This window comes from Tsukamurella ocularis (assembly GCF_024807615.1).
Lineage (GTDB): Bacteria > Actinomycetota > Actinomycetes > Mycobacteriales > Mycobacteriaceae > Tsukamurella > Tsukamurella ocularis.
In genome coordinates this window covers 228,082-282,760 of record NZ_JANUCJ010000004.1, presented here as the reverse complement: position 1 = coordinate 282,760, position 54,679 = coordinate 228,082, and the positions used below count along the sequence as shown (strand labels likewise).

Below are 54,679 nucleotides of genomic sequence, written 5' to 3'. Positions count from 1 at the left end.
CGCAACACCAGCGTGCTGTTCATCGCCGATCCCGCCGAACGCACCGCGCTCGAACAGGACGAACGCTTCTACCTCCCGGCGTACATGGCGTCCGCGGGCTGGCTCGGCCTCGACCTGACGATCGGCGTCGTCGACTGGGACGAGGTGCGCGAGCTCGTCGACGCGAGCTACCGGCAGATCGCGCCGAAGCGCGCGATCGCCGCCCTCGACGAGGGCTGACCCAGATCAGAGCCGCGGGCCCTGCTCCCGCAGGTCGTCGACGTCCTTCATGGCCTGCCGCAGCTGCCCGAGCCAGTCCTCCGTGTGCTCGCCGACGAGCCGCACGCACCAGGCCAGCGCGTCGGCGCGCGAGCGAGCCACCCCGGCGTCGACCAACGTGTCCAGCACCAGCCGCTCGGGCTGGCGCAGGCGGGTCATCACAGGCACCGCCTGATGGGTGTAGAGGATCGTCTCTGATCCGGTGTCCACGCCCCAGGAGACGCGCCGCTGGTACCGCTCCTGCGCCTCGTCGGCGATCCGCATGCGCTGGTCGCGGGTCTCCTCCCGGAACCGCGCGGCGCGGCCCTCCCGCTGCGCGGTGGAGTCCTCGCCGCCGGCCGGCAGCGCGCCGACCACGACGATCTCCTCGCGGTCGACGGTGACCGTCGGCGGACCGTCGAACCAGCCCTCCGGGAGCCGTCCGGCGAACCATTCGCCCGCATCCTTCGCATCCGGCGCCGCTCCGCGCGGCCCTCGTCCTGCCATCATGGGAGACCTCCTCAATCGGTCCTGATTACATAATTACATGATTACTCAGGCCGAGAGCGGCTGTCGAGAGATATCGCCGAGCGCGGAACGCGCCTACCGGCGCGTGAGGGTGATCGAGGGCAGCCGCAGCTCGTCGCCCTGCAGGGTGGCGGTCTCGCTCGACCCGCCGCGATCGCGGAGCAGCACCCGATCGCCCGTGACGGTGTACGTGCCGCCGTAGGCGTTGACCTGGCCGCGCAGGTCCTCCTCCCACGTCCCGTCGGCGGCGAGCCGGACGACCCAGTCGCCGTTCGCGTACGTGCCCGGCACGTGCGCGGGGATCGAGGCGGCAGACTGCGCGGGCGCCGAGGTGGAGGCGGACGCGGGGGCAGAGGTGGAGGCCGCGTCCGAGCCCGAGTTCGACGAGCACCCCGCGAGCGCGCCCGCGGCGATCAGTGCGACGGCCAGGACGGAGAATCGGTGCGATCCGGTCATAGCGGCACGATACCTTTGCGGCCGCATCAGCGTCCGGGCTCGAGCCGCCCGCCACGCACGTGCAGGTCGTAAGCGGATTCGGCGTGCTGTCCGTCGTCGAGGCCGTCGGCCTCGTGCTGCGGATCCGCCCGGAGCCCGATGGTCGCCTTGAGGACCAGGCCGATGAGCAGCGTGACCACCATGGCGTAGCCGAGCACCACGATCACCGCGACCGCCTGCCGCCACAGCTGGTCGACGCCGCCGCCGTACAGCAGGCCGTCGCGTCCCGCCGGGGCGGAGGCACTGCCGACCAGCCCGATCATCAGCATGCCCACGACGCCGCTGACCAGGTGCACGCCGACGACGTCGAGCGAGTCGTCGTAGCGCCAGCGGTACTTGAGTTCGATCGCGTACGAGCTGATCGCGCCCGCGGCGGCGCCCACCGCGAGCGCCCCGATGGGCGTGACCGCCGAGCACGACGGGGTGATGGCCACCAGTCCCGCCACGACGCCGGACGCGGCGCCGAAGGACGTCGGCTTACCGTGCCGGACCTTCTCGACGATCAGCCAGGAGACCATCGACACCGCGCCCGCGCCGAGGGTGTTCACGACGATCAGCGCCGCCGCACCGTTCGCCGCCAGCGTCGACCCGGCGTTGAAGCCGAACCAGCCGAACCACAGCAGGCCGGCGCCGAGCATGACGAAGGGCAGATTGTGGGGGCGCATCGGATCCCGCGGCCAGCCGGCACGGCGCCCCAGCAGGAGCGCCATGACCAGCGCGGAGGCGCCGGAATTGATCTCGACCGCCGTGCCGCCCGCGAAGTCGATCGCCTTGAGGTGCTCGACGATCCAGCCGCCGCGCTCGGCCGTGAGGCCGGGGACGGAGAACACCCAGTGCGCGACCGGGAAGTAGACCAGCGTCGCCCACAGCGCGGCGAAGACGAGCCACGAGACGAACCGCATGCGGTCCGCGACGGCGCCGGCGATCAGGGCGACGGTGACCATGGCGAAGCCCGCCTGGAATGCGACGAACAGAAGCGCGGGAACGTGCCCGACGAGCGGCACCGCGCCGGCGTCGGAACCGTCGGCCCCGAACGCGCCGACCAGCCCGCGCAGGCCCGCGAACGTCGTCGGATCGCCCACGACGCCGCCCCGGTCGGGTCCGAAGGTCATCGAATAGCCGAAGGCGACCCACAGCAGCCACACCACCGGGATCGCGGTGAGGCACATCATCATCATGTTGAGCACGCTCTTGCTGCGCACCATGCCGCCGTAGAACAGGGCGAGCCCCGGCGTCATCAACAGCACGAGCGCGAACGCGGCGAGCAGCCAGGCGGTATCTGCACCATCGACTGCCCCGGTGGTCGGGAACATCGCCGAAGTGTAGCGGGCTACTCCGCCGATGCCTCCGCCAAGACGGCGCGAATCTCCTTGCAGGCGTCGAGAATCGGTCGAATTCCGGGCGAACCGGGCGAACCGCACACGGGGGTGACGGTGGCGCGGGTGAGATCGCGGCGCGGCAGGCCGACCTCGTCGTAGAGGCGGATCGCCGGGGCGGCCAGGTCGGCGGGCGAGCGACGCCGCGGTGCCGGTGTCGCCGGTGCGAGGCCGAGCCCCACGACGGTGCGCGACTCGGCGAGCTCGCCGAAGCCCTCGTAGTCGGCCACCGTCAGGCGGGTCGCGTCGAGCAGCGCACCGTCGACGGGGACGCGGCGCACGACGTCCCAGTCGATCGGGCCGCACAGGTGCAAAAGGACGGGCGCGTCGACGGCTTCGACGACGGACGCGAGGATCTCGGCCGCCTCGGGCGCGGGAACGGCCCGCACCGGGTCGAGCTTGGTGAGCGCGGGGACCGTGCCGTGCACGACCGACCACAGCGAGGGCTCGTCGAGCTGCAGCACCACGTCGGCACCGAGGCGGCGCCGCAGGTCGGCGACGTGGCGGACGAGGCCCTCCGCGAGCGAGGCGGCGACGTCGCGCATCGCCCCGCGGTCGCGGGCCACGCGGTGGCCGTTCGGCAGCTCCAGCCCGGCCGCGAGGGTCAGCGGGCCCGCGACCTGGGCCTTGACCAGGCCGCCACCCCGCCTGCGGGCGATCTCGTAGGCCTCCTCGAAGGCGTCCAGGTCGCGTTCCAGGTAGTCGGCGGTGAGCCGCGCGACGCGCCCGTCGGGGACGCCGATCCGGTAGCCGGTGGTGGAGACGTCGAACCCGATGTCGACGAGGAGCCCGGCGCCGCGGCCGATCATGTCGGCGCCGATCCCCCGGTTCGGGAGCTCGGGCAGGAAGGGCACCTCGAGCTCGCCGACGACGGTGGCGGCCGCCTCGCGCGGGTCCGTGCCCGGCACCGAGCCGATCCCCGTCACTCCCCCGACCAGCGGCGCGAGGGGATCAGACATGCGCGGCGTCGTGCGCGGTCGAGCGGATCGTTCCCGACCCGAGGACCAGGTCGCCGCGCTCGGCGTCCGGCGCGTACAGCACCGCGGCCTGCCCGGGGGCCACGCCGCGGAGCGGCGTCGCCAGGTCCATGACCAGCCGGTCGCCGTCGGCGGACACGGTGACGGGGGCGAGCCCGCCGTGCGCGCGGACCTGCACCATCGCCTCGACCGGGCCCGACGGTGCGCTCCCGGACGTCCACACGGCACCGTCGGCGACGATGCGCGTGACGTCGAGGCGCTCGCCGCGCCCGACCGTGACGTCGCCGGTGGCGGCGTCGATCGCGGTGACGTAGCGGGGCTCGCCGTCGCGGGCGGGCCCGGGCAGGCCGAGCCCCTTGCGCTGGCCGATGGTGAACTCGTGCACGCCGGCGTGCTCGCCGAGGCGCTCGCCGGTCTCGCCGTCGACGACGGCGCCGGGGCGCACGCCGATGCGGGCGCCGAGGAAGGCCTGGGTGTCGCCCGACGGGATGAAACAGATGTCGTGGCTATCGGGCTTGTCCGCCAGGGCGAGGCCGCGGCGGGCGGCCTCCTCGCGGATCAGCGGCTTTGGGGTGTCGCCGACCGGGAACAGCGCGCGGGAGAGCTGCTCGGCGGTGAGCACCGCGAGCACGTAGGACTGGTCCTTGTCGGCGTCGACGGCGCGGCGCAGCTCACCGCCCTCGAGACGCGCGTAGTGGCCCGTGGCGACGGCGTCGAAGCCCAGCGCGTAGGCCCGCTCCGCGAGCGCGGAGAACTTGATCTTCTCGTTGCAGCGCAGGCACGGATTCGGGGTCTCCCCCGCGGCGTAGGCGGCGACGAAGTCGTCGATCACGTCCTCGCGGAAGCGGTCGGCGAAGTCCCAGACGTAGAACGGAATGCCCAACACGTCGGCGGCGCGGCGGGCGTCGCCCGCGTCCTCCTTCGAGCAGCAACCGCGCGAGCCCGTGCGCAGGGTGCCCGGGGCCTCGGACAGCGCGAGGTGCACGCCGACCACGTCGTGCCCGGCCTCGACGGCCCGCGCCGCGGCGACGGCGGAGTCCACGCCGCCGCTCATCGCGGCCAGTACGCGCATCAGCGGGCCCCCGTGAAGCTCAGTCCCGCGGCGCGGGCGCGGTCGACGACCTGGGCCAGCGCGTCGAGCACCGCGTCGACGTCGGCCTCCGTGTTCTCGGGGCCGAAGGAAAAGCGCAGCGAGCCGCGCGCGACCCCAGGATCCGCGCCCATGGCCTCGAGGACGTGGCTGACCCGCGCGACGCCTGCGCTGCAGGCGGAGCCGGTGGCGCACTCGATGCCGCGGGCGTCGAGCAGCATGAGCAGCGAATCGCCCTCGCAGCCCGCGAAGGAGACGTGGGCGATGCCCGGCAGCGCGGGGATGCCGTGCGCGGCGCCGCCGTTGACCGCTGCGCCCTCGAAGCCGCGGACGCCCGCGATGAGACGGTCGCGCAGCGCGGCGCGGCGGGGCGACTCCTCGTCCATCCGGCTGATCGCCACCGTGAGCGCGGCCGCCATGCCGGCGGCGCCCGCGACGTTGGGCGTGCCGGAACGCAGGTCCCGCTCGTGGCCGCCGCCGTGCGCCAGCGGCACGAGGGCGACGCTGCGGCCGATGAGCATGGTGCCCACGCCCTGCGGCCCGCCGAACTTGTGCGCGGCGTTGGTCAGCACGGCGAGGCCGCTGGCGTCGAAGTCGATGGCCACGTGGCCCGTGGCCTGGGTGGCGTCGGAGTGCATCGGCACGCCGTCGCGGGCGCACTCGGCGGCCAGTTCCGCGATCGGCTGCAGCGTGCCGACCTCGTTGTTGGCCCACATCACGCTGACCAGCGCGACCGTGCCGGCCGCCTCGTCGAGCGCGGTGCGTAGGTCGGCGGGGTCGACCAGCCCGCGCTGGTCGACGGGCAGCAGGCGCACCACGGCGCCCTCGTGCTCGCCGAGCCACTGACAAGCGTCGAGCACGGCGTGGTGCTCGATCGCGGAGGCGATCACGGTGACCGCCGCGGGGTTCTCGGCGCGGCGGGCCCAGTACAGGCCCTTGACCGCGAGGTTGACCGCCTCGGTGCCGCCGCCGGTGAAGATCACCTCGGAGGGGCGGGCGCCCAGGTCGCGGGCGATGGACTCGCGTGATTCCTCGAGGATGCGGCGGGCCCGACGGCCGGAGCCGTGCTGCGAGGAGGCGTTACCCGGCCGGGCCGCGGCCTGCGCCATCGCCGCCAGCGCCTCGGGCACCATCGGGGTGTCCGCGGCGTGGTCGAGGTAGACGGGGTTCTCGCGGTCGGGAGTCATCGCGTCCCAAGAATACGCGCGACGGCGGCGCCGCCGATATCGGCGGTCCTCCCCGTTTCCGCGCTCAGGCCGCGAGCGGCAGCGGTGCGGCGGCGTCGAGGACCTCGGCATCGGCGAAGACGGCCGCCTCGGCCCGCGCCGCGAGCGCCCCGCGGCCCGCGGCGACCCACTGACCGGCGTCGATCACCTCGGTCGCGTGCACCCGCACCGCGACGCCGCGCGCGGCGATCACGCGGGAGAGCGTGCTGATCTCGGTGTCGGCGCCGACGTAGGCCGCGACGGTGCTCTGCCGCGCGCCGCGCGCGGGGCCGGGCAGCCGGATCGAGTAGCGCAGCGAGACGGGGACCACGTCGGCGCGGGCGTCGATCGCGGCCTGGAAGAAGGCGGGGCGGAAGTCGCCGCGGTGGACGCCGCAGTAGGTGGTGCCCTCGGGGAAGAGGGCGACGGTGTGGCCCCGTCGGAGCAGGTCCGCGACGTGGTCGACGGTGGCGGGGAGCTCGCGCAGGCGCTCGCGGCGCAGCGGGATCGCGCCGAACGCGCGCATCAGCACCGCGACGGGGCGGACGTCGAAGATGTCGGCCTTGGCGACGAACGCGGCGGGCGCGATCGACGCGATGGCGACGATGTCGAGCAACGACTGATGGTTCGCGGCCACGAGGGAGCGCAGCGGCACGTTGCCGACCGGCTCGACGCGCATCCCGAGCGACCACAGCATCGCCCGCGCACCGCCGCGAATCACGACGCGGCGCATGGTGGCGCCGCAGGGGTAGGTGAGCCCGAGCGCGAGCAGGCCCATCACCATCACCGTGACGAGCGCGGCCCACCGCACCGCCCGGAGCCAGGCCGCGGCCTCCTGCGGCTCGTCGGCGGAGCAGGCCGCGTCGCAGGGTGCGACCTGCTGCCAGGGATGCCTGGTCAGTTCCGCGACGGGGATCACGGCTAGAGGCTTCCCGCCGCCTGCTGCAGGCGTTCGAGGTACCGCACGTTGAACCGGGTGCGGTCGATGATCATCGGGAAGTCGGCGACGTCGAAGACCGGGTCGAAGCTCGGGGCGCCGAGGATCTCCGCGTTCATCCGCAGGTAGCCGGTGACGAGCGGCGGGAAGGTGCGGCGGGAGGCGGGCTCGGCGGTGATCTCCTCGACCGCGGTCCGCGGGGTGACGACCCACTGGGCGCGGTGCTTGGCGTCGACCAGTTCGCGGACCGCGCGCACCGTCGCGCCGCGGCCGTAACCCTCGTACTGCATCGGGACGCTGACCGCGCCCATCGCGTACCGGATGCCGCGCAGGTCGCTGTAGGCGAGGAGGCCGGCCCACATCAGGCACAGGACGCCGCCGGTGCGGTGGTCGGCGCGGACGCAGGCCCGTCCCATCTCCAGCGTCTCCGGCCGGATGTGGTCGAGGGCGCCGAGCTCGAACTCGGTGGCCAGGTAGAGCCCGCCGGCGGCGATCGCGCCGGGCGGCGGGAGGATCCGGTAGCAGCCGACGATCGCGTCGCTCGGCTTGTGCCGGATCACGAGGTGGTCGCAGAACTCGTCGAACCGGTCGGCGTCGCGGCCGTCGGCGACCCCGGCCATCGATGCCTCGAAGCCCGGCTCGGAGCCGAAGACCTCGTACCGCAGGCGCTGCACCGTGTCGACGTCGTCCGCGCGGGTCGTGAGCACCACCTCGTACTCGGCGCCGTGGATCAGGGTCTCGTGTGCGGGGGTCCGGCCGACGAGCAGTGTTCCCGGTGTACTCATGACCTCACAGTGGGCCGGTCAGGCGACCTACCGGTGAACCGCGACCGAGCGGGTCGGTGAATCCTGTGAGAACGCGGGTGAATAGCGGGCTACGCCCCGGTGCCGCGCCCCGCCGCTACAGCGTCGGACGCGGGATGTTCGCGGGCATCGACGCGACGTACTCCGCGGCCTCCGCGAACTGCAGGGAATCGATCGCGCCGCCGAGCGGCAGCTCGGGCTCCACGGGTTCGATCGCCCGCTCCGCCGCGAGCAACTCGGCGACGGTGCGGTGCTCTGCCACGGCGCGCAGCTGGGACCAGGTGGGTGGCAGCAGGAAGCAGCGGCCCGCGGACCAGTCCGCGAGGGCCTGCGCGGCGGTCCGCCAGCCGGCCTCCTCGACCTCGCTGGTGCGGTCGTCGGCGCGCTGGCCAGCGGGCAGGGCCGCGAGGAAGAACCGGGTGTCGTAGCGGCGCTTCTCGTTCTTCGGCGTGATCCAGTGCGCGAACGGCCGCAGCAGATCGGCGCGCAGCACGAGTTCGTGGTCGCGGAGGAACTGGGCGAGGGAGAGTTCCTTGGCCTCGAGCCGGGCGCGGGAGGGCGCGAGGGCCGCCACGTCGGGCGCGCCGCCGTCGGCCGCGGAGACGAGCAGGACCCCGCACTCCTCGAAGGTCTCGCGCACGGCGGCGCAGACCAGCTGTCGCGCGTCGCGTTCGGTGGCGCCGAAGCGCTCGGCCCACCACGGGGCGGCCGGGCCCTGCCAGGCGAGGTCGGCCTCGCCGTCCCGCGGGTCCACGCCCCCGCCGGGGAAGACCGTCATCCCGCCGGCGAAGGCCATCTGCTGCACGCGGCGCTGCAGGAAGACCTCGATGCCGTCCGCGCCGTCGCGGACGAGGACCACGGTGGCCGCGTCCTTCGGCTGGGGCGGCGCCGCGGGAGATTCGATGTTCGAAGACATTCGCTCACCGTATCCGACCTGCCCGCGCCGATGTCCGGTTCGACGGGGCCGACTACGCGCGGGGCTGAGCCGCACCGGCAGGGTTCCGCACGGTCGCGAAGGCGACCGCGCCGCCGATCACGCACAGCGCGGCCGAGACGAGCATCGCCCGGGCGAAGCCGCTCTCCAGCGACGGCCCGCTCGGATCGGTGATTCCCACCGCGAGCGGGAGGACGGCCACGGCGAGCAGGCTCGCGAAACGCGAGATCGCGTTGTTCGCCCCGGACGCGGCGCCGACGTACTCGGCGGGCACGGCCTCGAGCACCGTCGCGGTGAGCGGCGCGACCGTCATGGCCATGCCGAGACCGAAGACGAGGATTCCGGGCAACACCCCGCCCCAGTAGGTCGCGCCGGGAACTACGCGGACCAGAAGGGCCAGGCCGATGCCCGCGACCAGCGGGCCCGCCGTCATCAGCGCGCGGGGACCGGTCCGTTGCGCGAGCGCCCCCATCCGGCCGGACAGCACCAGCATGATCGCCGTGAACGGGACGAATGCCAGGCCCGCCTGCAGCGCGCCGTATCCGAGGTTCGCCTGCAGGTGCAGCGACAGTAGGAACAGCGCGCCGCCGAGCCCGGTGTAGACCGCGAGCGTCACGATGTTGGTGCCGCTGAACTGCGGCGAGCGGAACAGGCGCAACGGGACGAGGGGATCCGCGGCGCGGTGCTCGACGACGGGGAATGCGGCGACGGCGAGCACCCCGACGACGAGCGCGCCCACGACGGTGGGCGTCCAGCCCTGGACCGGCGCCTCGATCAGCGCGAAGGTGATCCCGCCCAGGCCGATCGTGACGGCGGCCGCGCCAGCCACGTCGAGCGGCCCCCGCACCCGGGTGTCACGGATCCGGGGCACGTGCCGGACGGTAAGGATCAGGGCAGCCGCGGCGAGGGGCACGTTGATCAGGAACACCCAGCGCCACGAGGCGGCGTCGACCAGCCACCCGCCGACGAAGGGCCCGATCGCGGACGAGACTCCGCTGAGCCCGGCCCACAGCCCGATCGCGCGGCCGCGGTCCTCCGGGCGGATGACCGTCTCGATCATGGCGAGACTGCTGGGCACCAGCAGCGCGCCGCCAATGCCCTGCACGATGCGCGCGAGGATCAGGACCTCGCCGGTGGGCGCGAGCCCGCATCCGACGGAGGCGATCGTGAACACCACGAGCCCGGCCAGGAAGACGAGGCGCCGGTCGTACCTGTCGCCCAGCGCGCCCCCGAGCAGCAGGAGGGCACTGAGGGTGAGGAGGTAGCCGTCGAGGACCCACTGCAGCACAGAGAGTCCTCCACCGAGATCCCGCCCGATCGCCGGCAGGGCGACATTCACCACGGAACCGTCGAGGAAGGCGACGCCCGAACCGAGGGCCGCGGCGGCGATCAGCCAGCGGCCGGAGGCAGACGCCAGTGCCAGACGCGGAGACGCGCCGTCACCCCCGAACGTCATGTCGCGCAACCGTGCACGCCGGGCTGCACCAGGGCGGCCACGGCGAAGGACCCCGCGAGCCCACCGGCGAGCATGGCCGCCGCGCCGGGCAACCGTCCGGCCGCGGGACGCCGCCCGCCCTCCCTCGCGAGCCGCGACGACGCCGACAGCCAGAAGGGCAGCAACGCGATCGGCGTCGTGGCGACGCCGATCGCGTTGCGGCCGACCGTCGCCGCCACGGGCACGGTGCAACTGCGTTCCGTCATACGACGAAACTAGACCGAGCGGACGGCTCTCGTGCGCGACGGGCTCAGCGAACGTCGAACGAGCCGCTCCCGGGCGTAGGGGCCAGTACGACCGCGACGGTGCCGGCACTGACGAAGCGCGCCGCGTAGGTGACCCTGCCGGTCCCCGTGTGCGCGACGGCAGACTGCGGGACCTGACCGTTGGCAAAGGGTTTGACGGTGACGGAGCCCCGCGCGCCGGTGCGCACGTTGCGGAAGTCGATCCGCACGAGCGATCCGTACGAGTTGTAGCCGACGGAGCTGTGCGCGGCGAGGCGCACCTCGCCCGGCCGGCCCGTCGTGTCGGCGCCGATCCGGGTGGTGAAGGGTTGCGGGATGCCGAGGCCCGCGACCTGCGTGGCCGCCAGCGGTATCTGCGGCACGGCGAGCGGTGCGGCCTGCGCGGGCACGGCGCCGATTCCGGCGACCAGACCCGCCGTGGCGATTCCGGTGACGAGAGTCCTCTTCAGCATGTGCGTCCTCCTCCTACTCGTCCGTGGCGCAGGGGTTGCGGCGCGGAGCGTTCCTCACCAGGAAAGTCGGCGCCGTCCTTGCGATCGTTACACCGGGTCTCCCCCTGCGTCCCGCCGGTCAATGCCCGCCGTGCGATCCCGCGGGCGCGGAGGGAGCGGAGGGAGCGGAGGGAGCGGAGGCACCGGACGACGAAGGCGCCGACGACGAGGGCATGGACATCGCCATGCCCGGCATCTCCAGCCGCGTAGGCGCCTGCTCCCCCTTCCCAGCCACGACGAACTGGCCCATCATGCCGCGGTCCTCGTGGTAGAGGAGGTGACAGTGGTACATGTACGGCATCGTCAGGTCGGTGTAGTCGGTGAAGCGCATCGCGAGGGCACAGCTGTCGCCGGGCGCGAGGTAGACGGTGTCCTTCCAGCCGCGCAGGTGCGCGGGCGGGGTCTTCCCGTTGAACGAGGCGATCTGGAACTGCACGTCGTGGATGTGGAAGTTGTGCGGCCAGTTGTCCTTGTTACGCACCATCCACACCTCGGTCGTGTCGACGACGGGCGCGAGGTCGATGCGGCTCATATCCATCCGCTCGCCGTTGATCATGTACCACTGCAGGTCGAAGGTCCGCGCCGCCGGCGACGGTGCCGTCGCGCCCGCGGCGAGCGGCGCGATGGCGCCGAGGTCGCGGGGCACGGCGCCGGACCCGGCGACGAGGGTCTCGGACCCGACGAGTTCGAGCACGTCGAGGGTGTCCTCCTGCCCGTACTCCCGCGCCGTCTCGCCGGAGATTTTGCCGCGCTGCGTGATCGGGAACGAACGCAACATCGTGCGCTCGCCGGCCGCGACGCGCACGACGATCTCGGCCCGCTCCCCCGGGCTGAGCATAAGGCGGTCGAGGGACACCGGCGCGGCGAGCAGCCCGCCGTCAGAAGCGATCAACTCGAACCGGCGCCCGTCGGCGAAGCCGAACTCGAAGCAGCGCGCGGACGCGCCGTTGAGCAGACGCAGCCGCATCCGGTCGCGGCGCGCCACGAGACTCGCCCCTGCGATCCCGTTGGTGATCACGGTCGGGCCGATGAGCCCGGTCTCGCCGGGTGCCGTCTCGTCCAGTTCGCCGGCAGGCGTGAACTTCCGGTCCTGTACGACGACGGGGATGTCGTCGACGCCGTACTCGGACGGCAGGCCCAGCGCGTCCTGCGCGTCGTCGTCGAGGAGGAAGAAGCCGGAGAGCCCGCGGTAGACGTGCTTCTCGGTCACGCCGTGCGGGTGCGGGTGATACCAGAGCGTCGAGGCGCGTTGCCGCACCGTCCATTCCGCCTTCCAGGTGGCGCCGGGTTCGACCATCTGGTGCGGGCCGCCGTCGGCGCGGGCCGGTACGTGCATGCCGTGCCAGTGCACGCTGGTCGCCTCGGCGAGACCGTTCTGCACCGTCACCGCGACCTTCTCGCCGTCGCGGGCGCGCAGCGTGGGGCCGAGGATGTCGCCGTTGAATCCCCACGTCGCGCTGCGGCGGCCCGCCACGATCTCCGTCGATCCGGCCTGCGCGGCGAGGTCGAACCGACGCACCCCGTCGGCGCCCACGACGGAGCGCGCGAGCGGAGGAATCGGCAGGGCCCTGCGACCGCCCGGCAGGACGGACGCACCGGGGGCCGATGGTGCCGACGGCGCACGGCATCCGGCGACCGCGGCACCCGCGAGCGGGGCGGCGATCAGGGCGGTGAGGAAGCGGCGGCGGTTCGTGCCGGCGACGGCTCGTGGCCGCGCGGCGGTATCGGTGATCATGCACTCCAGCGTCGTCGGCGGCGCCCGCGCGCGACTCCGCCCTTCGGACATGGAAACCGGGTCCTGGACTAGCCGGGAGGGGGTTGACAATTCCCCACCCCGACGCTAAGTGCGCAGATCATGGCTTCTCCCCCGGCCCCGCGGTGCCGTACGGTGCTGCCATGTCACGCACCAGATGGACCGTCGGGGTGCGGGCCGCTCCCCTCGTGGTGGTGCCCGTGCTGCTCGCGGTGAGTGTGTACCCCGGGCGCTTTCACTCCTCGCCCGCGTACATCGCCGGGTCGATGCTCGCCGCCGCGCTGTTCGCCCTCGGTGGCCGCGCGCCGTTCGCCGTCTCGCTCGCCCTGTCGGTGCTGTGCGGAGGCCTGCTCTCGGCGGAGGCTTGGGGGCCGGCGGGGCTCGTGCCCTACCTCGCCGCGCTCGCCCTCGCCGAGCTCGCGGCGTCGCAGCGGCCGCGGTGGCAGGTGGTCACGGCGACGCTCGTGTGGGCGGCCTGCTACATCACCGGATCCCTGCTCGACAACGAACAGCACACGCTGATCCGGGTACTGGCCGAGACGCTCAGCTTCGTCGGGCTCCCCGTCGTGGGCGGGCTGTACATGCGGGAGCGGTTCGCGCAGGCGGAACGCGAACGGCGCGCGCTCGCGGAGGAGGCGCTCCAGGCCCGCCGTGATGAGCGCGCGGCCCTCGCCCGCGAGCTGCACGACCTGATGGCCCACCACATGTCGGCGATCTCGCTGCGCGTCGGCGTCGCGCGCGCCGTCTACGCGGGCATCGACCCCGGCCTCGACGAGGTCCTCGCGGACATCCACGGGACGGCGACGGACTCCCTCGCCGACATCCGTCGGCTGCTCGCCGCGATGCGGGCACGGGACCCCGTGCAGGACAGGACGATCGACGACACCGACGCCGAGCTGCGGCGGGCGGTGGAGCGCACCGTCGACGCGGGCTTCGACGTCCGTGCGCGCATCGACCTGGGCGAGGCCGGCCCCGCCGCGATCGACGCCCTGACGCTGGTGCGGGTCGTGCAGGAGGCGCTGACGAACGTCATGAAGCACGCACCCCGGGGCGCGACGGTCACCGTCGACGTGGGCGCGGCTGACGGCTCCTGGGAGGCCCGGGTGACGAGCCCGCTTCCCGCGCACGGGCAGCGCGGGCACGGCTACGGCCTGACCGGGATGGCCGAGCGCGCGGAACTCGCCGGCGGCACCATCGCCGCCGGGCCCGACGGCGATCGCTGGGTGGTCGCGCTCTCGGTGCCGATCCGCGCCGCCTGACGGGTTGAGCTGGCGCGGCTACCGGGAAGCGAACCGTGCCAGCTCGACCCGGGAGCGGGCCCCCGTCTTCTGCCGCAGGTTCGCGATATGCGCCTTCACCGTGGACTCGGCGACGTGCAGCCGACCGGCGATGGCCGCGTTGCCCAACCCGTCGGCGACCAGAGCGAGCACGTCGCGCTCGCGGTCGGTGAGCGGCACCGCGGGCTCGTGGGCCGCCGGTTCCGGGACCGCTGACCGGGCGCGCAGGGCCTCGTCGAGCACCCGGCGCGCGGGGCCGGGCGACATGGGGACCTCGCCACCGAGCGCCCGCCGCAGACCGTCGAGGAGTGCCTCGGGGGCGATGTCCTTGACCAGGAAGCCGACGGCGCCCGCGGCGAGCGCGGGGTACATGTGCTCGTCGTCATCGAAGGTGGTGAGCACGACGATGCGGGCGGACGGGTCCGCGGCGATGATCCGCTCGATGCCGTGCACCCCGTCGGCGCCGGGCATCCGCAGGTCCATGAGCACGACGTCGGGCGCGAACTCGCGGTAGGCGCGGGCGGCCTCATCGCCGTTGGTCGCCTCGCCCGCGACGGTGAAGTCGGGGGCGGCGGTGAGCAGCATCTTCAGGCCGTCGCGGATCAGCCGCTGGTCGTCGACGATCAACACACTGCTCACGAGAGACGATCCTAGACGCGGCCGCGCCCGCACCCGGCCCCGTCGGTGATGTCAGCCCTGCGCCTCGCGCACGGCCCGCTCGATCCGCTCCCCGGTCTCCTGGTCGATCCGCCGCCAGTAGTCGAAGGCGCGCACGAGGACCAGCTCCGTCACCCCGTCGAGAAGGTGCCCGGCGACGTTCGACACCAGCCGGTCGCGCTGCGCGTCGTCCATCACGTCGCGGACCAGGGTGCCGGCCTGGCCCCAGTCGTCGTCCTCGCGGTGCGCGACGTACGCCGCCCGCAGCAGCTCTCCGTCGGCCGCCCACTGCGGCTCTGGCTGTCCAGGGTAGTCGGCGGCGGGTCCACCCTTGGAGTTCGGAGCGTAGACCGGATCGCGGACGGGATCGATCCGCATGGCACCGTCCTTGGAGTAACTGCGGACCTCGTTCCGCGGCCGGTTCACGGGGATCTGCTTGTAGTTCGCCCCGAGCCGCGCGCGGTGCGCGTCGGCGTACGCGAAGACGCGCCCGAGCAGCATCCGGTCCGGGCTGAAACCGATGCCAGGGACGATGTTGCTCGGCTCGAACGCCGCCTGCTCGATCTGGCTGTGGTTGTCCGTCGGGTTGGTGTGCAGCGTCATGCGCCCGACCTCCCGCAGCGGGTAGTCGGCGTGCGGCCACACCTTCGTCAGGTCGAACGGGTTGAACCGGTAGTCGGCCGCGTCGTCGAAGGGCATCAGCTGGACCTTGAGCGTCCAGCTCGGGTGCTCGCCGCGGTCGATGGCGTCGAAGAGGTCGCGCACGTGGAAGTCGCCGTCGGCCCCTGCCAGCCGATCGGCCTCGTCCTGCGTGAGCGTCTCGACGCCCTGGTCGGAGACGAAGTGGTACTTGACCCAGTGCTTGACGCCCTCGGCATTGACCCACAGGTACGTGTGCGAGCTGTAGCCATTCATGTGCCGCCACGACTTCGGGATGCCGCGGTCGCCCATCAGCCAGGTGACCTGGTGCGCGGACTCCGGCGACAGGGTCCAGAAGTCCCATTGCATGTCGTGGTCGCGCAGGTTGTTGTCGGCGCGGCGCTTCTGCGAGCGGATGAAGTGCTGGAACTTCATCGGGTCCTTGATGAAGAACACGGGGGTGTTGTTGCCGACCATGTCGTACACGCCCGCGGGCGTGTAGAACTTGAGTGCGAAGCCCCGCGGATCGCGCCACGTGTCGGGGCTTCCGCGCTCGCCCGCCACCGTCGAGAACCGGGCCATCATCTCGGTCTTCGCGCCGGGCGCGAAGACCTCCGCGCACGTGAAGGCGGTGACATCGGCGGTCGTCTCGAACGTGCCGAAGGCGCCGCTGCCCTTCGCGTGCGGCTGGCGTTCGGCGATCCGCTCCCGGTTGAACTGCGCCATCTGCTCGATCAGGTAGTGGTCGTGCAGGGCGATGGGGCCGGCAGCGCCAACGGTCAACGAGAGCTCGTCGCTCCCGGCGGGCGCTCCCGAATCGGAAGTGGTGAAGTTCGCGTTCTCGGACATGGCTGTTCTCCTCCGCGTATGTGGTTGTCGTTCAGGACCGTTCACACCCGTCGGGCTGGTCGACGAGCGGAAGCGGGGTCCTCTCCCCACGGTAGCGAAGACGAACGAGCCCCGCCCGGACGGATCCGGACGGGGCTCGTACGTACGAGGTACTGCTATCAGCCCTTGTGCGCCTTGACGGCCGCGGTGAGCTGCGGGGCGACGTCGAAGAGGTCGCCCACGATGCCGTAGTCGGCGATCTCGAAGATCGGGGCCTCTTCGTCCTTGTTGACGGCCACGATGGTCTTCGAGGTCTGCATGCCGGCGCGGTGCTGGATGGCGCCCGAGATACCGAGGGCGATGTACAGCTGCGGCGACACGGTCTTGCCGGTCTGGCCGACCTGGAACTGGCCCGGGTAGAAGCCCGAATCGACGGCGGCACGCGAAGCGCCGACGGCGGCACCCAGCGAGTCGGCGAGCTCCTCCACGACCGAGAACTTCTCGGCCGAGCCCACGCCACGGCCACCGGAGACGACGATCGAGGCCTCGGTGAGCTCCGGACGGTTGCCGCCCTGGATCGGCTGCTTCGAGATGACCTTCACGGCGTTCTCGGCCTCGGCCGGGACCGCGACGTCGACGATCTCACCGGCGCCGGCGACACCGTCGGCCTCGACGGCGCCGGGGCGCAGCGACGCGACGGGGGTGTCGCCACCCGCGGTGGCCTCGACGGTGAACGCGCCACCGAAGATCGAGTGGGTGGCGGTGCCACCGGGTCCGAAGGCGATCGCGTCGGCGATCAGGCCGGAGCCGAGGCGCGCGGCGACGCGACCGGCCACCTCCTTGCCCTCGAACGTGGCGGCGGTGAGGATCGCGGCGGCGCCCTGGCTCTCGGCGAGCTCGGCCAGCACGCCGACCTTCGGGGTCACCAGGTGGGTGTCGGCCTCGGCCGACTCCGCGCGGTAGATCTTGGCGGCGCCGGCGGCCTTGAGCTGCTCGGCGACGGCATCGGTGGTGCCGGGGGCGCCCACGACGACGGCGGCGGGCTCACCCAGCGCCTTGGCGGCGGTCAGCAGCTCAGCCGTGACCTTCTTCAGCTTCCCGTCGACCTGCTCGACGAGGACGAGTACGTCTGCCATAACGGCTTCTCTCCTTATGAGGGGATTCGAGGGGTCTTAGATGATCTTCTGGCCGATGAGGAAGGCCGCGACCTTGTCGCCGCCGTCGCCCTCGTCCACGACCTTCTCGCCCGCCTCCTTGGGCGGCTTCGGGGTGACAGCCGTGACGGTGGTGCCGGCGTTCGCGCCGCCGACCTCGTCGAGCTCCACGCCGATCTCCGCGAGGGAGAGCACGTTGATCTCCTTCTTCTTCGCGGCCATGATGCCCTTGAAGGAGGGGAAGCGGGGCTCGTTGATCTTCTCGTTCACCGAGACGATAGCCGGAAGCGAGGCCTCGAGCTCGAAGATGCCCTCATCGGTCTCGCGCTCGCCCTTGAGCGAGTCGCCGTCGACGACCAGCGTGCGCATGTGGGTCAGCTGCGGCAGGCCCAGGTACTCGGCCAGGATGGCCGGGACGGCGCCGACGCGACCGTCGGTGGCCTCGTTACCGGCGATGACGAGCTCGACGCCCTCGATGGTGCCCAGCGCGCGGGCGATGACCCAGGAGGTCTGGATCGCGTCCGAGCCGTGCATCGCGTCGTCCTGCACGTGAACGGCCCTATCGGCGCCCATGGACAGCGCCTTGCGGATGGCATCGGTGGCGCTGGCGGGGCCGACGGTCAGGACGGTGACCTCGCCGCCGTGGGCCTCCTTGATCTGGAGCGCGGCCTCGACGGCGCGCTCGTTGATCTCCTCGAGCCACGGGTCGATCGACCTGTCGACCGTGAAGTCATCGGACAGCTTGCGCTCGGACCCGGGATCGGGAGCCTGCTTGATCAGTACGACTACGTTCGTCATTGGTCTTCGTCGACCTCCATCGATGATCGGGATACTCGTAGGGCACATTCTCACACTGCCGCGAGGTACGGAAAATCGTCCCCACCGCAGTCTCTGCGAGTAGAACGTAGCACCGCCTCACCACACTGTTTAACGCCAGAGTAAGTTACCGGACGGTAACTGTCCATGTGGGATGGCCCACGCCCCGCGACGACTAGGCTGAGAAGAATGTGTGACCCGCTGCCCCTGACCGGCGAGCGAACCGTTCCCGGTATCCCCGAGGAGAACTACTGGTTCCGCCGGCACGAGATCGCCTACCTCGCGATCGTCGACCGCTACGCCGGGAAGTCGGTCTTCGAGGCCGGCAGCGGCGAGGGCTACGGCGCCGCGATGCTCGCCGGCGCCGGAGCGACGGTGACCGCGCTCGACTATGACGAGTCGGCGGTCGCGCACGTGCGGGCCGCGTACCCGGCGGTGACGATGCTGCACGGCAACCTCGCGGAGCTACCGCTGGACGACGCGTCCGTGGACGCCGTCGTCAACTTCCAGGTGATCGAGCACCTGTGGGACCAGCCGCAGTTCCTCCGCGAGGTGGCGCGCGTCCTGCGCCCCGGCGGCGAGCTCGCGATCTCGACCCCCAACCGCGTCACCTTCTCCCCCGGCCGCGACACCCCGCTCAATCCCTTCCACACCCGCGAGCTCAACTCGGCCGAGCTGGCCGAGCTGCTCGAGGACGCGGGTTTCGAGGTGACGGAGAAGCTCGGCGTCTACCACGGCGCGCGGCTCGCCGAGCTGGACCGGCGCCACGGCGGCAGCTTCATCGACGCGCAGATCGAGCGCTCGCTGGCCGGCGAGCCCTGGCCGGACGAACTGTCGAACGACGTCGCCGCCGTCGCGGCGCAGGACTTCGACCTGCGCGCCGACGCCCCGGACAGCCTCGACCTGTTCTTCTACGCGAGGAAGCCGTGACCGCCGGGCGCGAGCCCGGGATGATCGCCTTCGTCCTGCACTCCCACCTGCCGTGGCTCGCCCACCACGGCGCGTGGCCCGTCGGCGAGGAGTGGCTGTACCAGTCGTGGGCGGCCTCCTACCTGCCGATGGCGGAGATGCTTGACCGGCTCGCCGCCGAGGGGCGCACCGACCAGCTCACGCTCGGCGTGACCCCCGTGCTCGCCGCCCAGCTCGACGACCCGTACTGCCTCGAGGCCATGCACCATTACCTCGGCAACTGGCAGCTCCGGGCCCACGAGGCCGCCCTCTCCGGGCGCCCCGCCGCGGCCGAGCTCGGCGCGCGCGAGCACCGCAACGCCGCGCACGCGCTGGAACTCTTCGAGACCCGGTGGCGGCACGGCGGCAGCCCCGTCCTGCGCCGGCTCGCGGACGCCGGCACCGTCGAACTGCTGGGCGGACCCCTCGCGCACCCCTTCCAGCCCCTCCTCCACCCCCGTCTGCGCGAGCTCGCGCTGCGCGAGGGCCTCGCCTACGGCACCGCGCGGCTCGGGTCCCCCGCCCACACCGGGATCTGGGCGCCCGAGTGCGCCTACAAGCCCGGTATGGAAGCGGGATACGAGGCCGCCGGCGTCACGCATTTCATGGTCGACGGGCCCACCCTCGGGGGCGACACCGCACTGGCCCGCCCCGTGGGCGAGTCCTCCGTCCTCGCGTTCGGCCGGGACCTGCCCGTGAGCTACCGGGTGTGGTCGCCCAAGTCCGGCTACCCCGGCCACGCCGCCTACCGCGACTTCTACGCCCACGACCACGCCTCCGGCCTCAAGCCCAGCCGAGTCACCGGTAAGAACGTCGCCGAGGCCGACAAGGCGCCGTACGACCCCGCGCGCGCCGACGCCGCGATCGACAAGCACGTCGCCGACTTCGTCGACACCGTCGTCGCGCGCGTGCGCTCCGAGAGCGCCCGCATCGGCCGTGACGCCCTCGTGGTCGCCGCCTTCGACACCGAGCTCTTCGGCCACTGGTGGTACGAGGGCCCGATCTGGCTCGAGCGCGTCCTACGCGCACTGCCCGAGGCCGGCGTCCGTGTCGGCACGCTGCGCTCCGCCGCGGACGCCGGGTACGTGGGCGAGGCCCGCGAGATCCCCGCGAGCTCGTGGGGCTCCGGCAAGGACTGGCACGTCTGGGACGGCCCGCTCGTGCGCGAGTTCGTCGAGCTCAACGAGGAGATCACCACGACGGTGCTGCGGGTCCTGGACAAGCGGGCCGGACGCACGCGCGATGTGGTGAGCGACCAGGTGCTGCAGGAGGCGTTGATGTGCCTGCAGTCCGATTGGCCGTTCATGGTCTCCAAGGACACCGCCGCGGGATACGCCCGCGACCGCGCCTACAAGCACGCCCACGCCCTGCGAGAGATCGCCGAGGCCGCCGAGCGGGGCGATGAGGCCCGCGCCGTCGCGCTGGCCCGCACCTGGCGGCTGGCCGACGATCCGTTCCCCGGCCTCGACGCCCGGCGCCTCCCGGCGCCGCTGGGAGGGTTCTGACATGCGCGTCCTGCTCGTCTCCTGGGAGTACCCGCCCGTCGTGGTCGGCGGCCTCGGCCGCCACGTCCACCACCTCGCGCTGCAGCTGCGCGACCAGGGCCACGAGGTGGTCGTCGTCTCACGCCAGCCCACGGGTACCGACCCGCGCAGCCACCCGACGTCCGACGCGGTGGTCGACGGGATCCGCGTCATCATGGCCGCCGAGGACCCGCTGGCCCTCGACTTCGGCACCGACATGATGCCGTGGGTGCTGTCCATGGGGCACTCCATGCTGCGCGCGGGCCTGCGGCTCGCCGGGTACAACCCGACCGCCGGCGAGGACGCCCTGCACGGCGCCGGCACCGTCGGCCGACCCTGGGTGCCCGACGTGGTGCACGCCCACGACTGGCTCGCCGCGCACGCCGCCGTCGGACTCGCCGAGGCCTTCGACGCGCCCCTCGTCGCGACGATCCACGCCACCGAGGCCGGCCGGCACAGCGGCTGGGTCTCCGGGCCGGTGAACCGGCAGGTGCACTCCACCGAGTGGTGGCTCGCCAACGAGGCCGACGCGGTGATCACGTGCTCGCGCTCGATGTCCGACGAGGTCAACCGCCTGTTCGGGCCCGGCCTCGCGCAGCTGCACACCATCGCGAACGGCATCGACGCGACCGCCTGGCCCTTCCGGGATCGGACCCGCACCGCGGCCCGACGGGGCGCGCCCCGCCTGCTCTACGTCGGCCGGCTGGAGTACGAGAAGGGCGTCCAGGACCTCATCGCCGCGCTGGCCCGGGTACGCCGCACGCACCCCGGGACCACGTTGACGGTGGCAGGCGACGGAACGCAGGCCACGTGGCTGCGCGAGGTCGCGCGGGAGCAGCGGGTACTGCGGGCCGTCGAGTTCACGGGCGCGCTGGACCACGAGGAACTGGTCGCGCAGCTTCACTCCGCGGACGCCCTGGTGATCCCGTCCCGCTACGAGCCCTTCGGCATCGTCGCGCTCGAGGGCGCCGCCACCGGCATCCCCGTCATCGCGACCACGGCCGGCGGCCTGGCGGACTTCATCCGCACGGACGAGACGGGCCTGTCCGTCGAGCCAGGCGACGTGCCCGCCCTCACGGCGGCGATCCGCAGTGTGCTCGACGATCCGGCGTCGTCGTACCGCTGGGCCGCGGCGGCGCGCGCCGAGGTGGAGGAGCTCAGCTGGGAGGCCGTTGCCCGCGAGACGACGCAGGTCTACCTCGCCGCGAAGCGGCGTCCGCGCACGCCGCTGGGGCGGCGCGTGATCGACGAGCGCCCGCTCCCCGAGCGCGACCCCACGAATCCGCTCTAGGTCGGCCCCGGCCGCCCGACCTGCGCGATGTGCATCATCGCAAATCCTGTGGCACGGTCGATTCATGACAGTACGACCGTTCGGCCTGCTTCCCATCCACGATCGGGGCCGGACGTGTTGATCCGCAACGAGACGCCGGAGGATCACGCCGTGGTCGCGGACGTGCATCGGAGTGCGTTCGCGCCCATGACGCCCCCCGGGCGCACCGAGCCGCTGGAGGTCGTGCTCGTCGAGGCCCTCCGGCTGAGCGGCGCCTGGATCGACGAGTTGTCCTTCGTCGCCGAGGACGACGACGGTGCCGTGATCGGTCACGTCTGCCTCACCCGCGCCGCCGTCGGCGAGACGCCCGTGCTGGCGGCGGGACCGCTCGGCGTGCGCTCCGAGGTGCAGGCCCAGGGCGTCGGCTCCGCGTTGATCCTCGCCGCGCTCGGCGCCGCCGACGCCCTCGGCGAGCGGCTCGTCGCGCTGCTCGGCCACAAGGAGTACTACCCGCGCTTCGGCTTCGTGGCCGGCACCGAGGTAGGCATCGAGCCCGACGTCGCGGAGTGGTCCGGCGACTCGTTCATGGTGCGCACTCTCGGCGCGTACACCCCGGACCTGCGGGGCGAGTTCCGCTACGCCCGGCCGTTCTACGTGCTGTAGCTCCTAGCCGTTCCCCGGCAGCCCTCGGGCCTCGGCCTTCTTGCGCTCGATGTCGGCGAGGGCGCGCTCGAGCTCGGCACGCTCGGCGACGCTCGCGTCCCACATGTCCTTGCGGTTCTTCACCACGCGCGCCGGCGAGCCGACCGCGATCGAGTAGGGCGGGATCTCGCCGCGCACCACGGCGTGCGCGCCGAGCACGGTGCCATGGCCGATCAGGGTGTTGCGGGTGACGGTGACCTTGGTGCCGACCCAGGTGTCGCCGCCGATACGCACAGGCCCCTTGACGATGCCCTGGTCCTTGATGGGGATGGTGATGTCGTCCATCTTGTGGTCGAAGTCGCAGATGTAGCACCAGTCGGCGACGAGCGACGCGGGGCCGAACTCGATGTCGAGATAGCAGTTGACCACGTTGTCGCGGCCGAAGACCGACTTGTCGCCGATACGCAGCGAGCCCTCGTGGCAGCGGATCTTGTTCGAGTCGCCGATGTGCACCCAGCGGCCGATCTCCATCCGGCCGAGGCCGGGCGTCGCGTGGATCTCGACGTTCTTACCGAGGAAGACCATGCCCTTGAGCACGATGTGCGGGTTCGCCACCCGGAACTTCAGGAGGCGGAAGTACCGCACCAGGTACCAGGGCGTGTAAGCCTTGTTCTTGAGGACCCAGCGCAAGGAGGCGGGGGTCAGGAATCGCGCCTGCTGATCGGCCTGCCGCGCGTGCCGCCACCGCGATCGGTACGGGGCGTTCCACATGCTCGTCATGCCGCGGAGCCTATCCGGCGGGTGCGCCCCGCCGGTCCGGTACCGCCGCCGCGCTAGTCTGTGGGGCGAAAAGTCGGTGTGAACATTCGAGGGAGACACATGCGGTTGGGTAGGCGCGCGCTCACGCTGGGCGCGACGGTGGCCACCGCCGCGGTGCTGGTGTCCTGCACGCCCGACACCACCTGGGTGTACGCCGATGACTCGGCCGCCTGGCCCGGCATGTACGGCGACTCGCGCAACAACTCCTACGCCGAGAAGGACGCCGCCTCTTCTCTCGTCCCCGCGTGGACCCGCGACCTCGTCGGCCCCAACACCGCGGCGCCCGCGATCTCCAACCGCGGCGTGGTCTCGGTGACCGCGCGCACCGAGACGGGCTGCACCACGTTCAACCTCGAGCTCACCGTGGGCCGCAAGACCTACTGCCGGCGCGACGCCGCGGGCGCCGACCTGCAGGCCCCCGTCGTGGACCAGTTCGACTACACCTACCTCGGCATCCCCGGCTGGGTGTACAGCTTCAATGCGGACAACCAGGTGCGCTGGCGATACCCCACTGCGGGCACCCCGTTGTGGATCAAGCTCGCGGGCGACAACACCGTGCTCGCCGTGACGCACCTCGGCCAGATGGTGCTCGTCGACACGCACGACGGGGACGCCGCGGGCGCCGCGATCGGCCTGTTTCCGCAGGTCTCGGCGAACGCCAACAGTGCCGGCCTCGAGGACTGCGCGACAAACGGTCCCGGCTGCCCGGTGTCCGGGCCGCCCGCCGTCGACACGCAGACCGAACGCGCCTTCGTCGTCGTCGGGGCGAAGGGCGGACCGTCGAAGGTGATGGCGGTCGACTACGACAAGAACGGCGGTGACCGGCACGACCTGCGATACGCGTGGGAGCGCGCTGACCTGCCCGACGGTGCGATCGGCTCGCCCGCGCTGTCGGCGGACCGCTCGACGCTGTACGTGAACCTGCGGGGCGAGAAGCTGGCCGCGCTCGACGCGAAGACCGGCGCCACGAAGTGGACGCACGACCTGGGGTACCAGAGCACGTTGCCCCCGTCGGTCTCGCCCGACGGGACCATCATCCCCGCCGCGCCCGGCCTGCACCGCGCTTCGTTCATCGCGCTCAAGGACGAGGGCACGAGCGTGCGCGAGGCCTTCAAGCGCACCGACGTCGCGATGGTCTCCCCCGCCACCCAGATCCGCGGTGGCGTCGGCTATGCGGTGGTCCGGTCCTGGGCGGCGGTGCAGACACAGCTCATCGAGTTCCGCACCGACACCGGCACGACGCTGCGCACCTTCGACCTGCCGGACTCGATGAAGTCCGCGTCGGGCGTCTCGATCGGGCCCGACGGCGAGCTGGTCACCGTCGGCGACGACGGGACCGTCTTCGCGTTCACATCGGGCCGCCGAACGGGCGACAGCGTCGCCAAGAACTGACGCGCGAACTGACGCGCGCGGGACTGTCGAACAACGGCGCCTCCGGCGCGGGGATCAGCGGCAGTACGCGGTCACAGCAGAGTGACCGGTAGCAGGTCCCCGAAATCATCGAGGCTCGTGCCGACGGTGCGCGACGGTGGCGTGCCGTCCACGATCCGGCGCGAGGTGGGGTGAGACCGCGTCGCTGACCTGACAGCGGGCCAGCGAGAGCGCCTCACTCGCGGTGTTACGCACGGACGACCCGCGCGGTTACCGCCCGATCACCGACTTCTCATCGCACTCCCCCGGTGTCGAGTGCGTTCGCCGACCTCTCCACCATGGTGCGATCCGTCCACCGCTCTGCGAAGGAGCTCAGCCCGATGCCCATCACCGATCGCCGGATCACCCTGCGGTTCCTCGCCGCACCCACCGACGTCGCGACCCTCGGCGGCGGCGTCCGCGGCGGCCGCGTCCTCGAGTGGATCGACAAGGCGGCCTACGCCTGCGCGGCCGCCTGGTCGGGCGGCTACTCCGTGACCGCGTACGTCGGCAACATCGGCTTCGGCCGCGACATCGCCTCGGGCGACGTGGTCGAAGTGCGCGCCACACTGGTCTACACGGGCCGCAGCAGCATGCACATCCGATGCGAGGTCGCCTCCGCCGATCCGCGGGTCGGCACGTTCACCGTCGCCAGCTCGTGCCTGCTCGTCTTCGTCGCGGTCGACGATGCCGGGAAGCCGACGCCGGTGCGGCAGTGGCAGCCCGTCCTCGCCGAGGACGTGCGCGCCGCGGAGGAGGCCGAGGCCCGCGCTGACGTGCGGAGGCGGATCGCCGCGGCGATGAACGGCGCCGACTATTCGCTGCCGACCGAGGCGGAGCGGCGCACCACGCGCTTCCTCGCGGCGCCCACCGACATCAATTGGGGTGGCAAGGCGCACGGCGGACGGGTGATGGGCTGGATGGACGACGCCGCCTACCTCTGCGCGGCGGGCTGGAGCGGAGGCGAGGCCGTCACTGTCTACGTGGGCGGCGTGCGCTTCTACCGCCCGGTGCAGATCGGCCAGGTCATCGAGGTGACGGCGCGGCTGCTGCACACGGGCCGCCAGACGATGCACGTCTCCGTGCACCTCGCGACCTGCTGGCCACATGAGCACGAGCCCCAGTCTGCGGCGCACGCGCTGCACGTGCTGGCCGCGCTCGATGCCGGCGGAGATGCCACCGCGGTCCGCCCGTGGGCGCCGCAGCTGCCGGGCGACGTGGCGCTCGACGCGCACGCTCGCGAGCTGATCGCGATCCGTGGCCGGCGCAGCGCCTCGGCCGCGACCCGGATGGTGGCGATCTGACCGGCTAAGCTGGGCGCATGGTCCGCCAGCCCCTCACCCCCGAACAGATCGCCGCGGGTCGGCGCCTGGGGGCGCGGCTGCGCGCGGCCCGCGGCGATCGCCGGCCCGACGAGGTGGCACGCGCGGCCGGGATCTCCCCGGAGACGCTCCGCAAGATCGAGACCGGCCGGATGGCGACCCCCGCGTTCGGCACCGTCGTCGCGCTGGCGGCCGTGCTGGGCGAGCCCCTGGATGCCCTGGCTGCGGAGTACGTCGACGCGGAGCGATTCAGCCCCACCGGTTAGCGCGTGGTATTTTAATACCATGATGGAGCTCAAAACCCCCGCCGAGATCGCGAAGATGCGCACCACCGGCATCTTCATCGCCGAGCTCCTCGAGCAGCTCACCACGATGGCCGAGCCCGGGATGAACCTCATGGAGCTCGAGTACCGCGCGCGGACGATGATCGAGGACCGCGGCGCCGTCTCCTGCTACTGGGACTACGCGCCGTCCTTCGGCAGTGGCCCGTTCCGCAACGTGACCTGCCTGTCGGTCAACGACGCCTGCCTGCACGGCCTTCCGCACGAGTACGTCTTCGAGGACGGGGACCTGCTCACCGTGGACATCGCAGTGTCGATCGACGGCTGGGTCGCCGACGCCGCCCGCAGCGTGAGCGTGGGCACGGCGCGCGACGAGGACACGCGACTCATCCTCGCCACGCGCGAGGCCCTCGACGCCGCGATCGATCACATGCGCCCGGGCACCAAGCTGGGCACGGTCTCGGCATCCATCGGCGGGGTCGCGAAGAAGTACGGCTACCCGGTGAACACACAGTTCGGCGGGCACGGCCTGGGCCGCACGATGCACGAGGACCCGCACGTGCCGAACACCGGCAAGGCACGCAAGGGAATGCTGCTGCAGACCGGTACGACGCTGGCCCTGGAACCCTGGTTCTGCGCCACCACGGAGAAGATCATCTTCGATCCGGACGGCTGGACCCTACGCTCCGCCGACGGCTCCCGCGCCGCGCACAGCGAGCACACCGTCGCCATCACGGAGGACGGTCCGCTCGTCCTCACCGCCCCGGCGTAGCCACCCCTTTGCGCCGATATCGCCGCTTGACCTGTCGCGACCGCGATCTACTGCCCCTACCGACTTCTTCCCTTACGCGCAGTCGGAGGATTGAAGATTAGTCCTGGTTCGAAGCTGTCAGGCAGGACTGCCTCTCCGGATTCGACCCGCCACGGATTACCGTTAGAGCTCCACTGCTGCGCCAATTCTATCTCGTTCAGCATTGTTATGTAGGACCCAAAGTCCAGATAGTATCCGTCATACATTGTCCCTGGGTCCCGTTTCGTATACAGGCCCGATTGAACTAGATGAATCAACCTCGCATCGTGAAGATCAAGCAATCCCGGAGAGGTATTCAACCTGTCCCGCCGGACCAGAAATGCGCGCGAACGACGAGCGTCCACGATATCTCTAATCAATTTCCTCCACGTCGCCTCCGCAGCATCATTGCCCGCTATCCCAAGCTCCTTGTCCTGGAGGTAGAACCTGTGCGCTCCAGAATGGACATTGCTGCGTGAGATCGCTTTCGTGTTGGCCATTTTTGCCGCGTGCCCAACAATCTGCAATGCGTCGCGAGGGACACCCTCCGCCGCTCTGACGAATTCCTCTAGAGCACCCTCCCCAAACATCGTATTAGCTAGCTCTGCGGCCGATCCAATCGAAAGCACCCGGTCGAATTCTGTTCGCATGGTCACAGCTAGGTGTTTATACAACAACTCCGCAAAGAAAGTTCGCCGCTCAACCTCGTCGGCAATTCTCTCATCCAGGCTGATCGACGCCGCGGTGTCCGATCCCATTTCGAATCCGATGTAATTGGCAGAATCGTGAGTACGCTCAAGAAAGTTCGACCTTCGTTCAATCGCCGCAATCTTGATTGAGAATGAAGCAACCGGAAACATCGCGCGCCGAAACATGTCGGCGAGTATGGGCTGCAAGTCCTTCGGGAGTGAGCTCCACTCGTCGAGCAGTAGCCACACGCGTCTCGGACTAATCGAACCACCAAGCGCGCCAAGCGCGCGAGTCAGACGGCCAAACAGCACCCTCGGAACTTCTACTCCTGATCGCTGCAACGTGGTCTTCGTTGAGGAACTCTTCTTCGAGCTGCGCTCCCTCTTACCCTTTAGTCCTGCCTTACTCGAGAAATCTGCCGCAAGCTCAACGCTTCCTCCTTTAGAACTGTCGACCGACCCGGCACTCTCGCTCGTGAGGCTTAACGAGCCATCAACCCGCACTTCGGTTAGCGCTTCGGCCAACTGATCAAGATGGGGCAGTAGCCCCTCAAACCCGTCATTGCCAATTGCCGCGGCAAGCAAACTGGAGTGCACAGCCTCCAATACGTCAATGAGCAGTTGCGTTCCGCGACTTGCCCTGGATATCGCATCGTCAGCGTACATTCCGCCCGATGAACCCACCGTGCGGAGATCGACAAAGATTGCAAGATCGCCACGGTCTTCAATCGCTGCTTCTAGATACCTAAACGCGTGAGTCTTACCCGATCCTCGACGCCCGAATAGCACCTGATGATCCCTCCTGATCAGCCCGTCAGTGACGTCGCTGACTGACACGAAGGTATCTTGCGCAACGCCTTCCGGCATGTTTTCAGCGCGCGAGGCAAAGTGACGAACTAGGCGATTGAGCGATTCATTTACAGTCTGCCTGACATTGTCGCTTGAATCTTCTTCAGACAGCGAGTCCGACTCAGACATAAGTAAGCCTCCTGCTCGACAACACCCTAGATCACAGTGTCGCAGGTTGCGCAGCGAGGCGTACATGAATTGCGGATAAGCTGCCACCGCCAATCATTCGCTCGTCAAGCTAATCCCCTGCAATAGAAGTCAGCGCTGGGCGCCGATGAGTACGCGCGCGGCCTGGCGCGCACCGTCGACCACGCCGTCCGGCCCGAGGATGGCGGCGGTGGTGAGCGCACCCTCGGTGAGCAGGCCGATCTGGACCGCGACGCGCTCCGGTAGCCCGGCCTCGGCGACCAGTGCCGTCAGTTCGTCCTGGTAGCAGGACTTGTTGTGCTGCGCCGCCTCCGCGACCGTCGTTGACGTGGCGCCGAGCTCGCCGTAGCTGTTGATGAACGAGCAGCCGCGGAAGTCGTTCTCGGCGAACATCTCATCGAGCCAGTCGAAGACGGCGAGCACCCGTTCCTCCGGCGCGATCGCCCGGTCGACGTACTTGTGCAGCCCGTCGGTCCAGCGCCGGTCACGGATGGTCAGCACCTCGGCGACGAGCGCGTCCTTCGACGGGAAGAGCTTGTAGATCGCCTTGAGCGAGACGCCGGCGGCGGTGCGGATCTCATCCATGCCGACGGCCTGGATACCCTTGCCGTAGAAGAGCTTCTCGGCCGCCTCGAGCACCGCGGCGCGTTGCTGGTCGGTATCCATTCCATCTGCCCCCTTGACGAGAGAACGATCGTTCCCTACTGTAGCAGGCAGCGCGAGAACGAACGTTCTCCGCACGAGTCGACAAGGAGCAGATCATGAGCAAGACCGTCCTCGAGCCCGCCGCCCAGGCCTTCTCCGACGCCACCGCCAAACCGCCCTATCTGTTCGACCTCGGCCCCATCGAGGGCCGGAAGACCGTCGATGAGGTCCAGTCGGGCGAGGGCGTCACCTTCCCCGAGGTCGACGAGGAGTGGATCACCGTGCCCGGCGGCCCCACCGGCGAGGTCCGCACCCGCATCGTCCGCCCGAAGGGCGCCACCGGGGTCCTGCCCGTCATCCTCTACATCCACGGCGCCGGCTGGGTCTTCGGAAACGCCCACACCCACGACCGCCTGGTCCGCGAGTTCGCGGTCGGCACCGGCGCGGCCGTCGTCTTCCCCGAGTACGACCTCTCCCCCGAGGCGCGGTACCCGATCGCGATCGAGCAGAACTACGCCGTCGCGCAGTGGGTCGTGAACAACGGCGCCGAGAAGGACCTCGACGGCACCCGGATCGCCGTCTCCGGCGACTCCGTCGGCGGCGACATGGCGGCCGTCCTCGCCCTGCAGGCCAAGGCCCGCGGTGACGTGGCGCTGGCCGCGCAGGTCCTGCTGTACCCCGTGGTGGACGCGGACTTCGAGACCGGCTCGTACCACGAGTTCGCCGAGGGCTACTTCCTGCGCCGCGACGCCATGCAATGGTTCTGGGACCAGTACACGACGGACCCCGCGCAGCGCGCCGAGATCTTCGCCTCGCCGCTGAACGCGACCGTCGAGCAGCTGCGGGACCTGCCGCCCGCCACCGTCATCACCGCCGAGGCCGACGTGCTGCGCGACGGCGGTGAGGCCTACGCCGCCAAGCTCCGCGAGGCCGGCAACCAGGTGACCGCCGTGCGCGTCGGCGGCGTCATCCACGACTTCATGATGCTCAACGCCCTACGCGAGACCCACGGCGCGCAGGCCGGTTTCGACCTCGCCATCACCGCGTTCCGCCGCGCCCTGGCCTGATCCGAGTCCCTACGCACGCCGCGACGGCCTTTCCAGCGGGACATGGATCACCAAACATGCCACTCAGTGCTGGAACACGGGCCGCAGGCGGTGTAGCGCCTCCTCGATCTCCGCGGTCGCGCCGGCGAAACTGATCCGGATGGTCCGCCGACCGCGCGCGGTGTCGAAGTCCAGGCCGGGGGTGATCGCGACGCCGGTCTCGTCGAGCACCCGCGCGCACCAGGCGAGCGAGTCATCGGTGAGGTGGCCGATGTCGGCGTACGCGTAGAACGCCCCGTCGGGCGGCGCGACCTCGGTCACCCCCAGCTCCCGCAGCCCGGCGAGCACGATCTCGCGGTTGCGCGCGTACCCGGCGACGTGCGCGTCCAGCTCGGCCCGTGCCTCGTCGGAGAAGGCGGCGACGGCCGCGTACTGGCTGATCGCCGGCGGGCAGATGGTCATGTTCGCGGTGAGCCGTTCGACGGGCCGCCGCAGGTACTCGGGCAGCAGCATCCATCCGAGCCGCCAGCCGGTCATGGCGAAGTACTTGGACACCGAACCCATCACGACCTGCTCGCGGGAGGTCTCCCACGCGCACGACGTGGGCCGCCCGTAGCTCACGCCGTGGTAGATCTCGTCGGAGATGAGCAGGGTGCCATTGGCCTCGCACCAGCGCGCCAGCCCCGCGAGTTCCGACGGTGCCAGGATCGTCCCGGTCGGGTTCGCCGGGCTCGCCACGATGAGACCCTTCGGCGGCCTATCCAATGCTTCGAGCATCGCGACCGTCGGCTGATAGCGCGTGGCCGCGCCGCAATCCAGTTCCACGACCTCGCAGCCCAGGGCTTTCAGCGTGTTCCGGTAGGCGGGGTAGCCGGGCCTGGCCATGACCACGGTGTCGCCCACGTCGAAGGCGGCGAGGAAGACCAGCGTGAACGCGCCCGACGAGCCGGTGGTCACGGCGACCGCCTCCGACGGGACGTCCAGGCCGTAGGCGCGACCGTAGTGGGCGGCGATGGTCTCCCGCAGGGGCGCGATGCCCAGCGACTCGGTGTAACCGAGCGGCCCACCGTCCAGCGCCGCGTGCGCGGCGGCGAGCACCGGCTTGGGCGCCCCGGCGCTGGGCTGGCCTGCGGCCAGCGAGATCACGTCGCCGTGGGTCTCCCGGCGCCGAGCCGCGGCGGCCAGCACGTCCATGACGTGGAACATCTCGACATCGGACCGCCGCGCTTCCTGCATGCCGTCCATGGTGTCACGCTCGGTCGCTTCCGAAACCGGCCTCGCACTCGGTCAGGACGCGAATACTTCGGCCCGGCCCAGAAATCAGTTGGTTTCGGACGACGATCACCGCGTCGGGCGGGTCAGGAACGCCACGACCTCACGACCGATGCGGGTGATCACCACCGTCATGGGCAGCGAGCCCGCGAGTTTCAGCTTCTTCCGCAGGACGTCGGGATCCACGCCCGCGCCGCGGGTGAGGATCTCGACCGACCCCACGTCGCGCCGCCGCAGCTCCGCGCGCAGCGCCTTCTCGGAGAACTTCACCTCATCGAGGATCTCGAAGCCGCGCTCCCCCGCGGGCACGGCGTCGCCGCTGAGGTAGGCGATGTGCGGGTCGATCTGCCACAGCCCGTGGCGCGCGGCGTAGTGCCGCACCAGGCCGGCGCGGATGACTGCGCCGTCGGGCTCGACGAGGTACTTCCCCGCCGGCTCCGGGTCCACGTCGTGCGGGTCGGTCGAGAACACCTCGTAGCCGCGGGAACCCGGCGCGCGCAGCACCGTCGCCCGGGTCAGGCCCGGGACGGCGACGGGGCCGGACCACAGGCAGGCCTCCCGGACGCCGCCGTCGAGGGAGACGATCTCGACCTCCCCGTCGAAGCCACCCCGCCGCAGGCCGTCGTAGTCGATGCCGGGCGCGGTCTTCACCGCCAGCGAGCGTCCGGCGTACGCGGCGCGCAGGGCCGAGAGCGCGGGCGACATCTGTTCGGGATCGACGATGCGCCGCCCGCCGGACCGGCGGGCCGGGTCGGCGATGACGACGTCGGCGGTAGATGTGGGAGTGAGCGCGTCGGCCACGTAGACCAGCGCGCGGGGCACGTTGTGCGCGGCCATCCGGGCGCGCAGCGGGTCCAGGTCGCTGCCGACGACCCGCGGGCACACCTGCACCAGTGCGCGCAGCTCCGCGCCGATCGAGCAGGTGACGTCGTGCACCGAGAGCCATGCCAGGCGGCGGGCGCGGTGCTCCGCGACCGCCGACGGGGTGGCCTGCTGCACCGCCTCGTCGGTGAGCAGCCAGCCGTCGACGTCGCCGAGTTTGGCGGCGGCGCGGCGACGCGCGCGCACTTGCTCGATGACGGCGGGGGCGTGCGCACCCGCGATGCCGCGCACCGTCCCCACGTCGGCGAGGAGGGTGGTGTCAGTCAACGCGAGCCGACCCGCCACGGCGACGGCAGCGGCGCCGTCGGCCGTGCGGAGATAGGCGAGATCGGCCCCGTCCAAACCCGGCGTGCCCGGACTACTCGGGCTTGGTGCCCGTGATGGCCAGGTTGTAGAAGAACTTGCGCGGCACGATGCGGCGCATCACGGCCTCGTCGAGCGCGGAGAGCTTCTTCCAGCCGCCAAAGGCGAACCCGGCCCAGCCGAAGCCGAGCTTCGACGGCGGTACGGCGGCCTCGAAGGTGCGCACGGGCCAGCCGAGGAAGGCGGCGGTGAACTCGTCGGTGGTGGCCTCGACCTCGACGGCGCCGGCGCGGGCCGCCATGGCCTCCATCTCGTCGGGGTCGAAGGTGTGGATGTCGACGACGGCCTCGAGCGCCGCGGCGCGCGAGGACTCGTCGAGCTCGGCCTGCGGGCGGCGCCAGTCCGCGAGGAACGGAAGCTTCGTCGCGTTGGTGGTGATGCCCCAGGTGATCCGCCCGAGCCAGCGAGCGTAGAAGTCGCCGATGGTGGTGGGCTCGCCCGCGAAGACGAACCGGCCGCCGGGCTTGAGCACGCGCAGCACCTCGCGCAGCGACTGCTCCACGTCGGGGATGTGGTGCAGCACGGCGTGTCCGACGACCAGGTCGAACGTGTTGTCCTCGTACGGGATCGTCTCCGCGTCCGCGACGCGCCCGTCGACGGTGTGGCCGAGGGCCTCGCCGTTGCGCAGCGCGACCTTCACCATGCCGGGCGAGAGGTCGGTGACCGAGCCGGTCTCCGCGACCCCCGCGGACATGAGGTTGAGCAGGAAGAAGCCGGTGCCGCAGCCCAGCTCCAGGGCTCGACCGTAGGGCTTCTCGTTCTCCCCGCCGGTGGCGGCCTCGAAACGCTCGCGGGCGTAGTCGATGCACCGCTCGTCGAAGCTGATGTGCCACTTCTCGTCGTACGTCTCGGCTTCCCAGTCGTGGTAGAGCACCTGGGCGAGCTTCGTATCGGAGAATGCGGCCTCAACCTCGTCCGCCGTGGCGTGCGGGTTGGGAGCCGGCTGCTGGTCGGTCATGAAGGCCTTTCGAGAAGATTGTTCCCGTCAGGTTACCGCCCGGTCAGATCACCGCCAACCCGCGTGATGGAACACGTTCTGCCCCGCGGGCCGCCCGGACCACCGGGCGCCCGCGGGGCGGCGGGTTACTTGCCGACGAACCTCGCCTTGCCCGGCCCGTTCTCGATGAACGAGGTCATACCGATGGTGCGGTCCTCAGTGGCGAAGAGGCCTGCGAACAAATGCCGTTCGATGGCGAGGCCGGTGTTCAGGTCGGTGTCGAGGCCCTGGTCGATGGCCTGCTTGGCGGCGCGCAGCGCCTGCGAGGCGGCGCCCGAGAACTGCTTCGCCCACGTCAGGGCGGCGTTGTAGACCTCGTCGGGGGCGACGACCTCGTCGACCAGTCCGATCTGCAGGGCCTCGTCGGCGCCGACGAAGCGGCCGGTGAAGACCATGTCCTTGGCCTTGGCCGGGCCCACCAGGCGGGCGAGGCGTTGGGTGCCGCCGCCGCCGGGGATCACGCCGAGCAGGATCTCGGGCACGCCCACCTTGGCGTTGTCGCCGACGATTCGGCGGTCGGCGCCGAGGGCCACCTCGAGGCCGCCGCCGAGGGCGTAGCCGGTGATGGCGGCGACGGTCGGCTTGGTGATCGACGCGATGGCGGAGAGGCCGCCCTGGAGCAGCTTGATGGCCTCACTCATGTCCGTGTAGCCCATCGCCTGCATCTCCTTGATGTCGGCGCCGGCCGCGAACACCTTCGGGCCGCCGTAGACGACGACGGCCTTGATGTCGTCGCGCTTGTTCACCTCGGCGGCGAGGGCGATGAGCTCGTCCTGGACCTGCGAGTTGATGGCGTTCATCGGCGGACGGTTCAGGCGGATGGTGCCGATGCCGGGGTGCTCGTCGGAGGTCTCGAGGGTCACGAATTCAGTCATGACCCCAGAGGCTACCGGGTGCCGGAAAATTTAGTTGGACGTCCACGTAAATCCGAGCGGGCGACCGCCCCGCGGTCAGTAGATCGTGGAGCCCGCGGCGTACTCGGCCCAGCCCGGGAACCGTCGTTCCTCGCGGGTCATGCCATCGACGATGGCGACGGGCGTCAGGTCCGCCGCCTCCGCCGCCCAGCCCAGCACGTCCTCGACAGTGTCGAAGGGCAGCAGCTGGAACAGCTGGGAGTAGGTGGGCGCCATGAGCTTGTTGCGACCCGCGAGCCACGCGTCGATCACGGCCTGCGGCGCGTGCCAGCCCGCCGACACGGCCTCGGTGGTCACGCACGTCGCTTCCTGCCCCACGGGCAGCGCGGCCAGGTAGAACATCGTGTCGTAACGGCGCGGCCGCCCGGGCGGGGTCACCCACCGCGACAGCGGCACCAGGTCGTCCGGGTGCACCCGCACACCGCACTCCTCGTGCGTCTCCCGCGCCGCAGTCATCCGCAGGTCGTCCCCGTCCGACGGCTCGATGCCACCGCCCGGGAAGACCGTCACGTCGGGCGCGAACTCCATCCCGCTCGCGCGGGTCTGCACGAACACCTCCAGGCCCGACGGTGCCGTCCGCAGCAGCAGGACGGTGGCCGCGGGCCGGATGGGCACGTCCGGCAGATCGCGCCGGTGATCGGCACCCTCCGCGCGGCGTGCCTCCGCCGCCTCGTCGCCGCTCATGCCTGCAGCCTCCGGCGTCCGGGGCGCGAGGCCCGTCGGGCGAAGAACCGGCCGTCCACCTCGTCGAGCAGGATGCGCTGGCTGAAGGTCTCCGAGAGCACCTCGGCGGTGAGCACGTCGCCGATGAGGCCCTGAGCCACGACGCCGCCCTCTTTGAGCATCAGCGCGTGAGTGAAGCCCGGCGGCACCTCCTCGACGTGATGCGTCACGAGCACGGTCGCGGGAGCGTCCGGATCCTGCGCCAGGGTGTCGAGCCGGGCGACCAGCTCCTCGCGGCCGCCGAGGTCGAGACCCGCGGCGGGCTCGTCGAGCAGCATCAGCTCGGGGTCGGTCATGAGCGCGCGGGCGATGAGAACGCGCTTGCGCTCACCCTCGGAGAGCGTGCCGAAGCGGCGGTTCGCGAGGTGCTCGGCGCCCATCGACTCGAGCACGTCGACGGCGCGGCCGATGTCGACCTCGTCGTAGCGCTCGCGCCACCGGCCGAGCACGGCGTAGCCGGCGGAGACCACGAGATCGGTCACCAGCTCGTCGTCCGGCACCCGCGACGCCAGGGCCGCCGAGCACACGCCGATCCGCGCAGTGAGGTCCTGCACCACCGTCCTGCCGAGCACCTCTCCCAAGATGTGGGCGGTGCCCGCGCTGGGGAAGTCCTGCGCGGAGGCGAGCCGCATGAGCGAGGTCTTGCCCGCGCCGTTGGGGCCGATGACGATCCATCGCTCGTCCAGCTCGACCCGCCAATCGATGGGGCCCACCAGGGTTCGGCTGTCGCGCCGCAGGCTCACGCCGCGGAAGTCGATCACCAGGTCCTGGTCGGGTTCGGCGGCGGACTCGGGGGCGGGCGTGCTGGGGGCGGCGGCGGGATCGGACACATCACCATCCTGCCGCACGCGACCGGTCGCGGTTGGCAGGATGGTCCCCGTGTCCACAGACCACCGCTCCCCCACCCCCGGCGCCGCGCACCCCCTCGGCGCCGCCCCTCAGCCCGGCGGCGTGAACTTCGCCGTGCACGCCCCGCGCGCCACCGACGTCTGGGTGTGCCTGATCGACACCGACGAGACCGGGTCGCGCCGCGAGCAGCGCCTGCGGCTACCCGCGCAGACAGCCGGCGTGCACCACGGCTTCGTCGCCGGTATCGGCGAGGGCACGCGGTACTGCCTGCGTGCCGCAGGCCCCTGGGAGCCGGAGAACGGTCTGCGCTTCAACGAACGCAAGGCCCTCATCGACCCGTACGCGCGGCGGCTCGACGGCGCGCTCGGCGACGGCGGCGCGCTCCTTCCCTACGGCGCGGACGGCGGTCCGTCGGAGACGGATTCGCTGCCCGACATCCCGCTGTGCGTGGTCACCGGGGCGCCCCCGGCGCCGGAGCCCGGTCCGGGCGTCCCGTGGGACCGGACGGTGATCTGCGAGGTGCACGTCGGCTCCTACACCGCGCGGCACCCGGGCATCCCCGAGGAGCTGCGCGGCACGTACCGGGGCCTGGCCCAACCGGCCGTGATCGAGCACCTGCGGCGCATCGGCGTCACCGCCCTCGAACTGCTGCCAGTCCAGGCCTGCCTCACCGAGCCCGGCGTCCGGGACCGCGGCATGCGCAATCACTGGGGCTATTCGACGGGCGCCTACTTCGCGCCGGACCCGCGGTACGCGGCACAGCCCGGCCACGAGGTCGAGGAGTTCGCGGAGATGGTCTCGGCGCTGCACTCCGCCGGCCTCGAGGTGCTGATGGACGTGGTCTACAACCACACCGCCGAGGAGTCGGTGGCGGGGCCGTCGCTGTCCTGGCGGGGGCTCGACGCGCCCGGCTACTACCTCCTCGAGAACGGCGAGGACCTCGACTACACCGGCTGCGGCAACACGGTCGACTGCGCCTCTCCGGCGTCGGTCCGGATGGTGCTCGACAGCCTGCGATACTTCGCGGGCGAGTTCGGCGTCGACGGCTTCCGGTTCGACCTCGCGAGCGTGCTCGGTCGCGGCCGGACGGGGACCGGGCCGCAGGGGCCGGTCATCCCGTTCGACCACCGCGCGCCGCTGCTCACCGCCATCGCGGCGGACCCGATCCTATGCACCCGCAAGCTCATCGCCGAGCCCTGGGACGCCACCGGCGAGGGCTACCGGGTGGGAGGCTTCCCGCCGGTGTGGGCCGAGTGGAACGACCGGTACCGCGACACCGTCCGCGACTTCTTCGCCGGCGGCGCGACCGTCGGTACGCTGGCCTCGCGGGTCTCAGGCAGTCAGGATCTGTTCGGCGCGCAGGGCCGCACGCCCTTCTCGTCGATCAACTTCGTCACGGCCCACGACGGTTTCACCGCGCGCGACCTGGTCAGCTATGAGCGCAAGCACAACGAGGCCAACGGCGAGAAGAACCGGGACGGCACCGACAACAATCACTCCGTCAACCACGGCTTCGAGGGCGGCACTACCGATCCCGCGATCCTCGCGGCGCGGGCGGCGCACGTGCGGGCCCTGATCGCCACGTTGCTGCTCTCGACCGGCACGCCGATGCTGCTCGGCGGCGACGAGCTTGGCCACACCCAGTTCGGCAACAACAACGCCTACTGCGTGCCGGAGGGCACGCCCGCAGCCGATGCCTTCGCCGTGGACTGGGATGCCGCGGACGCGGACCTGACGGCCTTCGTCGCCAGGGTGGCCGCCGTGCGCCGCGCGGCCCCCGTGCTGCGCCAGCACGAGTTCTTCGACGGCCGCTCTACACGGGACGGCGAGCCCGACCTGGCGTGGTTCGGCGCCGACGGGGCAGAGATGCCGGGCGAGGAATGGCAGTCGCCCGAGGTGCGCACACTGCAGGCGTGGGTCGACGGGTCCGACGTGCGTGCGCCCGGCCGCGACGCCGCCGTCGCGGAGAAGGACGCGCTCATCATCTGGCACGCCGGCGGTGACGCGACCGTGGTTCTCGGCGGGCCCGAATCGTGTACGCACGATTGGGAGCTCATCGTCGACAGCACGCTCCCGACGGGCGAACCCACGGGCCGCACCGTCTACCCGTCGCGCGCGGAGGTCACCGTCTCCGGCCCGACGGTGCTGGCCTTCCAGCAGGTCTGACCGGCCCGGCTCGCGATCGGTCTCAGCTCTCGATCGGGACCCGGCGCAGCCGGCCGTCGACGGCGTCGGCCGCCTCGATCTCGTCGCGGGTCACGCCGAGCACGAACAGGACCGCGTCGAGGTAGGGGTGCGAAAGCGCCGCGTCGGCGACCTCGCGCAGAGCGGGCTTGGCGTTGAACGCGACGCCCAGTCCTGCCGCCGAGAGCATGTCGATGTCGTTGGCACCGTCGCCCACGGCGACGGTCTCCTCGACCGGCACACCGAAGGTGTCGGCGAACTCCTGCAGCGCGCGGGCCTTGCCCGGCCGGTCCACGACCTCCCCGATCACGCGACCGGTCAGCACACCGTCGATCACCTCGAGGGTGTTGGCGCGGACGAAGTCGAGCTCCAGGTCCCGCGCGAGCGGCTCGATGACGGCGGTGAAGCCGCCGGAGACGACGCCGCAGCGGTAGCCGAGGCGCTTGAGGGTGCGGATCGTGGTGCGCGCGCCCGGGGTCAGCTGCAGACCTGCGGCCACATCATCGATGACCGATGCCGGCAGCCCGGCGAGGTTCGCCACGCGGGCGTGCAGGGACTGCTCGAAGTCGAGCTCACCGCGCATCGCGGCCTCGGTGACGGCCGCGACCTCGGCCTCCTTACCGGCGCGGGCAGCGAGCATCTCAATGACCTCGCCCTGGACCAGGGTGGAATCGACGTCGAAGCAGATCAGCCGTTTGGAGCGACGCGCGATACCGGCGCGCGAGGTGGCGATGTCGACGCCCTGTTCCTTGGCGACGGCCGCGAGCTCCGCGCGGAAGGCCACCTCGTCGGCACCGTCCGGCACGGTGACCATGAGCTCGAGCGCGGTGACGGGGTAGTCGGCGACGCCGGCGATCGACTCGATGTTGACCTCCCGCCCGGCGAGGGCGGTCGCGAGGGCGGAGAGCGCGCGCGCACTGACGGGGGCGCCCAGTAGGACGACGGCGTGCGTCGGCACGGGCGGGCGGGGCGGCTGCTCGGCGGTGATCTCCACCGCCACATCCATCCCGACGGTGGCCATGGCCTGCTCGACAAGCTCCTGCACGTGCTCCGGGTCACCGTGCACCGCGGCGAGCACACCGAGCGTGAGGCGGCCTCGGATGACGGTCTGCTCGACATCGAGAACGCTGACCTCGTTGCGGGCCAGGACCCCGAACAGGACCGAACTGACGCCGGGCTTGTCGCCACCGGTCACGGTGATGAGGATCGTCGGATCCGAAGTCGCTTCGTGCACAGGGAAATCGTAGTCGCCGCCTGATGGAACGCCGAACGGCGCCTCCCGCAGAGGGAGACGCCGTTCCGATCAGGTCACGAGCCGAGCATCACACCTTGGCGTCGCCACGCTCCTGCGAGTGCTTGTCGCCCAGGCCGGGACCCGAGTGGGCCTCGGTGCGCATGCGCTCGACCATGTGCGGGTAGTGCAGCTCGAACGCGGGGCGCTCGGAGCGGATGCGGGGAAGCTCGGTGAAGTTGTGCCGCGGCGGCGGGCAGCTGGTGGCCCACTCGAGGCTGTTGCCGAAGCCCCACGGGTCATCGACGGTGACGACCTCGCCGTAGCGGTAGCTCTTGAAGACGTTCCACACGAAGGGCAGCGTGGAGGCGCCCAGGATGAACGCGCCGACCGTCGAGATCTGGTTCAGCGTGGTGAACCCGTCGGTGTCGAGGTAGTCCGCGTAGCGACGCGGCATGCCCTCGGCGCCGACCCAGTGCTGCACCAGGAAGGTCATGTGGAAGCCGATGAAGGTGAGCCAGAAGTGCCAGCGACCCAGGCTCTCGTCGAGCATGCGGCCCGTCATCTTCGGGAACCAGAAGTAGATACCGGCGTAGGTCGCGAACACGATGGTGCCGAACAGCACGTAGTGGAAGTGCGCGACGACGAAGTAGGTGTCGGACACCGCGAAGTCGAGCGGCGGCGACGCGAGGAGGACGCCGGTGAGCCCACCGAAGAGGAAGGTCACGATGAAGCCGATCGAGAACAGCATCGGCGACTCGAACGTTATATGACCTCTCCACATGGTGAGGATCCAGTTGAAGAACTTCACGCCTGTTGGCACCGCGATCAGGAAGGTCATGAAGCTGAAGAAGGGCAGCAGCACCGCGCCGGTGGCGTACATGTGGTGCGCCCACACAGCAACCGAGAGCGCCGCGATGGCCAGCGTGGCCAGGACCAGGCCGCTGTAGCCGAAGATCGGCTTGCGGCTGAACACCGGGAAGATCTCCGAGACGATGCCGAAGAAGGGCAGCGCGATGATGTAGACCTCGGGGTGGCCGAAGAACCAGAACAGGTGCTGCCACAGGATGACGCCGCCGTTGGCGGGGTCGTAGATGTGGGCGCCGAACTGGCGGTCGACCTCGAGGCCCATGAGAGCGGCGGTCAGCAGCGGGAAGGCCAGCAGGATCAGCAGCGAGGTCACCAGGATGTTCCAGGTGAAGATCGGCATGCGGAACATCGTCATGCCCGGGGCGCGCATGCAGATCACGGTGGTGACCATGTTGACGGCGCCGAGGATGGTGCCGAGACCACCCACGCCGAGGCCCATGATCCACAGGTCCGCGCCGGGGCCGGGCGAGTGAAGGGCGTCGGTCAGCGGGGTGTACGCGGTCCAGCCGAAGTCGGCCGCGCCGCCCGGAGTGATGAAGCCGGCGATCACCATGATGGCGCCGAAGACGAAGAGCCAGTAGCCGAAGGCGTTCAGACGCGGGAAGGCGACGTCGGGCGCGCCGATCTGCAGCGGCAGCACGAAATTGGCGAAGCCGATGACGATCGGCGTCGCGTACAACAGCAGCATCACGGTGCCGTGCATGGTGAACAGCTGGTTGAACTGCTCGGTGGAGAGGAACTGGAGGCCCGGGTTGGCGAGCTCGGCGCGCATCAGCAGCGCCATCAGGCCGCCGATGAGGAAGAACGCGAAGCACGTGACGATGTACATGATGCCCAGCGTCTTGTGATCGGTCGTCGTGACCAGCTTGTAGATGAACGAGCCCTTGGGCCCGGTCCGCTGCGGATACGGACGTGCGGCGGTCACCTCGACTGCCGGACGATGCGCTTGCGCGGTCACAAATCCTCCTGCCCTGGGCCTCCCGGTACCGCGGCTGTCGGTATCGGCGTACGGCCTCTTCAATCAGGTCTTCCGGGTGGTGTTCGCTCACGGCGGACGCCACCCTCGTGGGGTTAGCGTAGCGCCTCGCACCCGGGCTTGTCCCCGCGGTCCTACTCTGCGTCGTACTCGCGTCACGGAAGCGGTCGGAACGGCCTCGGCTGCTACCGTGGCGCACGGTCGGAACTACAGGTGAGGACAGTTGCCGTGAACAGGCTCGGAACATTCAGGGCGGGCACCGCGACATTCAGGGCGGGCGCCGCGATCGCGCTCACCGTCGTCGCCGGCTCGGTGCTCACCGCGTGCGGCGGTTCGGAGCCGATCCAGCAGCCCTTCGCCTCGATCTCCACCACCACGACGCGCCTCGCGTCGGCGAACATCATCGGTCTCGACCGCAAGCCCGACGAGGCCTGCGCCGCCCCGGTCGCCGGCGGCGCCGCACCGGCTGCGATCGCGGTGGCCGACCCCGCACTCCTCGACGGTCTCTGCGCCCTCGGCCTGCAGAACCGGGTGAAGGCCGTCGGCGGGGACGTCCCGTCCTACCTGGGCGCCACCCTCGCGAGGGTCCCGAAACTCACCGATGGCGCGCAGGCCGACGTCGCGGTCGGCACCGCGGACTCGACGGACGCGAACCGCCGCGCGGGCCGGACGGTGACGATCCCGGCACCGTCGGCGGACTGGCGCCGCAGCTTCCTCGCCCTGGCCGATGCGGTGCGGATGCCCACAGAGGCGCGGGCCGTCCTGGACCGCTACCAGCGGGACGTGGCGGAGAAGTCGGTGAAGATCGACGCGGTGCACAACACCGTCTCCCTGGTCCGGTTCACCGCGGACGACAAGATCCTCGCGCTGGGCACTGCGCCGCTCGCGGCGCAGGTCCTCGCAGATCTCAAGGTCGTGCGGCCCGAGCCGCAGCGCAAGCCGGAGGCCGTCGAGATGTCGGGCGACGACGTCTCCGCCGCCGACGCCGACCTGATCTACGTGGGCTATCAGGGCGACAAGGGCCGCGAACACGGCATGGCCGTGATGACCACGAAGCCCTGGAAGCATCTCCGCGCGGTGGTTGCCAAGCGGCAGCTCCTGGTCGAGGACTCCGCCTGGTTCTCGGCGGGCGGCCCCGTCGCCGCCGGCATCGTGCTGCACGACGTCGGCAACACCATCAAGGCCTCCTCCTAGGCGGCCTCCCCTCCCCGCCCCCGTCGCATCCCGACGGGGTGCTCGGCATGCGTCCACCACGGCGTCCTCGCAGACGCGAGAACACCCCGGAACGCGAACGTTCCTCCGTGACGCCTCTCACATCCGCCGGGTAAAACCGCTGGCCGAGAGCTCGGTGTACACGTGTTCACAGATTGCCGACCGAAGAGCCTTCATTCATGCTTGTTTCAAGTGATAGCCTGAGGACGATTCAATCTCATACACGGCTTCTACCAGCACAGACGCCTGTGGGATTTCCCACAGGGTCACGGAAGAAACACCAGGTACGAGCCGGTCGAGGGTGCCAGGAAAGGATCCATCATGGCCCTGCTGAACATGCCCCGAGTGACCCATATGGCGCGCATGCGTGGCCGCGCGTTCCCCGGCCAGGCCGAGTACGAGCAGACGCTGAACGACCTGTCGGAGGCGTCGGTGCGCCGCAACTTCGACCCCTACATCGACATCGACTGGGACTCGCCCGAGCTCGCGATCGTCCCCGACGATCCGCGCTGGGTCTGCAACCCGCGCTTCGACCCGATCGGCCGCCACCCCTGGTATCAGGAGCAGCCGCTGGCCAAGCAGATCGAGATCGGTATGTGGCGCCAGGCCAACGTCGCCAAGGTCGGCCTGCAGTTCGAGTCGATCCTGATCCGCGGCATCATGCAGTACACCGCCGTGCAGCCGAACAACTCCCCCGAGTTCCGCTACGCCACCCACGAGGCGAAGGAGGAGTGCCAGCACACGCTGATGTTCCAGGAGTTCGTCAACCGCGTGGGCATGGACGTTCCCGGCGGCGCCTGGTGGTTCCGCCGCCTGTCGCCGATCATCCCGCTGGCGGCCACCACCTTCCCGAACATCTTCTACATGGGCGTGCTCGCCGGCGAGGAGCCGATCGACCACCTGCAGAAGCAGTTCCTGCGCTCGGCCGACACGCAGCACCCGGCGATGACCTCGGTGATGCAGATCCACGTGGCCGAGGAGGCCCGCCACATCTCGTTCGCGCACCAGTTGCTCGAGCACAAGGTGCCGACCCGCGGCCCGATCCCCCGCTTCCTGCTATCGCTGGCGATGCCACTGGTCATGCGCATCCTGCTGGGCGCGATCATGGTCCCGCCGAAGCAGTTCTGGGAGACCTTCGACATCCCGCGCTCCGTCAAGAAGGACATCTTCTGGCGCTCGCCCGAGTCGAAGGCCATGCGTCAGGAGATCTTCGGCGACGTCCGCCTGCTCGCGGAGCGCACGGACCTGATGAATCCGGTCTCCCGCGTCCTGTGGCGCGTGCTGGGTATCCACGGCCGGACCTCGCGATTCCGCAGCGAGCCGTCGTACGTCGCGCAGTAGTCTCGAACCACCCCGAATATCCGGCTCGGCGGTCACCCGCCGAGCCGGACCCGTATCCGGGCCCGGATGCGAACACCCCGGAGGAGCCTCCTCGATGCCCCACGTCATCACCCAGTCCTGCTGCAGCGACGCCTCGTGCACCTTCGCGTGCCCGGTGAACTGCATCCACCCGACGCCCGATGAGCCGGGCTTCGCGACGGCCGAGATGCTGTACGTGGATCCCACCACCTGCGTCGACTGCGGCGCCTGCGTGACGGCGTGCCCCGTCGACGCCATCGGCCCCGCGCACCGCCTGCCGGACGAGCACAAGGTCTACATCGAGCTCAACCGCGTCCTCGCGGCCGCCGACCCGGCCAACTCCTCGCTCGGCGGCCCCAACCCGCAGGAGCGCAGCCGACCGCCGATGGCGCACACCGTGCCGCCGAAGGTCCTCCCGATCCCGTCGGGCACCGTCATCAGCGTCGGCGTGATCGGCAGCGGCCCGGCCGCGATGTACGCGGCCGACGAGCTCCTGCGCTACCCGGGCGTCACCGTCGACGTCTACGAGAAGCTGTCCACGCCCTACGGCCTGGCCCGGTTCGGCGTCGCCCCCGACCACACCCGCACCCGCAAGGTCTCGGGCCTGTTCGACAAGGTCGCCGCCGACCCGAACTTCACGATCCACCTGAACACCGAGATCGGGCGCGACATCAGCCTCGAGGAACTGCGGAAGCGCCACGACGCGATCGTCGTCGCGGTCGGCGCGAGCACCGATAAGAAGCTGGGCATCACCGGCGAGGACCTGCCGAACGTCCGCAGCGCCACCGACTTCGTCGCCTGGTACAACGGCCACCCCGAACACAAGGGCGACGCGGTCGATCTCACGCACGACCGCATCGTCGTCATCGGCAACGGCAACGTCGCGCTCGACGCCGCCCGCATCCTCACGGCCGATCCCGAGGAGCTCGAGGGCACCACCATCTCCCCCGCCGCCCTCGCCGCGCTGCGCGAGTCGAAGGTCGAGGAGGTCGTGATCGTGGCCCGCCGCGGCCCCGAGCACGCCGCCTTCACCCTGCCGGAGGCGCTCGGCCTCGCCGACGAACGCACCGTCATCGTGCACCCGGACCCCGACGTCGCCGAGACCCTGGTCGCAGGCAGCGATTCCGAGCTGATCGGGCACAAGCTGGAGCTCCTCGAGTCGCTGGAGACCCAGTCGGAGGCGCCCCGCCGCATCCGACTGCGCTTCCTCACCACGCCCGAGTCGATCGAGGCCACCGACGACGGCCTGGTCCTGCACGCGAAGCACACCGTGACCGGCGAGGCGATCGACCTGCCCGTCGGCATGGTGTTCACCTCCGTCGGCTATCGGGGCGTCCCGGTGCCGGGCCTGCCCTTCGACGACCGCCGCGCGGTGCTGCCGAACGAGGCCGGCCGGGTCCTCGGCGACGACGGTGCGCCGCTCCCCGGCGTGTACGTCACGGGCTGGATCAAGCGGGGCCCCAACGGCTTCATCGGCACGAACAAGACCGACTCGCAGGAGACGGTGGAGAAGTTCGCTGAGGACGTCGTCGCGGGCGTCGTGAGGGGCCGCCCGTCGGGTAAGCGCAAGCGCCCGCTGGGCCGCTTCCTGGGCGCGTAGTCCCGCCCGGGCGCGTACTCTCAGCGCCGTGGCCTCCTCCGCGCACGGCGAGCCGATCGAACTGACCGTCGGTGATCGGGTCGTGCGCGTCTCCAGCCCGGAGCGGGTGTACTTCCCGCAGATCGGCGCGACGAAACTCGACGTCGTGCGCTACTACGAATCGGTGGGCCCGGGCATCGTCCGGGCGCTGCACGATCGGCCGACGATGCTGCACCGCTACCCCAAGGGCGTCGACGGGGCGAAGGTGCACCAGAAGCGGATCCCCGCCGGCGCGCCGGACTGGCTCGAGACGGTGGAGATCTACTTCCCGCGGTTCGGCCGCACCGCCGACGAGGTGGTCGTCACGGAGCTCGGCTCGGTGATCTGGGCGGCGCAGATGTCGACGGTCGAGTTCCACCCCTGGAACTGCCGCGCGGGCGATCTGGACCATCCCGACGAGTGGCGGATCGACCTCGACCCGATGCCCGACTGCTCATGGGAGCGCGTGCAGCGGGTCGCGGGCGTGGTGCACGAGGTGCTCGACGAGCTCGGCATCCGTGGCTTCCCGAAGACCTCGGGCGGCTCCGGCCTGCACGTGTATGTGCGGATTGAGCCCCGTTGGACGTTCTCGGAGGTCCGACGGTGCGCCCTCGCCTTCGCCCGGGAGGTGGAGCGCCGGGCACCGTCGGACGTCACGACCGTGTGGTGGCGTAAGGATCGCGACCCCGCGGCCGTGTTCCTCGACTACAACCAGAACGCCCGCGATCACACGATCGCGTGCGCGTACTCGCTGCGCGGCACCCCGATCGCCACCGCCTCCGCCCCGATCACGTGGGACGAGGTGCCGGACGTGCACCCCGACGACTTCACCATCCGCACCCTCCCGGCGCGCTTCACGGACCTCGGCGACCTGCACGCATCCATTGACGACGAGGCCTTCTCCCTGGACACGCTCGTCGAGTGGGCCGACCGCGACGACCTCCCTCTCGCCGATTGACGCAGCAGGAGTGCAACGGTGGGCAGCGCCCCATGCGCGATCGACCATGGATCCATGACCGTCACCGATGAACTACTCGCGAACAACGACGCCTACGCCGCGGCCTTCTCCGGCCCGCTGCCCCTCCCACCGTCGAAACACGTCGCGGTCGTCGCCTGCATGGACGCCCGGCTCGACGTCTACCGCGTCCTCGGCCTTCACGAGGGCGAGGCGCACGTCATCCGCAACGCCGGCGGTGTGATCACCGAGGACCAGATCCGCTCGCTGGCGATCAGCCAGCGGCTGCTCGGCACGACCGAGATCATCCTGATCCACCACACCGACTGCGGCATGCTGACGTTCACCGACGACGGCTTCAAGGCGGACATCCTGGCCGAGACCGGCATCAAGCCCGCCTGGGCGGCCGAGGCCTTCGCCGATCTGGACACCGACGTGCGCCAGTCGCTCAAGCGCGTGGCGGCGAGTCCCTTCATCCCGTCCACGACGTCGTTGCGCGGCTTCGTCTTCGACGTCGCCACTGGCCGGCTGCGCGAGGTGGCGCCGGACTAGGGCGGGAGACCTAGCGGCAGGTCTCGCTGACGACGCGGGCCGTCGAGGCGGGATGGGCTTCGAGCAGGGCCGCGGGTCGGATCGGGCGGCGGACGAGCTCGCCGCCGCAGTTGGGGCACGTGCCGTGCAACTTCTCGTCGTTGCAGTCCGCGCACCACGTGCACTCGAAGGTGCAGATGAGCACGTCGCGCGCGTCCGGTGCGAGGTCGCGCCCGCAGCACTCGCAGTTCGGCCTGATCTCCAACATCGCTCCCCGTTCCTCCCCACCACTGTCCCAGTTCCCTGCGGTTTCGGCGCACGAATCCCCAGGATGTCGCCGCCGGAACCGCTAGGAAGCGCCGATGAAGTCGAGCAGGCCTCGGACGGGATCCAGGGTCGTCGTGACGTTCGCGACGGCGACCACTGCGGCGACGACGGCCGTCACGAGCGTCGCCACCGCCCACCGTCGACGGTCCTGCCGCCAGGCGCGGACGGCGAGGGCCAGCAGCACGACGGTCAGCACGCCGGCCATGACCGATACCGCCACGTGGTAGCAAGCGAAGTCATCGACCAGCGCCCGGACCGGGCCGGACGGCGTCGCTCGCAGCTCGGTGCGCATCAGTGCGAGCGCCCACCCGGGCTCCCCCGTCCGCAGTCGCACCGGGTCGAGCAGCGAGAACGCCGATGACAGCGGCGCGACAACGCCCTGGACGTTGGCGACGAGCAAGACCGTCGGGATCAGCGCCAACGCCCGATGGCCGACGTAGAGCGCGAGCGCGACGAGCAACGCGGCGATCACCGCCTTGATGAGGTGGAAGCCCGCCCAATCGTTGACGAGCGATTCCAGCCCGGCCGTGAGCTCCGCCCGCTCTCCGAGCAGCCAGGGCGGAAACTCAGCGACGGCCCTGGCATCGGCGTCCGTGCCGTAGACCGCTCGCGGCAGGAATGCGAACGCGAGAACGAGAACGCCCGCGCCGACGAGCCACCAGGGGCTCGAGCGCGGGCGGGCCTCTCCGTCGTCGTCCGGGGTCAGAAGTCCCAGTCCTCGTCTTCGGTGTTGACGGCCTTGCCGATCACGTACGACGAGCCGGATCCGGAGAAGAAGTCGTGATTCTCGTCGGCATTGGGCGACAGCGCGGAGAGGATCGCCGGGTTCACGTCGGTGGCATCCTTGGGGAACAGGGCCTCGTAGCCCAGGTTCATCAGCGCCTTGTTCGCGTTGTACCGCAGGAACTTCTTCACGTCCTCGGTGAGACCGACCTCGTCGTACAGCGACTCGGTGTAGTCCTCCTCGTTGGAGTACAGCTCCATGAGCAGGTCGAATGTGTAGTCCTTGAGCTCCTCGCGGCGCTTCGGGGTCTGCGTCTCCAGCCCGCGCTGGTACTTGTAACCGATGTAGTACCCGTGCACGGCCTCATCACGGATGATCAGGCGGATCATGTCGGCCGTGTTGGTGAGCTTGGCCCGCGAGGACCAGTACATCGGCAGGTAGAAGCCGCTGTAGAACAGGAACGACTCGAGCAGCGTGGAAGCCACCTTGCGCTTGAGCGGGTCGTCTCCACGGTAGTAGTCCATGACGATGGACGCCTTGCGCTGCAGGTGCTCGTTCTCCTCCGACCAGCGGAAGGCGTCGTCGATCTCGCGCGTGCTGCACAGCGTCGAGAAGATCGAGCTGTAGCTCTTCGCGTGCACCGACTCCATGAACGCGATGTTGGTGTACACCGCCTCCTCGTGCGGGGTGATCGCGTCGGGGATCAGCGAGACCGCGCCGACGGTGCCCTGAATCGTGTCGAGCAGCGTCAGGCCCGTGAAGACCCGCATGGTGAGCTGCTTCTCGTGCTCGGTGAGCGTGCCCCACGACGGGATGTCGTTGCTGACCGGCACCTTCTCGGGCAGCCAGAAGTTGCCCGTCAACCGGTCCCAGACCTCGGCGTCCTTCTCATCCGGCACCCGGTTCCAGTTGATCGCCGACACCCGGCTGACCAGCTTGAGCGGGGCTCCGTCGGCGGGGCTGTGAGCGGCGGTTTCAGACATGACACCTCGGTTTTCGCGGAGCTGGATTTCAACGCTCATGACACTACCCCTTGGGGCCGACAAGTCCGGGAAACGCAACACCTAGTGCATCGCGCCAGTTCGGCGTGTCGCGCGTCGGAGTCCCCGGGTAGCCTCCGCGCATGCAGATCACCAGCACGATCGTCATCGCCGCGCCCCGCGCCGCGGTCTTCGAGGCGTTCGCCGACATCGAGAGCGCGCCTGCCACGATGTCCGGGATCGAACACGTCGAGTTCGTCTCCGCCGTCCGCACCGGTCAGGGCACCCGCTGGCGCGAGACGCGGCGCATGTACGGCCGCGCCGCCACCGAGGAGATGGAGATCACGGCGTTCGACGCCCCGTCGGGCTACACGGTCGAGGCCGACGGGCCCGGGGTCCGCTACCGCACCGAGTTCCGCTTCCAGGACGACGGTGTCGGCACCCGCGTCACGATGACCTTCGGCGGCGAGCCCGCCACGACGGTCAGCCGCATCCTCGCCGTGCTCACCAAGCCCCTCACCGGCACAGTGCGCAAAGCGGTGGAGGCCGACCTCGCCGATATGAAGCGGTACCTCGAGCGCCCCGGCTCCTAGCCGCGCCCTGCGGTGGATTTTCGCCGCTCAGCGGGCACTATCCACCGCAGGATCCCGTCAGATGATCACCACTTCGAGCAACCCGTCGAGGATGGATCGATCGCCGTCCAGCTCGACGGTGCCGGCCTCGACCCTGCGCCAGAGCACCAGGTCCAGGTCCGACGCGGTGCCGCGCAGCGTCAGGTCCGCCGGCACTGGCGCATCGAGGACGTCGATGCCGTCGGCGCGCAGCCGTAGCGTCCACCAGTCCCCCGTGTCGGTCGCCTCGATCGCGATCAGCTTCCCCGCGAGTGCGTCGGGCAGCCCCTTCTTACCGACGATGAGCGGGATCTGCATCTGCGTCAGTTCGGTGATGCCGTCGGCGGCGGTCCACGCCGGGAGGGGCTCGGCACCGTCGGGCAGCGAGTTCTGCAGGTCCCAGCGGTGGATGGAGACCTCCTGCGTCATCCGGCGCATCCAGAACGCGGCGACGGTGCGGCCGATGAAGGCGCGCGCGGGCTCGTCGGGCTCGTGCCGGCGCAACTCGTCGAGCAGTGCGGCGTTGACGCCCGCGTACCACCCGAGGACCGCGTCGCCGTCGGGCGCGTCGGAGACGTCGGGGATGAAGCGCTCCTTCGAATCCGGTCCCGCCTGCAGGAAGGCGGTGGCCCAGCGGTGGGCGCCGGCGGTGTGGACGATGCCGTCGCGCACCGTCCACCCGGGGCAGCTGGGGACGGGGTGCGCGAGGTGCGCGGGGTCGATCGCGGCGATGCGGGCACCGTCGGCGGCGATCGAGTCGAGCCAAGCCTGAGCAGTCATGCACTGCACCCTACGAGCGGCGCCCGAACGTTGTGCCCGACAACCATGATTCTCCACTGTGCATCGAGAATTCGATGATAATGTCGAATTTGATATTCACCATATCGGGAATCGGGGTCACATGTCCGTCCGCAAGCTCGTCGCTTCGGCCGCAGCCACGGCGATCGCCTGTGTCGCCGTACCCGGTGCCGCGCAGGCGGAACCGAACGCCGTCAGCTGCTCGCCGTCCCCCTCCGTCGGTGCACCCTCCACGGCCGGCGGGCTGTTCGGCACCGCACCGCTCACCTTTCCCGCTGCCCTGGTCCAGGACTGGCAGCTCGGCACCGGCGGCTCCCGTGGCGCCGAGACGACGGCCGCGGCCCGGTATTCGCCGGGCGGGCGCGTGATGAACCTCGTCGAGGTCGGCCGCCTGCGGGTGAGCCCGGACAGCCACGACACCGCCGCGATGGCGCTGGCGTTCTCCCTCTGCCGGTTCCCGGATCGCACGGCGCCCTCGCCGCGCACCACGGCGGACCGGAGACTCACCCCGGTCGTCATCGGCGGCGTGAAGGGCACACGAGTGGATCTCAACGTCAACATCCCGGACGGGCCCGGCGGGCCGGAAACGGACTGGTTCACGGTCATCGTCGTCGGTACGACGCCCACCTCCTACTTCCTCGGCGGCTCGAACAAGGGCAATGCGGAGGCCCGGGGACAGGTCGATACGGTGCTCCGCGCGCTGCGGACCCGCTGACGCCAGCGTCCTTCAGGCCAGGCCCGCGAGGCGGTACAGCACGAGCGAACCGGCGACCGCGACGTTGAGGCTCGCGCCCCGCCCGATCATGGGGATCTCGACGGCCTCGTCCAGCAGATGCAGGGTGTCGCTCGGGATCCCGGAGAACTCGTGGCCCAGCACGACGACGGTGCGCTCCCGCGCGGGCGGGAGGTCGCCCAAGCGCGTGGCACCCTCGGCCAGCTCCACCCCGATGATGCGCGAGCCGCATTCGCGCTGCTTCAGCAGCCAGTTCTGCGGGTTGCCGACGCGGTGGATGCAACTGGGCCCGGGCAGGGTATTGCCCTTGCGCAGTGCGTTCTTCACCCAGTCGTGCGACGGGACCGCCATACACGCGCCGACGGCGTCGCAGGTCCGCAGCAGGGTGCCGAGGTTCGCGCCGTGCTGCGCCCAGAGCGGGGCGACGATGAGGTGATCCCAACAGGAGTGACCCTGGCGCCGCCGTGTGCGGCGCAGTTCGGAGCGGGACTTCACCCGCAGCTCGGCCATCAGACGGTGTGAGGCGTGGCGCCCCTTCCATGATTCGTCATCGCTCCAGGTTACGTGACCTGAACCGCGTCCAGCAATGCCGCGGCGACGCTGGCGTCGCCGAAGATCTCAAGCTCGGCGAGCGGCACCCGCCGCCACAGCGCGAGGTACAGGTCCGACGTGGCACTGCGGAGCGCGACGTCTCCCTTCGCGTGCCCGCGCTCGACGGCGATCGACTCCCGCGCGAGCGTGAGGGTCCATTCCGCGTCGTCGCGGTCGGTGCCGTGCAGGTGGACGGTCCGCCCGACCAGCCCGTCCGGTAGCCCGGGGCCGCGAGCCAGGAACCGTCCGGCGAACACCTGGGCCCACTCCTCGATCCCGTCCCCGGCGAGCACGGATTCGACGGGTCGCGCTGCGTTCCAGGAGTTCTCGGCGTCCCAGCGGTGCACGGCGGTCTCGTGGGCCTGGCGTCGCATCCAGAAGCCGGCGGTGGCGCGGCCGGTGAAAGCGCGGGCCGGCGCGTCCGGGTCGTGGCGGCGCAGCTCGGCCAGCAGGCCGTCGAGGCGGTCGCGGTACCAGGCGGTCACGGCCGCCCCCGCCGGGGCGTCGTCCTCGATCGGCGCGAACCGGTTCGTCGAATCCGGGCCCTCGGCGAGGAAGGTCGCGGCCCAGCGATGGACTCCGCCGAGATGCACGATGAGGTCGCGCACCGTCCACCCGGGGCAGCTCGGGACGTCGAGGGCCAGCCGCTCCGGCGGGGTGGCGGCGACCGCGCTACCGTCCCGCTCCAGGGCTGCCAACCAGTCGTTCGGGGCCGTCATGGCCGCGACGATACCGCCCGCAGTGCATGCTGTAGCGGTGACCGAACTGCCGATGTTCCCGCTCGGCGCCGTACTCCTGCCCGGCGAGGAGCTGCCGCTGCGCGTCTTCGAGCCGCGATATCGGCGGATGGTGGAGCAGTGCCTCGCGACCGACGGCCGGTTCGGCGTGGTCCTCATCGAACGCGGCAGCGAGGTGGGCGGCGGCGACGTGCGCACGGATATCGGCACCGTGGCACTCATCGACCGGTACGTGCGCCGCCCGGGCGGCGAGTTCACGCTGATCTGCCAGGGCACGGACCGCATCCGGGTCACGGGCTGGCTGCCCGACGATCCCTACCCCCTCGCCGAGGCGGAGAGCTGGCCGGACGAGGTACAGCCCGCCGTCGACCTCATTCCACTGCTCGGCAGACGCAACGAGATCGAAAGACTCGCAGCGCGACTCGCCCGCAGCGAGGGAGGCAGGCCTCGCGCCTGGCCGAAGCTGAAGCTCCCCGAGAACCCTGTGGAGCGAAGCTACTACCTCGCCCGGGCACTGCCGCTGGCCGATGCCGACCGGCACCGAGCGCTCGCCGCACCCGGCCCCGCCGACCGGGTGCGCGTGCTCACCGAGGCCCTGGACGACGTGATCGCGACCCTGCGGTTCCGCCTCCAGTAGCGGGCGCGCTAGGTAGACCGTATGGTTTACCTAGCGGGACGACACCGATCGAGAGGGCCACCATGCCACGACGTCCAGATCCGAGTGCGCAGCAACGTGCGATCCGGAAATTCCAGCGCGAGAGGCTGATCGGGCGATACATCGCGAATCCGATCGTGAGCGGATTGCGGCGACTCGGCGTGCGCACGTCGCTCGCGACCACCCTGGAAACCCGGGGACGGAAGAGCGGCGCGCCCCGCGCGGTGCCGGTCGCGGCGACGTTCGATGCCGAAGGCGCCTGGGTCGTCAGCCAGCACGGCCGGCGGTCCGGCTGGGCACTGAACGTGACCGCCGATCCCGAGGTCCGGATACTGCAGGGCGGGACCTGGCGAACCGGCACGGCGGAGTTCCGGCCGGAGGACGACACCCACGCTCGCACGCGGTCGTTCGCACCGAGCGCGGCACTCGCAGGGATCACCACGTCGGCATTCCAGGCCCTCGCCTCCGATCCGATCAGCGTGCGCATCACATTCGTCGACGTACGGTGAATCCTCCTAGCGGTCGCCGTACATCGCGAGCAGCGACGCCTCGACATCGTCGAGCGGCTGCGTGGATCGCGTCGCGCTACTCATGATCACCGCGCCCTCGATGGCGGCGATGATGGTTGTCGCCGCCCTTCGCGCCGCCCTCGCCCCTCCGCCATCCTCCTCGAACCGGTTCGCCAGCAGAGCGATCCAGGTCTCGAACGCCTCCCCTGCCGCATCCGCTGCGGGACCGGAATCCGCCCTCCCCAGGGCTGCTGCAACGATCGGACAACCCGACCTGAACCCGGACGAGACCAGAACCTGTCGCCAGGCTGCCCCGACCTGCTCGAGCATGTCGGTGCGGCCGGTCGACTTCGCGATCGCCGCCTCGATCAGACCCGCGATGTAGCGGCCCGCCGTCCGCGTCGCGGTGTCCACGAGCTCCGACTTCCCACCCGGAAAGTTCATGTAGACGGTGCGTCGCGAACGACCGCTGCCCTCGATGATGTCGGCGACGCCCGTACCGGCCACGCCGTGATCACGCATCAGAGCGATGGTGGCACGTATCAGGTCGTCCCTGGAATTCATCGCTCCTCCTTGTCGGATCGCCGGGTGCCGCGCCACCTTTACGCAACACCCATGGACCGCAAGTATACCGATCGGTATACTAGGCGGTGCGGGAAGCGCATCATCCGATCGAAGGAGCGAGCATGTCGACCACGAACGAGATCCCCAGCGGCCTGGAGCTACTGCGCGCAGCCGCCGCACTGCCCGTCACGGAGCA

At 70.7% G+C, this 54,679-nt stretch carries 57 protein-coding genes (2 of these 57 running past the window's edge); 22 read left to right on the top strand and 35 right to left on the bottom strand.

The features are described 5' to 3' along the window. Positions 1 to 219 carry the 3' portion of an MmcQ/YjbR family DNA-binding protein gene (locus tag HNP44_RS17770; protein WP_259142603.1) on the top strand. 183 nt of this gene lie to the left of the window's left edge, so 219 of the gene's 402 nt are visible here — the last part of the coding sequence; the start codon falls outside the window, past its left edge; the stop codon is at positions 217 to 219. Positions 220 to 225: 6 nt separating this feature from the next. Here HNP44_RS17770 and HNP44_RS17765 read toward each other — a convergent pair whose 3' ends face one another. From HNP44_RS17765 to HNP44_RS17705, 13 genes are all read right to left on the bottom strand, one after another. Then, positions 226 to 747 (bottom strand): hypothetical protein, encoded by a 522-nt coding sequence (locus tag HNP44_RS17765; protein ID WP_259142602.1) that lies wholly within the window; start codon positions 745 to 747, stop codon positions 226 to 228. Between the two features lie 93 nt (positions 748 to 840). Further along, positions 841 to 1,221 (bottom strand): Atu4866 domain-containing protein, encoded by a 381-nt coding sequence (locus HNP44_RS17760; protein ID WP_259142601.1) that lies wholly within the window; start codon positions 1,219 to 1,221, stop codon positions 841 to 843. Positions 1,222 to 1,247: 26 nt separating this feature from the next. Further along, a complete protein-coding gene (locus tag HNP44_RS17755) occupies positions 1,248 to 2,573 on the bottom strand; it encodes an ammonium transporter (protein WP_259142599.1) in 1,326 nt (441 codons plus the stop codon). A gap of 17 nt (positions 2,574 to 2,590) precedes the next feature. Continuing rightward, positions 2,591 to 3,595 (bottom strand): hypothetical protein, encoded by a 1,005-nt coding sequence (locus tag HNP44_RS17750; protein ID WP_259142598.1) that lies wholly within the window; start codon positions 3,593 to 3,595, stop codon positions 2,591 to 2,593. Continuing rightward, entirely contained in the window at positions 3,588 to 4,685 is a 1,098-nt protein-coding gene (gene mnmA / locus HNP44_RS17745; RefSeq protein ID WP_259142597.1) for a tRNA 2-thiouridine(34) synthase MnmA, read from the bottom strand. Before mnmA ends, HNP44_RS17750 begins: the two co-directional genes overlap by 8 nt. Continuing rightward, positions 4,685 to 5,890, bottom strand: a complete 1,206-nt coding sequence (locus HNP44_RS17740; protein ID WP_259142596.1) for a cysteine desulfurase family protein — start codon at positions 5,888 to 5,890, stop codon at positions 4,685 to 4,687. Before HNP44_RS17740 ends, mnmA begins: the two co-directional genes overlap by 1 nt. Positions 5,891 to 5,954: 64 nt before the next feature. Beyond that, positions 5,955 to 6,827, bottom strand: a complete 873-nt coding sequence (locus HNP44_RS17735) for a lysophospholipid acyltransferase family protein (protein WP_259142595.1) — start codon at positions 6,825 to 6,827, stop codon at positions 5,955 to 5,957. Between the two features lie 2 nt (positions 6,828 to 6,829). Continuing rightward, entirely contained in the window at positions 6,830 to 7,630 is an 801-nt protein-coding gene (locus HNP44_RS17730) for a GNAT family N-acetyltransferase (protein ID WP_259142594.1), read from the bottom strand. A 115-nt stretch (positions 7,631 to 7,745) separates the two neighbouring features. Then, positions 7,746 to 8,564 (bottom strand): NUDIX hydrolase, encoded by an 819-nt coding sequence (locus HNP44_RS17725; protein WP_259142593.1) that lies wholly within the window; start codon positions 8,562 to 8,564, stop codon positions 7,746 to 7,748. A gap of 52 nt (positions 8,565 to 8,616) precedes the next feature. Further along, positions 8,617 to 10,038 carry an MFS transporter gene (locus HNP44_RS17720; protein ID WP_259142592.1) on the bottom strand — a complete coding sequence of 474 codons (1,422 nt, stop codon included), beginning with the start codon at positions 10,036 to 10,038 and terminating at the stop codon, positions 8,617 to 8,619. Then, the gene (locus HNP44_RS17715; protein WP_259142590.1) at positions 10,035 to 10,283 is read right to left on the bottom strand and encodes a hypothetical protein; all 249 of its coding nucleotides are present in this window, start codon (positions 10,281 to 10,283) and stop codon (positions 10,035 to 10,037) included. Before HNP44_RS17715 ends, HNP44_RS17720 begins: the two co-directional genes overlap by 4 nt. A 44-nt stretch (positions 10,284 to 10,327) precedes the next feature. Beyond that, entirely contained in the window at positions 10,328 to 10,774 is a 447-nt protein-coding gene (locus HNP44_RS17710) for a hypothetical protein (protein WP_259142588.1), read from the bottom strand. A 118-nt stretch (positions 10,775 to 10,892) separates the two neighbouring features. Then, positions 10,893 to 12,548 (bottom strand): multicopper oxidase family protein, encoded by a 1,656-nt coding sequence (locus HNP44_RS17705; RefSeq protein WP_259142587.1) that lies wholly within the window; start codon positions 12,546 to 12,548, stop codon positions 10,893 to 10,895. Positions 12,549 to 12,709: 161 nt separating this feature from the next. On the opposite strand from HNP44_RS17705, the gene HNP44_RS17700 reads away from it, so the two are divergent. Further along, a complete protein-coding gene (locus HNP44_RS17700; protein ID WP_259142585.1) occupies positions 12,710 to 13,825 on the top strand; it encodes a sensor histidine kinase in 1,116 nt (371 codons plus the stop codon). A gap of 18 nt (positions 13,826 to 13,843) precedes the next feature. Here the strand turns inward: HNP44_RS17700 and HNP44_RS17695 are convergent, their stop codons facing one another. The 4 genes from HNP44_RS17695 to HNP44_RS17680 form a co-directional block, all read right to left on the bottom strand. Further along, a complete protein-coding gene (locus HNP44_RS17695; protein ID WP_259142584.1) occupies positions 13,844 to 14,482 on the bottom strand; it encodes a response regulator in 639 nt (212 codons plus the stop codon). A 51-nt stretch (positions 14,483 to 14,533) separates the two neighbouring features. After that, a complete protein-coding gene (locus HNP44_RS17690; protein ID WP_259142583.1) occupies positions 14,534 to 15,988 on the bottom strand; it encodes a catalase in 1,455 nt (484 codons plus the stop codon). Positions 15,989 to 16,146: 158 nt separating this feature from the next. Continuing rightward, a complete protein-coding gene (locus HNP44_RS17685; protein WP_259142582.1) occupies positions 16,147 to 17,103 on the bottom strand; it encodes an electron transfer flavoprotein subunit alpha/FixB family protein in 957 nt (318 codons plus the stop codon). A gap of 36 nt (positions 17,104 to 17,139) precedes the next feature. Then, on the bottom strand, positions 17,140 to 17,919 hold the full coding sequence (locus HNP44_RS17680) for an electron transfer flavoprotein subunit beta/FixA family protein (protein ID WP_259142581.1): 780 nt from the start codon (positions 17,917 to 17,919) through the stop codon (positions 17,140 to 17,142). Between the two features lie 207 nt (positions 17,920 to 18,126). On the opposite strand from HNP44_RS17680, the gene HNP44_RS17675 reads away from it, so the two are divergent. From HNP44_RS17675 to HNP44_RS17660, 4 genes are all read left to right on the top strand, one after another. Continuing rightward, entirely contained in the window at positions 18,127 to 18,867 is a 741-nt protein-coding gene (locus HNP44_RS17675) for a class I SAM-dependent methyltransferase (RefSeq protein WP_259142580.1), read from the top strand. Between the two features lie 20 nt (positions 18,868 to 18,887). Next, complete coding sequence (locus HNP44_RS17670) at positions 18,888 to 20,390, top strand: glycoside hydrolase family 57 protein (RefSeq protein WP_259142957.1); 1,503 nt, start codon at positions 18,888 to 18,890, stop codon at positions 20,388 to 20,390. A gap of 1 nt (position 20,391) precedes the next feature. Next, a complete protein-coding gene (locus HNP44_RS17665) occupies positions 20,392 to 21,699 on the top strand; it encodes a glycosyltransferase family 4 protein (protein ID WP_259142579.1) in 1,308 nt (435 codons plus the stop codon). A gap of 114 nt (positions 21,700 to 21,813) precedes the next feature. Then, positions 21,814 to 22,341: a GNAT family N-acetyltransferase gene (locus HNP44_RS17660; RefSeq protein ID WP_259142578.1), complete on the top strand. Its 528-nt coding sequence runs from the start codon at positions 21,814 to 21,816 to the stop codon at positions 22,339 to 22,341. Between the two features lie 3 nt (positions 22,342 to 22,344). Here HNP44_RS17660 and HNP44_RS17655 read toward each other — a convergent pair whose 3' ends face one another. Next, the gene (locus HNP44_RS17655; protein WP_259142577.1) at positions 22,345 to 23,100 is read right to left on the bottom strand and encodes an acyltransferase; all 756 of its coding nucleotides are present in this window, start codon (positions 23,098 to 23,100) and stop codon (positions 22,345 to 22,347) included. Between the two features lie 99 nt (positions 23,101 to 23,199). Between HNP44_RS17655 and HNP44_RS17650 the strand changes: the two genes are divergently transcribed. From HNP44_RS17650 to map, 4 genes are all read left to right on the top strand, one after another. After that, entirely contained in the window at positions 23,200 to 24,531 is a 1,332-nt protein-coding gene (locus tag HNP44_RS17650; RefSeq protein WP_259142575.1) for a PQQ-binding-like beta-propeller repeat protein, read from the top strand. Positions 24,532 to 24,890: 359 nt separating this feature from the next. Continuing rightward, positions 24,891 to 25,853 (top strand): acyl-CoA thioesterase, encoded by a 963-nt coding sequence (locus HNP44_RS17645; protein WP_259142573.1) that lies wholly within the window; start codon positions 24,891 to 24,893, stop codon positions 25,851 to 25,853. 17 nt (positions 25,854 to 25,870) lie between these two features. Beyond that, on the top strand, positions 25,871 to 26,137 hold the full coding sequence (locus HNP44_RS17640) for a helix-turn-helix domain-containing protein (protein WP_259142572.1): 267 nt from the start codon (positions 25,871 to 25,873) through the stop codon (positions 26,135 to 26,137). Between the two features lie 19 nt (positions 26,138 to 26,156). After that, complete coding sequence (map, locus tag HNP44_RS17635; protein WP_259142571.1) at positions 26,157 to 26,924, top strand: type I methionyl aminopeptidase; 768 nt, start codon at positions 26,157 to 26,159, stop codon at positions 26,922 to 26,924. 56 nt (positions 26,925 to 26,980) lie between these two features. Here the strand turns inward: map and HNP44_RS17630 are convergent, their stop codons facing one another. Together HNP44_RS17630 and HNP44_RS17625 are read right to left on the bottom strand one after the other, a co-directional pair. Next, positions 26,981 to 28,609 (bottom strand): ORC-CDC6 family AAA ATPase, encoded by a 1,629-nt coding sequence (locus HNP44_RS17630; RefSeq protein ID WP_259142570.1) that lies wholly within the window; start codon positions 28,607 to 28,609, stop codon positions 26,981 to 26,983. 129 nt (positions 28,610 to 28,738) lie between these two features. Further along, complete coding sequence (locus tag HNP44_RS17625; protein WP_259142568.1) at positions 28,739 to 29,293, bottom strand: TetR/AcrR family transcriptional regulator; 555 nt, start codon at positions 29,291 to 29,293, stop codon at positions 28,739 to 28,741. A 95-nt stretch (positions 29,294 to 29,388) separates the two neighbouring features. On the opposite strand from HNP44_RS17625, the gene HNP44_RS17620 reads away from it, so the two are divergent. After that, positions 29,389 to 30,339, top strand: coding sequence for an alpha/beta hydrolase (locus tag HNP44_RS17620; RefSeq protein ID WP_259142567.1), 951 nt, complete (start codon positions 29,389 to 29,391; stop codon positions 30,337 to 30,339). A gap of 63 nt (positions 30,340 to 30,402) precedes the next feature. Here the strand turns inward: HNP44_RS17620 and HNP44_RS17615 are convergent, their stop codons facing one another. The 6 genes from HNP44_RS17615 to HNP44_RS17590 form a co-directional block, all read right to left on the bottom strand. Then, positions 30,403 to 31,563, bottom strand: coding sequence for a pyridoxal phosphate-dependent aminotransferase (locus HNP44_RS17615; RefSeq protein WP_259142566.1), 1,161 nt, complete (start codon positions 31,561 to 31,563; stop codon positions 30,403 to 30,405). Between the two features lie 96 nt (positions 31,564 to 31,659). Continuing rightward, positions 31,660 to 32,814, bottom strand: a complete 1,155-nt coding sequence (locus tag HNP44_RS17610) for a class I SAM-dependent methyltransferase (RefSeq protein ID WP_259142565.1) — start codon at positions 32,812 to 32,814, stop codon at positions 31,660 to 31,662. Positions 32,815 to 32,830: 16 nt separating this feature from the next. After that, the gene (locus tag HNP44_RS17605) at positions 32,831 to 33,793 is read right to left on the bottom strand and encodes a class I SAM-dependent methyltransferase (RefSeq protein ID WP_259142564.1); all 963 of its coding nucleotides are present in this window, start codon (positions 33,791 to 33,793) and stop codon (positions 32,831 to 32,833) included. A gap of 125 nt (positions 33,794 to 33,918) precedes the next feature. Further along, on the bottom strand, positions 33,919 to 34,707 hold the full coding sequence (locus tag HNP44_RS17600; protein WP_259142563.1) for an enoyl-CoA hydratase/isomerase family protein: 789 nt from the start codon (positions 34,705 to 34,707) through the stop codon (positions 33,919 to 33,921). Between the two features lie 75 nt (positions 34,708 to 34,782). Beyond that, a complete protein-coding gene (locus HNP44_RS17595; RefSeq protein WP_259142562.1) occupies positions 34,783 to 35,430 on the bottom strand; it encodes an NUDIX hydrolase in 648 nt (215 codons plus the stop codon). Further along, positions 35,427 to 36,299 (bottom strand): ABC transporter ATP-binding protein, encoded by an 873-nt coding sequence (locus HNP44_RS17590; RefSeq protein ID WP_259142561.1) that lies wholly within the window; start codon positions 36,297 to 36,299, stop codon positions 35,427 to 35,429. Before HNP44_RS17590 ends, HNP44_RS17595 begins: the two co-directional genes overlap by 4 nt. Positions 36,300 to 36,339: 40 nt before the next feature. On the opposite strand from HNP44_RS17590, the gene glgX reads away from it, so the two are divergent. Beyond that, positions 36,340 to 38,484 (top strand): glycogen debranching protein GlgX, encoded by a 2,145-nt coding sequence (glgX, locus tag HNP44_RS17585; RefSeq protein WP_259142559.1) that lies wholly within the window; start codon positions 36,340 to 36,342, stop codon positions 38,482 to 38,484. A gap of 22 nt (positions 38,485 to 38,506) precedes the next feature. Here glgX and serB read toward each other — a convergent pair whose 3' ends face one another. Then, positions 38,507 to 39,736 carry a phosphoserine phosphatase SerB gene (gene serB, locus HNP44_RS17580; protein WP_259142558.1) on the bottom strand — a complete coding sequence of 410 codons (1,230 nt, stop codon included), beginning with the start codon at positions 39,734 to 39,736 and terminating at the stop codon, positions 38,507 to 38,509. Positions 39,737 to 39,824: 88 nt separating this feature from the next. Then, on the bottom strand, positions 39,825 to 41,561 hold the full coding sequence (gene ctaD, locus HNP44_RS17575; protein WP_259142557.1) for an aa3-type cytochrome oxidase subunit I: 1,737 nt from the start codon (positions 41,559 to 41,561) through the stop codon (positions 39,825 to 39,827). Positions 41,562 to 41,807: 246 nt separating this feature from the next. Here ctaD and HNP44_RS17570 point away from each other — a divergent pair, with 246 nt between their 5' ends. The 5 genes from HNP44_RS17570 (at position 41,808) to HNP44_RS17550 (ending at position 47,275) form a co-directional block, all read left to right on the top strand. Next, positions 41,808 to 42,773, top strand: coding sequence for an ABC transporter substrate-binding protein (locus HNP44_RS17570; protein WP_259142556.1), 966 nt, complete (start codon positions 41,808 to 41,810; stop codon positions 42,771 to 42,773). Between the two features lie 354 nt (positions 42,774 to 43,127). Further along, the gene (locus tag HNP44_RS17565) at positions 43,128 to 44,132 is read left to right on the top strand and encodes an AurF N-oxygenase family protein (protein ID WP_259142955.1); all 1,005 of its coding nucleotides are present in this window, start codon (positions 43,128 to 43,130) and stop codon (positions 44,130 to 44,132) included. Positions 44,133 to 44,226: 94 nt separating this feature from the next. Continuing rightward, positions 44,227 to 45,750, top strand: a complete 1,524-nt coding sequence (locus HNP44_RS17560; RefSeq protein WP_259142555.1) for an FAD-dependent oxidoreductase — start codon at positions 44,227 to 44,229, stop codon at positions 45,748 to 45,750. 28 nt (positions 45,751 to 45,778) lie between these two features. Next, positions 45,779 to 46,726 carry a non-homologous end-joining DNA ligase gene (gene ligD, locus HNP44_RS17555; protein ID WP_259142554.1) on the top strand — a complete coding sequence of 316 codons (948 nt, stop codon included), beginning with the start codon at positions 45,779 to 45,781 and terminating at the stop codon, positions 46,724 to 46,726. Positions 46,727 to 46,780: 54 nt separating this feature from the next. Next, complete coding sequence (locus HNP44_RS17550; RefSeq protein ID WP_259142553.1) at positions 46,781 to 47,275, top strand: beta-class carbonic anhydrase; 495 nt, start codon at positions 46,781 to 46,783, stop codon at positions 47,273 to 47,275. A gap of 10 nt (positions 47,276 to 47,285) precedes the next feature. Here the strand turns inward: HNP44_RS17550 and HNP44_RS17545 are convergent, their stop codons facing one another. From HNP44_RS17545 to nrdF, 3 genes are all read right to left on the bottom strand, one after another. Beyond that, on the bottom strand, positions 47,286 to 47,522 hold the full coding sequence (locus HNP44_RS17545) for a DUF1272 domain-containing protein (RefSeq protein ID WP_259142552.1): 237 nt from the start codon (positions 47,520 to 47,522) through the stop codon (positions 47,286 to 47,288). Positions 47,523 to 47,603: 81 nt separating this feature from the next. Further along, positions 47,604 to 48,053, bottom strand: a complete 450-nt coding sequence (locus tag HNP44_RS17540; protein WP_259142550.1) for a hypothetical protein — start codon at positions 48,051 to 48,053, stop codon at positions 47,604 to 47,606. Between the two features lie 230 nt (positions 48,054 to 48,283). Then, the gene (nrdF, locus tag HNP44_RS17535; RefSeq protein ID WP_259142548.1) at positions 48,284 to 49,288 is read right to left on the bottom strand and encodes a class 1b ribonucleoside-diphosphate reductase subunit beta; all 1,005 of its coding nucleotides are present in this window, start codon (positions 49,286 to 49,288) and stop codon (positions 48,284 to 48,286) included. 140 nt (positions 49,289 to 49,428) lie between these two features. Between nrdF and HNP44_RS17530 the strand changes: the two genes are divergently transcribed. Beyond that, entirely contained in the window at positions 49,429 to 49,878 is a 450-nt protein-coding gene (locus tag HNP44_RS17530; RefSeq protein ID WP_259142545.1) for an SRPBCC family protein, read from the top strand. Between the two features lie 57 nt (positions 49,879 to 49,935). Here the strand turns inward: HNP44_RS17530 and HNP44_RS17525 are convergent, their stop codons facing one another. Continuing rightward, positions 49,936 to 50,676 carry a maleylpyruvate isomerase family mycothiol-dependent enzyme gene (locus HNP44_RS17525; RefSeq protein ID WP_259142543.1) on the bottom strand — a complete coding sequence of 247 codons (741 nt, stop codon included), beginning with the start codon at positions 50,674 to 50,676 and terminating at the stop codon, positions 49,936 to 49,938. Positions 50,677 to 50,797: 121 nt separating this feature from the next. On the opposite strand from HNP44_RS17525, the gene HNP44_RS17520 reads away from it, so the two are divergent. Next, positions 50,798 to 51,409, top strand: a complete 612-nt coding sequence (locus tag HNP44_RS17520) for a hypothetical protein (RefSeq protein WP_259142541.1) — start codon at positions 50,798 to 50,800, stop codon at positions 51,407 to 51,409. A gap of 12 nt (positions 51,410 to 51,421) precedes the next feature. Here HNP44_RS17520 and HNP44_RS17515 read toward each other — a convergent pair whose 3' ends face one another. Together HNP44_RS17515 and HNP44_RS17510 are read right to left on the bottom strand one after the other, a co-directional pair. Next, positions 51,422 to 51,937 (bottom strand): TrmH family RNA methyltransferase, encoded by a 516-nt coding sequence (locus tag HNP44_RS17515; protein WP_259142539.1) that lies wholly within the window; start codon positions 51,935 to 51,937, stop codon positions 51,422 to 51,424. A 50-nt stretch (positions 51,938 to 51,987) separates the two neighbouring features. After that, positions 51,988 to 52,737, bottom strand: coding sequence for a maleylpyruvate isomerase family mycothiol-dependent enzyme (locus tag HNP44_RS17510; protein ID WP_259142538.1), 750 nt, complete (start codon positions 52,735 to 52,737; stop codon positions 51,988 to 51,990). Between the two features lie 37 nt (positions 52,738 to 52,774). Here HNP44_RS17510 and HNP44_RS17505 point away from each other — a divergent pair, with 37 nt between their 5' ends. Both HNP44_RS17505 and HNP44_RS17500 read left to right on the top strand, forming a co-directional pair. Further along, positions 52,775 to 53,392, top strand: coding sequence for an LON peptidase substrate-binding domain-containing protein (locus tag HNP44_RS17505; protein ID WP_259142537.1), 618 nt, complete (start codon positions 52,775 to 52,777; stop codon positions 53,390 to 53,392). 155 nt (positions 53,393 to 53,547) lie between these two features. Next, a complete protein-coding gene (locus HNP44_RS17500) occupies positions 53,548 to 53,919 on the top strand; it encodes a nitroreductase family deazaflavin-dependent oxidoreductase (RefSeq protein WP_259142536.1) in 372 nt (123 codons plus the stop codon). A 6-nt stretch (positions 53,920 to 53,925) separates the two neighbouring features. On the opposite strand, the gene HNP44_RS17495 is transcribed toward HNP44_RS17500, so the two are convergent. Next, entirely contained in the window at positions 53,926 to 54,519 is a 594-nt protein-coding gene (locus tag HNP44_RS17495) for a TetR/AcrR family transcriptional regulator (protein ID WP_259142535.1), read from the bottom strand. An 86-nt stretch (positions 54,520 to 54,605) separates the two neighbouring features. Between HNP44_RS17495 and HNP44_RS17490 the strand changes: the two genes are divergently transcribed. Continuing rightward, positions 54,606 to 54,679, top strand: the beginning of a protein-coding gene (locus HNP44_RS17490; RefSeq protein WP_259142534.1) for a PaaI family thioesterase. It continues 379 nt past the right edge of the window; the window shows 74 of its 453 coding nt (coding positions 1-74); its start codon is at positions 54,606 to 54,608; its stop codon lies off the right edge, out of view.

Excerpts from the sequence above, each read along its gene's own strand:
- HNP44_RS17765 (WP_259142602.1), bottom strand. The coding sequence starts at position 747 with ATGATGGCAGGACGAGGGCCGCGCGGAGCGGCGCCGGATGCGAAGGAT.
- HNP44_RS17760 (WP_259142601.1), bottom strand. The coding sequence starts at position 1,221 with ATGACCGGATCGCACCGATTCTCCGTCCTGGCCGTCGCACTGATCGCC.
- HNP44_RS17755 (WP_259142599.1), bottom strand. The coding sequence starts at position 2,573 with ATGTTCCCGACCACCGGGGCAGTCGATGGTGCAGATACCGCCTGGCTG.
- HNP44_RS17750 (WP_259142598.1), bottom strand. The coding sequence starts at position 3,595 with ATGTCTGATCCCCTCGCGCCGCTGGTCGGGGGAGTGACGGGGATCGGC.
- mnmA (WP_259142597.1), bottom strand. The coding sequence starts at position 4,685 with ATGCGCGTACTGGCCGCGATGAGCGGCGGCGTGGACTCCGCCGTCGCC.
- HNP44_RS17740 (WP_259142596.1), bottom strand. The coding sequence starts at position 5,890 with ATGACTCCCGACCGCGAGAACCCCGTCTACCTCGACCACGCCGCGGAC.
- HNP44_RS17730 (WP_259142594.1), bottom strand. The coding sequence starts at position 7,630 with ATGAGTACACCGGGAACACTGCTCGTCGGCCGGACCCCCGCACACGAG.
- HNP44_RS17725 (WP_259142593.1), bottom strand. The coding sequence starts at position 8,564 with ATGTCTTCGAACATCGAATCTCCCGCGGCGCCGCCCCAGCCGAAGGAC.
- HNP44_RS17720 (WP_259142592.1), bottom strand. The coding sequence starts at position 10,038 with ATGACGTTCGGGGGTGACGGCGCGTCTCCGCGTCTGGCACTGGCGTCT.
- HNP44_RS17715 (WP_259142590.1), bottom strand. The coding sequence starts at position 10,283 with ATGACGGAACGCAGTTGCACCGTGCCCGTGGCGGCGACGGTCGGCCGC.
- HNP44_RS17710 (WP_259142588.1), bottom strand. The coding sequence starts at position 10,774 with ATGCTGAAGAGGACTCTCGTCACCGGAATCGCCACGGCGGGTCTGGTC.
- HNP44_RS17705 (WP_259142587.1), bottom strand. The coding sequence starts at position 12,548 with ATGATCACCGATACCGCCGCGCGGCCACGAGCCGTCGCCGGCACGAAC.
- HNP44_RS17700 (WP_259142585.1), top strand. The coding sequence starts at position 12,710 with ATGTCACGCACCAGATGGACCGTCGGGGTGCGGGCCGCTCCCCTCGTG.
- HNP44_RS17690 (WP_259142583.1), bottom strand. The coding sequence starts at position 15,988 with ATGTCCGAGAACGCGAACTTCACCACTTCCGATTCGGGAGCGCCCGCC.
- HNP44_RS17685 (WP_259142582.1), bottom strand. The coding sequence starts at position 17,103 with ATGGCAGACGTACTCGTCCTCGTCGAGCAGGTCGACGGGAAGCTGAAG.
- HNP44_RS17680 (WP_259142581.1), bottom strand. The coding sequence starts at position 17,919 with ATGACGAACGTAGTCGTACTGATCAAGCAGGCTCCCGATCCCGGGTCC.
- HNP44_RS17675 (WP_259142580.1), top strand. The coding sequence starts at position 18,127 with ATGTGTGACCCGCTGCCCCTGACCGGCGAGCGAACCGTTCCCGGTATC.
- HNP44_RS17670 (WP_259142957.1), top strand. The coding sequence starts at position 18,888 with ATGATCGCCTTCGTCCTGCACTCCCACCTGCCGTGGCTCGCCCACCAC.
- HNP44_RS17665 (WP_259142579.1), top strand. The coding sequence starts at position 20,392 with ATGCGCGTCCTGCTCGTCTCCTGGGAGTACCCGCCCGTCGTGGTCGGC.
- HNP44_RS17655 (WP_259142577.1), bottom strand. The coding sequence starts at position 23,100 with ATGACGAGCATGTGGAACGCCCCGTACCGATCGCGGTGGCGGCACGCG.
- HNP44_RS17650 (WP_259142575.1), top strand. The coding sequence starts at position 23,200 with ATGCGGTTGGGTAGGCGCGCGCTCACGCTGGGCGCGACGGTGGCCACC.
- HNP44_RS17645 (WP_259142573.1), top strand. The coding sequence starts at position 24,891 with ATGCCCATCACCGATCGCCGGATCACCCTGCGGTTCCTCGCCGCACCC.
- HNP44_RS17640 (WP_259142572.1), top strand. The coding sequence starts at position 25,871 with ATGGTCCGCCAGCCCCTCACCCCCGAACAGATCGCCGCGGGTCGGCGC.
- map (WP_259142571.1), top strand. The coding sequence starts at position 26,157 with ATGATGGAGCTCAAAACCCCCGCCGAGATCGCGAAGATGCGCACCACC.
- HNP44_RS17630 (WP_259142570.1), bottom strand. The coding sequence starts at position 28,609 with ATGTCTGAGTCGGACTCGCTGTCTGAAGAAGATTCAAGCGACAATGTC.
- HNP44_RS17625 (WP_259142568.1), bottom strand. The coding sequence starts at position 29,293 with ATGGATACCGACCAGCAACGCGCCGCGGTGCTCGAGGCGGCCGAGAAG.
- HNP44_RS17620 (WP_259142567.1), top strand. The coding sequence starts at position 29,389 with ATGAGCAAGACCGTCCTCGAGCCCGCCGCCCAGGCCTTCTCCGACGCC.
- HNP44_RS17615 (WP_259142566.1), bottom strand. The coding sequence starts at position 31,563 with ATGGACGGCATGCAGGAAGCGCGGCGGTCCGATGTCGAGATGTTCCAC.
- HNP44_RS17605 (WP_259142564.1), bottom strand. The coding sequence starts at position 33,793 with ATGACCGACCAGCAGCCGGCTCCCAACCCGCACGCCACGGCGGACGAG.
- HNP44_RS17600 (WP_259142563.1), bottom strand. The coding sequence starts at position 34,707 with ATGACTGAATTCGTGACCCTCGAGACCTCCGACGAGCACCCCGGCATC.
- HNP44_RS17595 (WP_259142562.1), bottom strand. The coding sequence starts at position 35,430 with ATGAGCGGCGACGAGGCGGCGGAGGCACGCCGCGCGGAGGGTGCCGAT.
- glgX (WP_259142559.1), top strand. The coding sequence starts at position 36,340 with ATGGTCCCCGTGTCCACAGACCACCGCTCCCCCACCCCCGGCGCCGCG.
- HNP44_RS17565 (WP_259142955.1), top strand. The coding sequence starts at position 43,128 with ATGCCCCGAGTGACCCATATGGCGCGCATGCGTGGCCGCGCGTTCCCC.
- HNP44_RS17560 (WP_259142555.1), top strand. The coding sequence starts at position 44,227 with ATGCCCCACGTCATCACCCAGTCCTGCTGCAGCGACGCCTCGTGCACC.
- HNP44_RS17550 (WP_259142553.1), top strand. The coding sequence starts at position 46,781 with ATGACCGTCACCGATGAACTACTCGCGAACAACGACGCCTACGCCGCG.
- HNP44_RS17545 (WP_259142552.1), bottom strand. The coding sequence starts at position 47,522 with ATGTTGGAGATCAGGCCGAACTGCGAGTGCTGCGGGCGCGACCTCGCA.
- nrdF (WP_259142548.1), bottom strand. The coding sequence starts at position 49,288 with ATGTCTGAAACCGCCGCTCACAGCCCCGCCGACGGAGCCCCGCTCAAG.
- HNP44_RS17530 (WP_259142545.1), top strand. The coding sequence starts at position 49,429 with ATGCAGATCACCAGCACGATCGTCATCGCCGCGCCCCGCGCCGCGGTC.
- HNP44_RS17525 (WP_259142543.1), bottom strand. The coding sequence starts at position 50,676 with ATGACTGCTCAGGCTTGGCTCGACTCGATCGCCGCCGACGGTGCCCGC.
- HNP44_RS17520 (WP_259142541.1), top strand. The coding sequence starts at position 50,798 with ATGTCCGTCCGCAAGCTCGTCGCTTCGGCCGCAGCCACGGCGATCGCC.
- HNP44_RS17515 (WP_259142539.1), bottom strand. The coding sequence starts at position 51,937 with ATGGCCGAGCTGCGGGTGAAGTCCCGCTCCGAACTGCGCCGCACACGG.
- HNP44_RS17510 (WP_259142538.1), bottom strand. The coding sequence starts at position 52,737 with ATGACGGCCCCGAACGACTGGTTGGCAGCCCTGGAGCGGGACGGTAGC.